General features: G+C 72.1%; 49 protein-coding genes and 2 pseudogenes (2 of these 51 running past the window's edge). 14 read left to right on the top strand and 37 right to left on the bottom strand.

Annotated features, from left to right (window positions below; all coding sequences use genetic code 11):
* From ACIP4X_RS11390 to ACIP4X_RS11410, 5 genes are all read right to left on the bottom strand, one after another.
* Positions 1-899, bottom strand: the 5' portion of a protein-coding gene (locus ACIP4X_RS11390; RefSeq protein WP_358736915.1) for an aspartate-semialdehyde dehydrogenase. Its footprint begins 205 nt before the window's first position; only the first 899 of its 1104 coding nucleotides appear in the window; it begins with the start codon at positions 897-899; its stop codon lies off the left edge, out of view.
* Positions 896-2173: an aspartate kinase gene (locus ACIP4X_RS11395; RefSeq protein ID WP_358736913.1), complete on the bottom strand. Its 1278-nt coding sequence runs from the start codon at positions 2171-2173 to the stop codon at positions 896-898. The genes ACIP4X_RS11390 and ACIP4X_RS11395 overlap by 4 nt, the downstream gene beginning before the upstream one ends.
* Before the next feature lie 191 nt (positions 2174-2364).
* Positions 2365-3024, bottom strand: a complete 660-nt coding sequence (locus ACIP4X_RS11400; protein ID WP_358736911.1) for a DUF5063 domain-containing protein — start codon at positions 3022-3024, stop codon at positions 2365-2367.
* Positions 3017-3616, bottom strand: a complete 600-nt coding sequence (recR, locus tag ACIP4X_RS11405) for a recombination mediator RecR (RefSeq protein ID WP_358736910.1) — start codon at positions 3614-3616, stop codon at positions 3017-3019. Before recR ends, ACIP4X_RS11400 begins: the two co-directional genes overlap by 8 nt.
* A 58-nt stretch (positions 3617-3674) precedes the next feature.
* Positions 3675-4019, bottom strand: a complete 345-nt coding sequence (locus ACIP4X_RS11410; RefSeq protein WP_358736908.1) for a YbaB/EbfC family nucleoid-associated protein — start codon at positions 4017-4019, stop codon at positions 3675-3677.
* 255 nt (positions 4020-4274) lie between these two features.
* On the opposite strand from ACIP4X_RS11410, the gene ACIP4X_RS11415 reads away from it, so the two are divergent.
* Complete coding sequence (locus tag ACIP4X_RS11415; protein ID WP_358736906.1) at positions 4275-5024, top strand: SLATT domain-containing protein; 750 nt, start codon at positions 4275-4277, stop codon at positions 5022-5024.
* Positions 5025-5030: 6 nt separating this feature from the next.
* Here the strand turns inward: ACIP4X_RS11415 and ACIP4X_RS11420 are convergent, their stop codons facing one another.
* Complete coding sequence (locus tag ACIP4X_RS11420) at positions 5031-7625, bottom strand: protein kinase domain-containing protein (protein ID WP_391458681.1); 2595 nt, start codon at positions 7623-7625, stop codon at positions 5031-5033.
* Between the two features lie 217 nt (positions 7626-7842).
* Between ACIP4X_RS11420 and ACIP4X_RS11425 the strand changes: the two genes are divergently transcribed.
* The 4 genes from ACIP4X_RS11425 to ACIP4X_RS11440 all read left to right on the top strand — a co-directional run bounded on the left by ACIP4X_RS11425 (position 7843) and on the right by ACIP4X_RS11440 (position 13170).
* Entirely contained in the window at positions 7843-9201 is a 1359-nt protein-coding gene (locus ACIP4X_RS11425) for an aspartate aminotransferase family protein (RefSeq protein WP_401347896.1), read from the top strand.
* 110 nt (positions 9202-9311) lie between these two features.
* Positions 9312-10013, top strand: coding sequence for a GntR family transcriptional regulator (locus ACIP4X_RS11430; RefSeq protein WP_358736901.1), 702 nt, complete (start codon positions 9312-9314; stop codon positions 10011-10013).
* Complete coding sequence (locus ACIP4X_RS11435; RefSeq protein WP_401347898.1) at positions 10010-12439, top strand: glycosyltransferase; 2430 nt, start codon at positions 10010-10012, stop codon at positions 12437-12439. The genes ACIP4X_RS11430 and ACIP4X_RS11435 overlap by 4 nt, the downstream gene beginning before the upstream one ends.
* Before the next feature lie 80 nt (positions 12440-12519).
* Positions 12520-13170 (top strand): hypothetical protein, encoded by a 651-nt coding sequence (locus ACIP4X_RS11440; RefSeq protein ID WP_358736898.1) that lies wholly within the window; start codon positions 12520-12522, stop codon positions 13168-13170.
* An 83-nt stretch (positions 13171-13253) separates the two neighbouring features.
* Here ACIP4X_RS11440 and ACIP4X_RS11445 read toward each other — a convergent pair whose 3' ends face one another.
* The gene (locus ACIP4X_RS11445) at positions 13254-14537 is read right to left on the bottom strand and encodes an adenylosuccinate synthase (protein WP_391458674.1); all 1284 of its coding nucleotides are present in this window, start codon (positions 14535-14537) and stop codon (positions 13254-13256) included.
* 197 nt (positions 14538-14734) lie between these two features.
* On the opposite strand from ACIP4X_RS11445, the gene ACIP4X_RS11450 reads away from it, so the two are divergent.
* Positions 14735-15598: a diacylglycerol kinase family protein gene (locus tag ACIP4X_RS11450; RefSeq protein WP_358736895.1), complete on the top strand. Its 864-nt coding sequence runs from the start codon at positions 14735-14737 to the stop codon at positions 15596-15598.
* Positions 15599-15634: 36 nt separating this feature from the next.
* On the opposite strand, the gene ACIP4X_RS11455 is transcribed toward ACIP4X_RS11450, so the two are convergent.
* Positions 15635-16132 carry a GbsR/MarR family transcriptional regulator gene (locus tag ACIP4X_RS11455; protein WP_401347902.1) on the bottom strand — a complete coding sequence of 166 codons (498 nt, stop codon included), beginning with the start codon at positions 16130-16132 and terminating at the stop codon, positions 15635-15637.
* A 112-nt stretch (positions 16133-16244) separates the two neighbouring features.
* Between ACIP4X_RS11455 and ACIP4X_RS11460 the strand changes: the two genes are divergently transcribed.
* Complete coding sequence (locus tag ACIP4X_RS11460) at positions 16245-17222, top strand: ATP-binding cassette domain-containing protein (RefSeq protein ID WP_401347904.1); 978 nt, start codon at positions 16245-16247, stop codon at positions 17220-17222.
* Positions 17219-18832, top strand: coding sequence for an ABC transporter permease (locus ACIP4X_RS11465; RefSeq protein ID WP_391458667.1), 1614 nt, complete (start codon positions 17219-17221; stop codon positions 18830-18832). Before ACIP4X_RS11460 ends, ACIP4X_RS11465 begins: the two co-directional genes overlap by 4 nt.
* A gap of 35 nt (positions 18833-18867) precedes the next feature.
* Here ACIP4X_RS11465 and ACIP4X_RS11470 read toward each other — a convergent pair whose 3' ends face one another.
* The 12 genes and pseudogenes from ACIP4X_RS11470 to ACIP4X_RS11525 all read right to left on the bottom strand — a co-directional run bounded on the left by ACIP4X_RS11470 (position 18868) and on the right by ACIP4X_RS11525 (position 31806).
* Positions 18868-20088: a cytochrome P450 gene (locus ACIP4X_RS11470; protein ID WP_358736887.1), complete on the bottom strand. Its 1221-nt coding sequence runs from the start codon at positions 20086-20088 to the stop codon at positions 18868-18870.
* A 99-nt stretch (positions 20089-20187) separates the two neighbouring features.
* Positions 20188-20862: a response regulator transcription factor gene (locus ACIP4X_RS11475; RefSeq protein ID WP_358736885.1), complete on the bottom strand. Its 675-nt coding sequence runs from the start codon at positions 20860-20862 to the stop codon at positions 20188-20190.
* The gene (locus tag ACIP4X_RS11480) at positions 20859-22226 is read right to left on the bottom strand and encodes a histidine kinase (protein WP_391458664.1); all 1368 of its coding nucleotides are present in this window, start codon (positions 22224-22226) and stop codon (positions 20859-20861) included. The genes ACIP4X_RS11475 and ACIP4X_RS11480 overlap by 4 nt, the downstream gene beginning before the upstream one ends.
* A 102-nt stretch (positions 22227-22328) precedes the next feature.
* A complete protein-coding gene (locus ACIP4X_RS11485) occupies positions 22329-23003 on the bottom strand; it encodes a response regulator (protein ID WP_391458662.1) in 675 nt (224 codons plus the stop codon).
* Positions 23000-24418 (bottom strand): sensor histidine kinase, encoded by a 1419-nt coding sequence (locus ACIP4X_RS11490; protein WP_358736955.1) that lies wholly within the window; start codon positions 24416-24418, stop codon positions 23000-23002. The genes ACIP4X_RS11485 and ACIP4X_RS11490 overlap by 4 nt, the downstream gene beginning before the upstream one ends.
* Positions 24418-25635, bottom strand: a complete 1218-nt coding sequence (locus ACIP4X_RS11495; RefSeq protein ID WP_391458660.1) for an acyltransferase family protein — start codon at positions 25633-25635, stop codon at positions 24418-24420. The genes ACIP4X_RS11490 and ACIP4X_RS11495 overlap by 1 nt, the downstream gene beginning before the upstream one ends.
* Positions 25628-26602, bottom strand: coding sequence for an alpha/beta hydrolase (locus tag ACIP4X_RS11500; protein ID WP_391458658.1), 975 nt, complete (start codon positions 26600-26602; stop codon positions 25628-25630). Before ACIP4X_RS11500 ends, ACIP4X_RS11495 begins: the two co-directional genes overlap by 8 nt.
* Positions 26603-27317: 715 nt before the next feature.
* Positions 27318-28286 carry an alpha/beta hydrolase gene (locus ACIP4X_RS11505; protein ID WP_358736878.1) on the bottom strand — a complete coding sequence of 323 codons (969 nt, stop codon included), beginning with the start codon at positions 28284-28286 and terminating at the stop codon, positions 27318-27320.
* A 196-nt stretch (positions 28287-28482) separates the two neighbouring features.
* Positions 28483-29682: a kynureninase gene (gene kynU, locus ACIP4X_RS11510; RefSeq protein WP_358736876.1), complete on the bottom strand. Its 1200-nt coding sequence runs from the start codon at positions 29680-29682 to the stop codon at positions 28483-28485.
* Positions 29675-30532 (bottom strand): tryptophan 2,3-dioxygenase family protein, encoded by an 858-nt coding sequence (locus ACIP4X_RS11515; RefSeq protein ID WP_358736874.1) that lies wholly within the window; start codon positions 30530-30532, stop codon positions 29675-29677. The genes kynU and ACIP4X_RS11515 overlap by 8 nt, the downstream gene beginning before the upstream one ends.
* Before the next feature lie 157 nt (positions 30533-30689).
* Positions 30690-30859 (bottom strand): annotated as a pseudogene (locus ACIP4X_RS11520) (IS30 family transposase); the annotation flags it as partial.
* Positions 30860-31461: 602 nt separating this feature from the next.
* On the bottom strand, positions 31462-31806 hold the full coding sequence (locus tag ACIP4X_RS11525; protein ID WP_358736872.1) for a MerR family transcriptional regulator: 345 nt from the start codon (positions 31804-31806) through the stop codon (positions 31462-31464).
* Positions 31807-32519: 713 nt separating this feature from the next.
* Between ACIP4X_RS11525 and ACIP4X_RS11530 the strand changes: the two are divergent.
* Positions 32520-32827: pseudogene (locus tag ACIP4X_RS11530) on the top strand (hypothetical protein).
* A gap of 129 nt (positions 32828-32956) precedes the next feature.
* Here ACIP4X_RS11530 and ACIP4X_RS11535 read toward each other — a convergent pair.
* From ACIP4X_RS11535 to ACIP4X_RS11550, 4 genes are all read right to left on the bottom strand, one after another.
* Positions 32957-33268 carry an SCO5918 family protein gene (locus ACIP4X_RS11535; RefSeq protein ID WP_358736962.1) on the bottom strand — a complete coding sequence of 104 codons (312 nt, stop codon included), beginning with the start codon at positions 33266-33268 and terminating at the stop codon, positions 32957-32959.
* A 61-nt stretch (positions 33269-33329) separates the two neighbouring features.
* Entirely contained in the window at positions 33330-33647 is a 318-nt protein-coding gene (locus ACIP4X_RS11540) for a CBS domain-containing protein (protein ID WP_358737047.1), read from the bottom strand.
* Positions 33648-33758: 111 nt separating this feature from the next.
* Complete coding sequence (locus tag ACIP4X_RS11545) at positions 33759-35234, bottom strand: DEAD/DEAH box helicase (RefSeq protein ID WP_401347912.1); 1476 nt, start codon at positions 35232-35234, stop codon at positions 33759-33761.
* Between the two features lie 177 nt (positions 35235-35411).
* Positions 35412-35615 (bottom strand): cold-shock protein, encoded by a 204-nt coding sequence (locus ACIP4X_RS11550; protein ID WP_004986771.1) that lies wholly within the window; start codon positions 35613-35615, stop codon positions 35412-35414.
* Positions 35616-36310: 695 nt separating this feature from the next.
* Here ACIP4X_RS11550 and ACIP4X_RS11555 point away from each other — a divergent pair.
* A complete protein-coding gene (locus ACIP4X_RS11555) occupies positions 36311-36793 on the top strand; it encodes a DUF5994 family protein (protein WP_358736966.1) in 483 nt (160 codons plus the stop codon).
* Between the two features lie 64 nt (positions 36794-36857).
* Here the strand turns inward: ACIP4X_RS11555 and ACIP4X_RS11560 are convergent, their stop codons facing one another.
* Entirely contained in the window at positions 36858-37841 is a 984-nt protein-coding gene (locus ACIP4X_RS11560; protein ID WP_401347915.1) for a recombinase family protein, read from the bottom strand.
* Between the two features lie 2 nt (positions 37842-37843).
* Here ACIP4X_RS11560 and ACIP4X_RS11565 point away from each other — a divergent pair, with 2 nt between their 5' ends.
* Complete coding sequence (locus tag ACIP4X_RS11565; protein ID WP_358736967.1) at positions 37844-38263, top strand: DUF3151 domain-containing protein; 420 nt, start codon at positions 37844-37846, stop codon at positions 38261-38263.
* A 167-nt stretch (positions 38264-38430) separates the two neighbouring features.
* Here ACIP4X_RS11565 and ACIP4X_RS11570 read toward each other — a convergent pair whose 3' ends face one another.
* From ACIP4X_RS11570 to ACIP4X_RS11600, 7 genes are all read right to left on the bottom strand, one after another.
* Positions 38431-39981, bottom strand: coding sequence for an MFS transporter (locus tag ACIP4X_RS11570; protein WP_401347918.1), 1551 nt, complete (start codon positions 39979-39981; stop codon positions 38431-38433).
* A gap of 160 nt (positions 39982-40141) precedes the next feature.
* Positions 40142-41173 carry a class II fructose-bisphosphate aldolase gene (gene fbaA, locus ACIP4X_RS11575; RefSeq protein ID WP_358736970.1) on the bottom strand — a complete coding sequence of 344 codons (1032 nt, stop codon included), beginning with the start codon at positions 41171-41173 and terminating at the stop codon, positions 40142-40144.
* A gap of 214 nt (positions 41174-41387) precedes the next feature.
* On the bottom strand, positions 41388-41936 hold the full coding sequence (gene pyrE, locus ACIP4X_RS11580; RefSeq protein WP_358736972.1) for an orotate phosphoribosyltransferase: 549 nt from the start codon (positions 41934-41936) through the stop codon (positions 41388-41390).
* A gap of 10 nt (positions 41937-41946) precedes the next feature.
* Positions 41947-42744, bottom strand: coding sequence for an aldose 1-epimerase (locus ACIP4X_RS11585; RefSeq protein WP_358736974.1), 798 nt, complete (start codon positions 42742-42744; stop codon positions 41947-41949).
* Positions 42745-43286: 542 nt separating this feature from the next.
* Entirely contained in the window at positions 43287-44357 is a 1071-nt protein-coding gene (locus tag ACIP4X_RS11590; protein WP_401347923.1) for an SRPBCC domain-containing protein, read from the bottom strand.
* A gap of 92 nt (positions 44358-44449) precedes the next feature.
* Positions 44450-46075, bottom strand: a complete 1626-nt coding sequence (locus ACIP4X_RS11595; RefSeq protein WP_358736977.1) for a polyamine aminopropyltransferase — start codon at positions 46073-46075, stop codon at positions 44450-44452.
* A gap of 89 nt (positions 46076-46164) precedes the next feature.
* Entirely contained in the window at positions 46165-46692 is a 528-nt protein-coding gene (locus tag ACIP4X_RS11600) for a DUF2617 family protein (RefSeq protein ID WP_358736978.1), read from the bottom strand.
* Positions 46693-47586: 894 nt separating this feature from the next.
* On the opposite strand from ACIP4X_RS11600, the gene ACIP4X_RS11605 reads away from it, so the two are divergent.
* Positions 47587-48780: a pyridoxal phosphate-dependent aminotransferase gene (locus tag ACIP4X_RS11605; RefSeq protein WP_401347926.1), complete on the top strand. Its 1194-nt coding sequence runs from the start codon at positions 47587-47589 to the stop codon at positions 48778-48780.
* A 149-nt stretch (positions 48781-48929) separates the two neighbouring features.
* On the opposite strand, the gene ACIP4X_RS11610 is transcribed toward ACIP4X_RS11605, so the two are convergent.
* The 3 genes from ACIP4X_RS11610 to ACIP4X_RS11620 all read right to left on the bottom strand — a co-directional run bounded on the left by ACIP4X_RS11610 (position 48930) and on the right by ACIP4X_RS11620 (position 53047).
* Positions 48930-49502, bottom strand: a complete 573-nt coding sequence (locus tag ACIP4X_RS11610) for a YbjN domain-containing protein (RefSeq protein WP_358736981.1) — start codon at positions 49500-49502, stop codon at positions 48930-48932.
* A 270-nt stretch (positions 49503-49772) separates the two neighbouring features.
* Positions 49773-52379: an ATP-dependent chaperone ClpB gene (gene clpB, locus ACIP4X_RS11615; RefSeq protein ID WP_358736983.1), complete on the bottom strand. Its 2607-nt coding sequence runs from the start codon at positions 52377-52379 to the stop codon at positions 49773-49775.
* 332 nt (positions 52380-52711) lie between these two features.
* A complete protein-coding gene (locus ACIP4X_RS11620; protein ID WP_358736984.1) occupies positions 52712-53047 on the bottom strand; it encodes a hypothetical protein in 336 nt (111 codons plus the stop codon).
* Positions 53048-53359: 312 nt separating this feature from the next.
* Between ACIP4X_RS11620 and ACIP4X_RS11625 the strand changes: the two genes are divergently transcribed.
* Entirely contained in the window at positions 53360-54337 is a 978-nt protein-coding gene (locus ACIP4X_RS11625) for a helix-turn-helix transcriptional regulator (RefSeq protein ID WP_358736986.1), read from the top strand.
* 20 nt (positions 54338-54357) lie between these two features.
* Positions 54358-55347 (top strand): helix-turn-helix transcriptional regulator, encoded by a 990-nt coding sequence (locus ACIP4X_RS11630; RefSeq protein WP_401347931.1) that lies wholly within the window; start codon positions 54358-54360, stop codon positions 55345-55347.
* On the opposite strand, the gene ACIP4X_RS11635 is transcribed toward ACIP4X_RS11630, so the two are convergent.
* On the bottom strand, positions 55310-56353 hold the full coding sequence (locus tag ACIP4X_RS11635) for a LuxR C-terminal-related transcriptional regulator (RefSeq protein WP_401347934.1): 1044 nt from the start codon (positions 56351-56353) through the stop codon (positions 55310-55312). The genes ACIP4X_RS11630 and ACIP4X_RS11635 overlap by 38 nt on opposite strands.
* A 197-nt stretch (positions 56354-56550) precedes the next feature.
* A protein-coding gene (locus tag ACIP4X_RS11640; RefSeq protein ID WP_401348122.1) for a sugar ABC transporter substrate-binding protein crosses the window boundary here: on the bottom strand, positions 56551-56695 show its 3' portion. 965 nt of this gene lie beyond the right edge of the window; 145 of the gene's 1110 nt are visible here — the last part of the coding sequence; its start codon lies beyond the right edge, outside the window; it ends in the stop codon at positions 56551-56553.

A 56695-nucleotide genomic window follows, 5' to 3' on the forward strand; every position in this document is an offset into this window, starting at 1 on the left:
ACGCCGGGCGCTGTGGCGAGGATCTCCCGCGCCCTGCCGACCGTGACCTCGTCCTCGAAGCGGGCGTGCACGGTCAGGGAGTGCGTGGTGACCACCGGGACGCGTACGCAGGTCACGGCGACCGGCAGCCGCGGCAGCCCGAGCACCTTGCGGGACTCGTCCCGCAGCTTCATCTCCTCCGAGGACCAGCCCTCGTCGCACAGCGACCCGGCCCACGGCACGACGTTCAGCGCCACCGGTTCCGGGAACGGACCGGTGTCGTCCCCGACGGCCCGCCGCACGTCACCGGGGCTGGTCCCCAGCTCCGTGCCCGCCACCAGGGACAGCTGCCGGCGCAGGGTCTCCACGCCCTCGTCCCCGGCCCCGCTCACCGCCTGGTACGAGGAGAGCACCAGGTCGCGCAGGCCGAACTCGGCGTGCAGCGCGCCCAGCGCCACGATCATGGACAGGGTGGTGCAGTGGGGGCTGGAGACGATCCCGCGCGGGCGCCGCCGCACCGCGTGCGGGTTGACCTCGGGCACCACGAGCGGCACCTCCGGATCCGCGCGGAAGGCGCCCGAGTTGTCGACCACCACCGCGCCCCGGGCGGCGGCGAGCGGCGCCCAGTGCGCGGTGGCCTCGTCGGGAAGGTCGAACAGGGCGATGTCCACCCCGTCGAAGGCGTCCTCGGCGAGCGCGGCCACCTCGACCTCCTCGCCGCGCACGGTCAGCCTGCGGCCGACCGCGTGCTCGGGCTCCCCGCCCGCCGTACGCGGGTGAGAGTCCGGGGAGGAGCCCGCGGGCAGGGCGAGCAGGCGGATGTCGCCCCAGATGTCCGCGCGCTGGGACAGGATCCGGAGCAGTACCGTGCCGACGGCTCCGGTCGCTCCCACGACCGCGAGCGTCGGTCGGTCGCTCATCGCCCGGTGCCTCCGTAGACGACGGCCTCGTCGCTGTCGGAATCGAGCCCGAAGGCGCTGTGCACGGCGCGCACGGCCCCCGGCACGTCGTCCTGGCGGGTGACGACCGAGATACGGATCTCGGAGGTCGAGATCAGCTCGATGTTCACGCCCGCGTCGGACAGCGCGGTGAAGAAGTCGGCGGTGACGCCCGGGTTGGTCTTCATACCCGCGCCGACCAGGGAGATCTTGCCGATCTGGTCGTCGTAGCGCAGGGAGTCGAAGCCGATGCCGGCCCGGTTCTTCTCCAGCGCGTCGATGGCCTTGCGGCCCTCGGCCTTCGGCAGCGTGAAGGAGATGTCCGTCAGGCCGGTGGCCGCGGCGGACACGTTCTGCACGACCATGTCGATGTTGATCTCGGCATCGGCGATCGTACGGAAGATGGAGGCGGCCTCGCCGGGCTTGTCGGGCACGCCGACGACCGTGATCTTGGCCTCGGAGGTGTCGTGTGCGACACCGGAGATGATGGCCTGCTCCACCTTCTTGACCCCTTGCTGAATCGGCTCGCTGCTGACCCACGTGCCCTGCAGCCCGCTGAAGGAGGAGCGGACGTGGATCGGGATGTTGTACCGGCGCGCGTACTCCACACAGCGGTGGAGCAGCACCTTGGAGCCGGACGCGGCCAGCTCCAGCATGTCCTCGAAGGAGATCCAGTCGATCTTCCGGGCCTTCGCCACCACGCGCGGGTCGGCGGTGAACACGCCGTCGACGTCGGTGTAGATCTCGCACACCTCGGCGTCGAGGGCGGCCGCGAGCGCGACGGCGGTGGTGTCGGACCCGCCACGCCCCAGCGTGGTGATGTCCTTGCCCGCCTGGCTGACGCCCTGGAAGCCGGCGACGATGGCGATGTTGCCCTCGTCCAGCGCGGTCCGGATGCGGCCCGGCGTGACGTCGATGATCCGGGCTTTGTTGTGCACCGAGTCGGTGATGACACCTGCCTGGCTGCCGGTGAACGACTGGGCCTTGTGGCCCAGGTTTTTGATCGCCATGGCCAGCAGGGCCATGGAGATCCGCTCTCCGGCGGTCAGCAGCATGTCGAGCTCGCGCCCGGCAGGCATCGGGGATACCTGCTCGGCGAGATCGATCAGCTCGTCCGTCGTGTCGCCCATCGCGGAAACCACGACAACCACGTCGTTGCCGTTCTTCTTGGCTTCCACGATCCGCTTGGCGACGCGCTTGATGCCCTCGGCATCGGCTACGGAGGAGCCTCCGTACTTCTGCACGACAAGGCCCACGTGCGCTCCTCGCTCAGTCCGTGTCCATCGCACTCGCGCAATACGCGGTGCGGTCGGCTCAGTCTATCGAGCGTCCGTATTTCCCATTCGCGATATCGCATGGTGAGATGCCCGGCGCCCGCTGGTCAGAACGGCTCATGCCCAGGGACCGGGACACCACTCGGAAAGTGCGCCGCGTCACACCGGGGTGCTCAGCGTGCCCGGCGGAGTCCCAGCGGGTCTCCGATCTCCTGGGCCATGACCTTGCCGGCCTCGAACTCCAGGGTCTCGTCGCCCATGCCCTGGTCGGTGTCCAGGCCGTCCAGCTCCTCCAGGGGCTGGTTGAGGCGGACGTGGGCGACCAGGGACTGCAGGGCGCGCAGGGTCGCGGAGGCCGTGGAGCCCCAGTTGGAGAAGTAGGAGAACTGCCACCACCACAGGGCCTCGGTGGTGCGGCCCGCGCGGTAGTGGGCCATGCCGTGCCGCAGGTCGGCCATGACGTCCGCGAGGTCGTCGGAGATACGGGCCGGCACGGGCGCCCGGCGCGGCTCGTAGGGGTCGAAGACCTCGGAGTAGACGTCGATCGGCTCCAGGAGGCGCGCGAGGTTCTCGCGGAGCTGGTCCACGTCCGGCTCCGGACCGGGGTCGGGTTCGTAGCGCTCGTCGGGGACGATGTCCTCGTGCGCGCCGAGCCGGCCGCCGGCCAGCATGAGCTGGGAGACCTCCAGCAGCAGGAAGGGCACCGCCGAGTCCGGCTCGTCGCCCTTGGCGACCTCGGTGACCGCGACCAGGAAGCTCTCCACCTGGTCGGCGATCTGGACCGCGAAGTCGTCCGGGTTCTGGCTGGTCGCGTGCAGCGTGGCGTCAGACATCTAGGAGTCGTCTCCCCTCGAAGGCGCGGCCGAGAGTGACCTCGTCCGCATATTCCAGGTCACCGCCCACCGGGAGGCCGCTGGCCAGGCGGGTGACCTTCAGGCCCATGGGCTTGATCATGCGGGCGAGGTACGTCGCCGTCGCCTCGCCTTCGAGATTCGGGTCCGTGGCCAGGATCAGCTCGGTGACCGTGCCGTCCGCCAGACGGGCCAGGAGTTCCCTGATGCGCAGGTCGTCCGGGCCGACGCCCTCGATGGGGCTGATCGCCCCGCCGAGCACGTGGTAGCGGCCGCGGAACTCACGGGTGCGCTCGACGGCGACGACGTCCTTCGGCTCCTCGACCACGCAGATGACCGAGGGATCGCGGCGGCTGTCGCGGCAGATCCCGCACAGCTCCTCCTGCGCGACGTTGCCGCAGGTCGCGCAGAAGCGGACCTTCGCCTTCACCTCGAGCAGGGCCTGGGCGAGCCGCCGTACGTCCGCCGGTTCCGCCTGGAGGATGTGGAAGGCGATCCGCTGCGCGCTCTTGGGACCGACGCCGGGCAGCCGCCCGAGCTCGTCGATGAGGTCCTGGACCACGCCTTCGTACAACGGACTGCCGTCCTTCCTGGGTCGCTTCGGTACGTACGGTAGTTGCCCGGGGGGCGCCTCAGAAAGGCAGTCCCGGGATTCCGGTGCCGCCGCCCAGGCCCTGGGCCAGCGGACCGAGCTTCTGCTGCTGGAGGGTCTGGGCGTTCTCGTTGGCCGCCTGGACGGCGGCGACGATCAGGTCGGCGAGGGTCTCGGTGTCCTCCGGGTCCACCGCCTTGGGGTCGATCTTCAGCGCGCGCAGCTCGCCGGAGCCGGTGACGGTGGCCTTCACCAGACCGCCGCCCGCCTGCCCGTCGACCTCGGTCCGCGCCAGCTCCTCCTGGGCCCGCTGAAGGTCCTGCTGCATCTTCTGAGCCTGCTGGAGCAGCTGCTGCATGTTGGGCTGGCCACCACCGGGAATCACGATCAGCTCCTGCTTTCGTACGGCTGTCCGGGCGGGGGCCGACGGACCGGTTCCCCGCTGGCACGAGCCTACGTGGTCCGGGCAGGCAGCGCCCCGCCACTCTTTCGAGTGAGTCCTCGATGAGCCCTGTACCTGATCAAGGCCCTCTTACGAGCGGAAAAGCCGTGCTCCCCGGCGCCTCGCCACCCGTTGGGGGGTAGGAAGGGTCCGGCGTGTGAGCCAGCGTCACGGATCGTGATCAGTAGGGAGTGCCGGGTGGGTCAGCCGGAGATGCAGCCCGAGCGTCCGCCGCAGGACGGGCGGGACGACGGTGCGGCCGGGCTGCGGCCGGGCGATCTGACCGGGCGGCCGTTCCCGCTCGGCGACTGGGGCGAGCCGGCGCAGCGGCTGGACGAGCTGTACCGGTGGGTGGAGCGGGGGGCGCTGCAGACCGTGGCCTGGTATCTCGGGGAGCGGGTGTGGAAGCGGCGCGGGGCCCGTGCGCTGCGGGTCGGGGCGGCGGTGGGGGCGGTGACGGGGGCGGTGCTGCCGCTGCTCGATCTGACCGGGGCGGCCGAGGGCGCGGCGCCGTGGGGGTATGTGGCGCTGCTGCTGTGCGTGGCGTGCGTGGGGATCGACCGGTACTTCGGGGTGACGGCGGGGTGGATGCGGGACGTGGCGACCGCGCAGGCCGTGCAACGCCGTTTGCAGGCGCTCCAGTTCGACTGGGCGACCGAGAACGTGCGGGAGGTCCTGGGCCCGGCGGAGGGGACGGCCGGTGAGGCCGCCGAGCGGTGCCTGGGGGTGCTGCGGCGGTTCTCGGAGGACGTCACGGAGCTGGTGCGCACGGAGACGGCCGACTGGATGGTGGAGTTCCGTATCGGCTCGGCGCCGATGGGGCTCCAGGCGGCGGGTCCCGGTGCCGCGGGGCGGTCCGAGCCGGGTGGCGGGCACGGGCGCCTGCCGCTGCCGCCGGGCGCGGCGCGGCCGAACATGCCCCGGCAGCGGCCTCCGGAGCCGCGCTGACTCCGGTCACCGGCGGGTGTACGTCAGCTTTTCCCCGCTGTCGGTGTTCACGCGCTGGAGCGTGCCGTCCGGCAGTAGGACGACCTGCGTGGCCGCGCCCGGGTTGCACCCCTCCTTCTGCCGTCCGGTCGTCACGACGGAGGGGCCGATCTCCAGCGGGCCGCCGTCGCTCGGCCGCTGGGTGAGCCGGGCCTCGAACACGCAGTGGTAGGTGCCGCCGCTGTCGATGGGGCCGTCGGCGACGAGGGTGAGCACGGTGTCGCCGACGTCTCCCTGGGTGATGGTGAGCCGGCGGCTGTTGGTTCCCTGGGCGTTGTCGATCGTCGCCGTCCAGCTGCCGAGGTAGCCGGCCGGGACCGGGCCGTCGGACGGGGAGGGGGATGGGGATGGGGACGGGTCGGGGTCGTCGGGGCCGGTGGCGTGCGTGGACGCGCTGACGGTCGGCGTCGGGCCGGGCGCGCCACCCTTGTCGTCGCCGTCGCCGCCGCCGCGCATCAGCGTGTACACGGAGCCGCCCGCGCCGAGCGCCACCAACAGGGCCACCGCGACGAGGGCCGCGGTGGAGCGACCACTGCGACGCGGCTCCCCCTCCGGAAGCGGACCCGGCCCGTACGGCTGGGTCCGCCCCAGACCGCCGTACGAGTGCTGCTGGGGATAGCCGTAGGCGGTGGGTTGCGGGTGCGGGTGGGAGTGGTCGTAGGCGGCGGGTTGCGAGTGCGGGTGGGGGTAGCCGTACGGGACGGAAGCGGGCGGAACGGCCGGCCCGTGCGGGCCAGGCGCACCTGACGGGACAGCCCCAACAGCTCCGAACCCGCCTGAAGCCCCGGCGCCTCCCGAGACACCGGGGGTACCGGCCGACGCCGACGGCCCGTAAGAGCCGGGCGCACCCGAGGCAGCGCCGACAGCCCCGGACGGGCCGGATGGCGGGGGCGCACCATAAGGGCCAGGCGCACCCGAAGCCCCACCAGCTCCCGGACTTCCGGGCGCACCGGACGACGCCGACGGCCCATGAGGGCCGGGCACGCCCGAAGCAGCGCCGACAGCCCCGGGGGGACCGGACGACGCAGGCGCGCCATAGGGGCCGGGGGCACCCGGAGCCCCAGCGGCACCCGAAGTCCCGGGCGCACCGGACGACGCCGAGGGCCCGTGCGGGCCGGGCGTGTCCGAAGCAGCGGTCCCGGCGGCAGGCGCCCCCGGCGCTACGGGAACTCCGGGCGCGGCGGGACCGGGCGTGCCCGGTGCCGGAACGGCGCTCGGCCTCCGGGGCTCCCCCGCCGCCGCTGCGACGCCCGGTGCCGGGGTCCCCGCCGCCCCGGCGGGGCCCGGCTGCTGCTTGGTGGCGGAGGGTGCCCCTCGCACGACCCCGGGGAGACCCGGCGCGCCGGACAACGGAGCCACGACGGGTGTCCCGGGTGTTGCGGACGGCGGCACGGCGCCCGGGGTGCCCGGTGCGCCGGACAACGGGATGGCGACTGGGGCGCTCGGTGCGCCCGCCGACGGCATGGCACCCGGGGCGACCGGTGTGCCTGGTGCGCCCGGCGCGCCCGGTGCGCCCGGTACGCCCGACGACGGGACGGCGACCGGGGCGCCCGGCGCGCCCGACGACGGCATGGCGCCCGGTGCGCCCGGCGCGCCCGGTGGCGGGAGGGCGACCGGGGTGTGTGGGGGCTTTTCCGGGGGGTCCGGGGTTTCTGCTTCAAGGAGTTGGACCGCGTGGCGGCCGAGTTGGGCGACCAGGGCGCTCGGCAGCCAGGGGTCGCGCAGGCGGCCGTCGGCGATCGTGTCCTCGGCGCCGGTGCGCTGGATGATCCAGTCCACCGTGGGACGGGCCGCCGGGTCCTTCCTCAGGCAGGCGCCGACGAGATCGGCGATGCCCTCGGGCAGCGCGTCGAGGTCGGGTTCCGTCTCTGCGATGCGGTACATCAGCGCGTGCGCTCCACTGTCGGCGCCGCCGAACGGAAGCGCGCCGGTCGCCGCGTACGCGAGCACCGAGCCCAGGCAGAAGACGTCGCACGCGGTCGTGACCCGGTCGCCGCGCACCTGCTCGGGCGCCATGAACCCGGGCGAGCCGACCAGCGCGCCGGTCCGTGTGAGCCCGCCGTCCGTGACGGTCTCCAGCGCGCGGGCGATGCCGAAGTCGATGACGCGCGGCCCGTCGATCGTCACCAGTACGTTCGAGGGCTTGAGGTCGCGGTGGATGAGCCCCGCGGCGTGGATGTCCTTCAGCGCGCCCGCCAGCCCGGCCGCGAGGATCCGCACCGACCGCTCGGGCAGCGGGCCGTGGTCGCGGCCGACGACCCGTTGCAGGCTCGGCCCGGCGACGTACCCCGTGGCCACCCACGGCACGGCGGCCTCGGTGTCCGCGTCCAGCACGGGCGCGGTCCAGTACCCGCCGACCTGCCGCGCGGCCCGCACCTCCTGCCGGAACCGCGCCCGGAACTCCTCCCGCTGCGCCAGTTCCGGCCGCACCAGCTTCACGGCGGCGGTCCGCCCCCGGTCCGAGCGGGCCAGGAACACCTGCCCCATGCCGCCGGCCCCGAGCCGCGCCAGCAGCCGGTACGCGCCGATCCGCTGCGGATCGCCAGGCCCCAGCCTCTCCATGGCCGAACCGCCTCCCCCCGCCATCCCCCGATACGGCCCCTGTGCGTCGGACCGAGAATAGTGCGGCGTCCCGGACGGCCGGGCGACCCGGCGTCCACAGTTCCGTAACAGGTCCGACCCGCGCGGTCCCCCTCCAGACAACCTGTCGCTAAAAGCCCGCGTCCGCAGACAGGCCGCCGATGTCGCGCCCCCGCCCACGCCGTTTACCCTCGGCCGCATGACCCCTCAGCCGAATCCCGAAGCCGGCGCAGTCGTCAAGGCCGCGGACCGGGCGCACGTGTTCCACTCCTGGTCCGCCCAGGACCTCATCGACCCGCCGGCCGTGGCCGGTGCCGAAGGGTCCTACTTCTGGGACTACGACGGCAAGCGTTTCCTGGACTTCACCAGCGGACTCGTCTTCACCAACATCGGCTACCAGCACCCCAGGGTCGTCGCCGCGATACAGGAGCAGGCCGCCACCCTGACCACGTTCGCGCCGGCGTTCGCCGTCGAGGCCAGGTCCGAGGCGGCGCGGCTGATCGCCGAGCGGACACCGGGCGACCTGGACAAGATCTTCTTCACCAACGGCGGCGCGGACGCCGTCGAGCACGCGGTGCGCATGGCGCGGCTGCACACCGGGCGCCCCAAGGTGCTCTCGGCGTACCGCTCGTACCACGGCGGCACGCAGCAGGCCATCAACATCACCGGCGACCCGCGGCGCTGGCCGTCGGACGCCGGCTCGGCGGGCGTGGTGCACTTCTGGGCGCCGTTCCTCTACCGCTCCCGCTTCTACGCCGAGACCGAGGAGCAGGAGTGCGCGCGGGCGCTGGAGCACCTGGAGGCGACGATCGCCTTCGAGGGCCCGGCGACCATCGCCGCGATCATCCTGGAGACCATCCCCGGAACCGCCGGGATCATGGTGCCCCCGCCCGGCTACCTGGTTGGGGTGCGCGAGCTGTGCGACAAGTACGGGATCGTCTTCGTCCTGGACGAGGTCATGGCCGGCTTCGGGCGTACCGGTGAGTGGTTCGCGGCGGACCTCTTCGGCGTCGTACCGGACCTGATGACCTTCGCCAAGGGCGTGAACTCGGGATACGTGCCGCTCGGCGGCGTCGCCATCTCCGGGAGGATCGCGGAGACCTTCGGCAAGCGGGCCTACCCCGGCGGCCTGACGTATTCCGGACACCCGCTGGCGTGCGCGGCGGCCGTCGCGACGATCAACGTGATGGCCGAGGAGGGCGTCGTCGAGAACGCCAGGCGGCTCGGCGCCGAGGTCGTGGAGCCGGGGCTGCGCGAGCTGGCCGAACGGCACCCGAGCGTCGGCGAGGTGCGCGGCACCGGCATGTTCTGGGCCCTGGAGCTGGTGAAGAACCGCGAGACCCGCGAGCCGCTGGTGCCGTACAACGCGGCCGGTGAGGCGAACACCCCCATGGCGGCCTTCGGCGCCGCCGCCAAGGCGAACGGCCTGTGGCCCTTCATCAACATGAACCGCACGCACGTCGTCCCGCCGTGCAACGCGACCGAGGCCGAGCTGAAGGAGGGCCTGGCGGCGCTGGACACCGCGCTGACGGTGGCCGACGAGCACACCGTCGAGTAGCGCGGGCCGCGACGAGCCGGATTCGCAGGCACCGCGAACGCGTAAGGTGGCGTGCTCGTAGACATGACGTACGAGTACGCCACCCGCACGCGCAAGGAGACGCCCCGACCATGCCCGGCATCAGCGGCAACGGCGCCGTGACGCGCAGCACCCTGCGGCAGCAGATCGCGGACGCGCTCCGGGACGAGGTGCTGGCCGGGCGGCTCCAGCCGGGGCAGGAGTTCACGGTCAAGGAGATAGCCGAGCAGTACGGGGTGTCCGCGACCCCGGTGCGCGAGGCGCTCGTCGACCTGTCCGCGCAGGGCCTGCTGGAGGCCGACCAGCACCGCGGCTTCCATGTGCGCGAGTACTCGCTGCACGACCTCTACGACATGATCAAGGCCCGTGCCCTGATCACCGACGGCATGTTCCACGCCGCGGTCTCGGCGCCCCAGGAGTTCCGGCGGGCCGACGACCCGTACGTCAAGGCCACGCTCACCGGGGTGCGGCGGCGCGGCGAGGAGGCCCAGCGCGCGGCCACCGCCGGCGACCTGACCGTCCTGATCGGCTACGACCTGCGGTTCTGGCGCGAGCTCGGCGCCCTGTTCGGCAACCCGTACCTCTCCGACTTCCTCAACCGGCTGCGCGTGCAGTTCTGGGTGTGCGCGGTGCAGCACCTGCGCCGCCGCGGCGATCTGCGCGGCCTGCTGTGGTCCTCCCACACCGAACTCGTCGACGCCATGGCGAGGGGCGACGCCCCGGCCGCCCGCGCGCTCGTCGCCGCGTACAACGCCCACGACCTCGCTCTCGTCGAGCGGCTGGCCACCGCATGAGCGAAACCGTCACCGGGGCCGTCGACCTGTCCGTCGTCATCCCGGCCTACAACGAGGAGCGGCGCCTCGGCCCCACCCTCGACGCGGTCACCGCGTATCTGGCCGCACACGAGGACCGCTTCGGCTCGTGGGAGGTCGTCGTCGCCGACGACGGTTCCACCGACGGCACCGCCGCTCTCGTCACGGACCGCCAGGACCCGCGTGTCCGGCTGGTCGCGGGCGACCGCAACCGCGGCAAGGGCCACGCCCTGCGCCTCGGGGTGGCCGCCACCCACGGCCGCCGGGTGCTGGTCACCGACGCGGACCTGGCCGCCCCCATCGAGGAGCTGGAACAGCTCGACAAGGCGCTCGGCGAGGGCGGCACGGCCGCGATCGGCTCCCGCTCGGTGCCGGGCGCGACGATAGCCAGGCGCCAGCACCGGGTGCGCGAACTGCTGGGCCGCGCGGGGAACTTCCTGATACGGCGGGTCGCGGTCCCCGGCATCCGCGACACCCAGTGCGGCTTCAAACTCTTCGAGGGCGACCAGGCCCGCGAGGCCTTCGCCGCCTCCAGACTGAGCGGCTGGGGCATAGACGTGGAGGTCCTCCAGCACTTCCGCCGCCGTGACTGGCCGGTGGCCGAGGTGCCGGTCCGCTGGGCCCACCAGTCCGGTTCGAAGGTCGCCCCGCTGGACTACCTCCGGGTCCTCGCCGAACTGGGCCGGCTCAAGGCCCGCTCCGTCCGCCCGGCCGACCTGTTCGCCGGCGCGCTGTTCCTGCTGATGGCGGTCACCCTCTACTCCGGCCGCCTCGTCGACCCCGGCCACCGCTACCTCCCCGACTCCCTCCAGGACCAGAACCAGTGGGAGTGGTTCTTCGCGGTCACCGCCGACAGCGTCGCCCATCTGCGCAACCCCCTGTTCACCGACCTCCAGAACTTCCCGGACGGGGTGAACCTCATGGCCAACACGGTCATGCTGGGGATGTCCGTCCCCTTCGCCCCGCTCACGCTGGCCTTCGGTCCGGCGCTCTCGCTGAGCGTCTGCATGACCCTGGGACTCGCGGCCACGGCGGCCGCCTGGTACTGGCTGATCGTCAAACGGGTCGTACGGCACCGGGGCGCGGCCTTCACCGGCGCCTGCCTGGCCGCCTTCGCCCCGCCGATGGTCAGCCACGCCAACGCGCACCCGAACTTCGTGATCCTGTTCATGATCCCGCTGATCGTCGACCGGGCACTGCGCCTGGCCGAGGGCGCCCGGGTGCGGCGGGACGGGATCGTGCTCGGGCTGATGACGGCGTACCAGATCTTCCTCGGCGAGGAGCCGCTGCTGCTCGCCGCGATCGGCATGGCCCTGTTCGCCGCCGCGTACGGGCTCGTCCGCCGGGACGTCGCGCGGGCGGCCTGGCGGCCCCTGCTGAAGGGACTGCTGATCGCCGCGGCGGTGTGCCTGCCGATCGTCGCCTACCCGCTGTACTGGCAGTTCGCGGGACCGCAGAGCTACAAGAGCGTGCTGCACGGCGACAACGCCGGCAACAGCCCGCTCGCCCTGATCTCCTTCGCCGAGCGCTCCCTGTTCGCGGGCGACGCCCAGAAGGCGAACGCGCTCTCCCTGAACCCCACGGAGCAGAACGCCTTCTACGGCTGGCCGCTGCTCCTGCTCGCCTTCGGCATCGCCGTACGGCTGTGGGAGCACGCTCTGGTGAAGGCGCTGGCGATCACGACGGCCGCCGCGGCCCTGCTGTCCCTGGGCCCGAAGTTCCGCGTCCCGCTGACCGATACGGTCTACCCCGGCCCGTGGGCGCCGCTCGCGCATCTGCCGCTGTTCGAATCGGTCATCGAGGGGCGCGTGGCGATGATCTGCGCGCCCGCGCTGGGCATGCTGCTGGCGATCGCCCTCGCCAGGATCACCGGCACCGGCCGCGTCGGCACGCTCTACGGCGGCCTGCCGGCGGTCTGTCTCGCGCTGCTGCCGCTGGTCCCGGCGCCGCTGAAGGCCGAGGACCGCGCCCCGGTGCCGGAGTTCATCACGGCCGGACAGTGGAAGTCCCACGTCCGCGACGGCGAGTCCCTGGTGCCGGTACCGCTGCCCGACCCGGGCGACGCGGAGGCCCTGCACTGGCAGACCGCGGCCCACCTCGGCTTCAAGCTGCCCGGCGGCTACTTCAACGGCCCCTACGGACCCGACCGCGTCGGCATCTACGGCGCCGTCCCCCGCTACACCTCCAACCTGCTGCGGGACGTGAGCTACACCGGGTCCGTACCGGACATCGGCAAGGACTGGCAGGCCCAGGCACGGCGGGACTTCGCCGACTGGCACGCCGGTGTGCTGGTGCTGGCGCCCCAGCCGCACGAGGAGGCGCTGCGGGACGCGGTGACCAAGCTGGTGGGCCGTCCGGGCACGTGGACCGGCGGGGTGTGGGTATGGGACCTGCACGAGGTGAGCTGAGCGGCTCCGCACCGACTAGGCTTCTACACTCTTCGACCACCGAACACGCTGAACGTCCTGCCCTCCCCGAGGAGCCCTCTTTGGCCTGTGACCTGTGGCTGGTACCGCTCGTCGACGTCTTGTGCCACACCCCGGACAACCCGTTCGCCGAGGAACTCGCGCAGTACAACAAGGTGCTCGCCGAAAACGGGCTTCCACCGGTGCCGGTGTACCAGTACATGCCCGGCCTGTCCGGGGAGGTGGCGCCGGTGGCCGGCTTCGACTACGACGCCCTGCACTTCCTGCGCCGCGCCCACCTCCTCCAGGTCTGCGGCCTGCCGCTGACCCCGGTCGACGAACTGGGCGGCGACTACGAGCAGTTGCTGGAGATGTTCGAGTCGACGGCCCAGCAGTCCCACCTGGTCTGGCACTACGACCACGCGGGCGCCTACGTCCCGCTGGACTTCCCGCACCCGCTGTCCAACGAGGAACTCCTCGCCGCTGGCGGCCCGTTGGGCTCCTCACAGGCGCTCCTGCGCGAACTGGAGCTTGTTGCACCGTCGTTGGGCATCGATCCGGCCAACCCGCCCGCGGCCCCGCAACCGCCGTCCGCGCCCACGGAGCTGGAGCAGCCCGCGGCCCCCGCCCCCTACGATCCCAGCCCGTTCGCCCGCGAACGCCATGTATGGCTGGGCCTGCACGCGGCGGCCACGCGGAGCCTGGCCCAGGGCTCGATGATCGTCTTCAGCTGAGGCGGAGGCAGAGGCAGAGGCGGGACGGCCGGGCGGAATCACCGCACCGGCCGTCCCGTCGCTTCTCACCCAAGGGCGACGCGTCAGATGAACGAGTTGATCTCGATCGTCTCGTCGCGGCCCGGGCCCACGCCGATCGCGGAGATCGGGGCGCCGGACATGTCCTCCAGTGCCTTGACGTAGGCCTGGGCGTTCTTCGGGAGGTCGCCGAAGGTCTTGGCCTTCGTGATGTCCTCCTGCCAGCCGGGGAGGTACTCGTAGACGGGCTTCGCGTGGTGGAAGTCGGTCTGGGAGTAGGGGAGTTCCTCGACGCGCTCACCGTCGATCTCGTAGGCGACGCAGACCGGGATCTGCTCCCAGCCGGTGAGGACGTCGAGCTTGGTGAGGAAGAAGTCGGTCAGGCCGTTGACCCGGGTGGCGTAGCGGGCGATCACCGCGTCGAACCAGCCGCAGCGGCGGTCGCGGCCCGTCGTCACGCCCCGCTCGCCGCCGATCCGGCGCAGCGCCTCGCCGTCCTCGTCGAACAGCTCGGTCGGGAAGGGGCCGGAGCCGACGCGGGTGGTGTAGGCCTTGAGGATGCCGATGACGCGGCTGATCTTCGTCGGGCCGACGCCGGCGCCCGTGCAGGCACCGCCCGCGGTCGGGTTGGAGGAGGTGACGAAGGGGTACGTGCCGTGGTCGATGTCCAGCAGCGTGCCCTGGCCGCCCTCGAAGAGGACCACCTTGTTCTCGTCCAGCGCCTGGTTGAGGACCAGGACCGTGTCGGCGACGTACGGCTTGATCTGGTCGGCGTAGCCGAGCAGCTCCTCGACCACCTGGTCCACGGCGATCGCGCGCCGGTTGTAGAGCTTGGTGAGGATCTGGTTCTTGGCGTCGAGGGCCGCCTCCACCTTCTGGGTGAGGATCGACTCGTCGTACAGGTCCTGCACCCGGATGCCGACGCGGTTGATCTTGTCCGCGTAGGTCGGGCCGATGCCCCGGCCGGTCGTGCCGATCTTCCGCTTGCCGAGGAAGCGTTCCGTCACCTTGTCGACGGTGACGTTGTACGGCGTGATGACGTGGGCGTTGCCGCTGATCAGCAACTTGGACGTGTCGACGCCTCGCTCGTTCAGACCGCTCAGCTCGGAGAGCAGGACCGACGGGTCGACGACCACACCGTTGCCGATGACCGGCGTACAACCGGGCGAGAGGATTCCGGAAGGGAGGAGGTGCAGTGCATACTTCTGATCACCGACGACGACGGTGTGGCCGGCGTTGTTTCCGCCTTGGTATCGCACTACATAGTCCACCGAACCACCGAGCAGGTCGGTGGCCTTCCCCTTGCCCTCGTCACCCCACTGAGCACCGAGCAGCACAAGTGCGGGCACGCGCGTACACCCCTTCCGGGCGGGGCATGTCCAGGGTCAGGGGCGTACACGGAGGGTTCACCGCCGCGTGCACCGCGACCGTCGTCGGCCGCTCAACCGTCGGACCGGATGCCCCGGAATAGACGAAGCCCCTGGCGCAATAGCGCAAAGGGGCTCTTGCACCAAGATGCTACCCGAGGAAGCGAGGCAGGACCGAGGTGGCGACTTATCCGACGTCCGATCAGCTGCTGGTGGTCATCGACCCGGTCGCCCGGAGGACGGACGGTGAGTCCGTACGGATCGCGAAAGACGTGCTCAGCGCGGGTGCGGCCGCCAAGGTGTGCCTGCCGGACAGTCCGGAGGAGTTCACCCGCGCGCTGGCGCGGCGCGGCTCGCGGCGGCCGGTGGTGGTCGGTGACGACCGGGCGCTGCTGCGGGCGGTGTCCGCGCTGCACCGGCAGCGGGAGCTGGCCGGATGCGCCCTGTCGGTGGTTCCGGTCGGAGGCGCCCTGTCGCTGACCCGTTCGCTGGGGGTGCCGACCGGGCCTGTGGCGGCGGCGCGGGCGGTCCTCGAGGGCGCCGAACGGCGGCTGGACCTGCTCGTGGACGACAGCGACGGGGTGGTGCTGGGCACGCTGCGCATCCCGCCGGTCTCCGCGCGGCAGGCGGATCCGGTGGGGTCCGAGGCGGTCCCGCCGGGGGTGGCGCATCCCTGGCTGCGGACCTGCCAGTCCCTCGTGCGGACGCTGGTGACCCGCCCGCCGAGGGCCACGGCGGTCGCCGGGCCCGGCCCCTCCCGGCTGCGGGTGGAGGTCGACGGGGAGACGGTCGTGGACCTGGAGCAGCCGGTGGAGGCGGTCTCGGTCACGCCGGGCGGCGGCACGGGGAAGGCCGAGGTGGAGGTCCGGCGGCTCTCGGTCGGCGCGGAGGCCTCGCCACTGCTGGCCCACGGACGCACGGTGACCGTCTCAGGAGCCGGCTTCCGCTACCGCGCGGACACGGTGGTGTCGGGCCCGGTACGAACACGGACGTGGCGGGTCGTGGAAGGGGCATGGGGCCTGACACTGCCGGTGCCGGTGTGACACCGGTAGCCGGGGGTGGGGCGGCCGCTGGGCCGGTCAGCCGTGGGCGTTCTGCTCCTGGTAGTGGCGCCAGCGTTCCATCATTCCGGCCACGTCCTGCTCGATGAACTCGAAGAAGGCCAGTGTCTCGGCCAGCCGGCGTCCTGCCGGGGTCTCGACACCCAGGCTGGCCACGCCGTCCCGCAGGGCCCCCTCCCAGCGCTTGATGAGCGCGTCACGGCTGGTGAGCGCCTCGTACCACTGGTCGCTGCGGACCCGGTAGCGTTCCCGCCGCGAGCCGGGCTCCCGCTCGCGGGAGACCAGGTGCACCTGGGCGAGGTAGCGCACCGCGCCGGAGACGGCCGCGGGGCTGATCTTCAACTGGGCGCCGAGTTCGGCGGAGGTCAGGGCGCCGGCGTCGGAGGCGAGCAGCGCGCCGAAGACCCGGGCCGGCATGCGCGGCACGCCCGCCTCGACGAGCTGGGCCGCGAAGTGCTCGACGAACTGCGACACCACCTCGGGGTCCCGCTCCACCGCCGCTTCCCGTTCCGTCATCCCGGACCTCTCTCCCGCTCTCCCCGTTCGGACACCCACCTTCGAGTCTAACCTCGCCTTTATACGCTTCCTTAACTTCACAAATTTATGAAGTTCGCGTACGTTCCAAAGCATGACCAAGGCAAACTCCGCCATCGAGGTGTCCGGCCTCCGCAAGTCGTTCGGCGGCACGCGGGCACTGGACGGCCTCGACCTGAACGTCGCCGCAGGCGAGGTGCACGGCTTCCTCGGCCCCAACGGCGCCGGCAAGTCCACCACCATCCGGGTCCTGCTCGGCCTGCTGCGCGCCGACGCGGGCGCCACGCGGGTGCTGGGCCGCGACCCCTGGGCGGACGCGGTCGAGACGCACCGCCGGATCGCCTACGTGCCCGGCGACGTGACCCTGTGGCGCAACCTCTCCGGAGGCGAGGTCATCGACCTGTACGGCAGGCTGCGCGGAGGCCTCGACCGGCGGCGCCGGGACGAGCTGGTCGAACGGTTCGAGCTGGACCCGACCAAGAAGGGGCGGACGTACTCCAAGGGCAACCGGCAGAAGGTCGCCCTGGTCGCCGCCTTCGCCTCCGACGTCGACCTGCTGATCCTGGACGAGCCGACCTCGGGCCTCGACCCGCTGATGGAGGAGGTCTTCCAGCGGTGCGTGGCCGAGGAGCGCGACCGGGGCCGTACCGTCCTGCTCTCCTCCCACATCCTCAGCGAGGTCGAGGAGCTGTGCGACCGGGTCAGCATCATCCGCAACGGCCGCACCGTGGAGACCGGCTCCCTCGCCGACCTGCGCCACCTCACCCGCACCAGCGTCACCGCCGAACTGGCCGGACCGCCGAACGGGCTCTCCGAGCTCCCCGGCGTGCACGACCTCGACGTCCAGGGCCGCCGGGTCCGCCTCCAGGTGGACACCGACAAGCTGAACGAGGTGCTGCGCTCGCTGAGCGAGACGGGCGTGCGGTCGCTGACCTCGACCCCGCCGACGCTGGAGGAACTGTTCCTGCGGCACTACCAGGACGAGACCGAGACCGAGGCCGAGACCGGAGCCGGGGCCGGGGCCGAGGCGGGCTCCGGGACCGGCGCGGAAGCCGCGGAGGTGGCGCGATGACCGCCGCCGTCTCCACGCCCGCCGCCGTGCCCGCCGGCCGCTCCCGCAATTTGGCCGGCACCGGCGCCCTGCTGCGGTTCGCCCTGCGCCGCGACCGCGTGTTGATCCCGGTGTGGGTCGCGGTGAACACGCTGATGGTCCTGTCCATGCCGAACACGCTCAAGGGCCTCTACGCCACCCCCGCCGAACGCGCCGAGCTGGTGCGCCAGATGGCGACGAACGCCTCCCTGCGCGCCATGGTCGGCCCGGTCTTCGGCGACTCGCTGGGCGCGCTGACGGCCTGGCGGGCGGGGGTGTACGCCGGTGTCCTCGCCGCCGTGACGAGCCTGCTCGTCGTCGTCCGGCACACCCGGGACGAGGAGGAGAGCGGACGGCAGGAACTGGTGTCGTCCGGGATGGTGGGCCGCCGGGCACCGCTGACGGCGGCACTGCTGGCCGCGGCGGTCGCGAACGCGGTCCTGGCCCTGCTGATCACGGCCGGTCTCGCCGGGCAGGGCGCCGCCGGTGCCCTGGCCCTCGGGCTCGGGGTGGCGGGCGTGGGCATGGTCTTCGCCACGATGGCGGCGATCGTCGCCCAGCTCACGGAGAGCGCCCGGCTGGCCCGGGGCCTGACGTCCGCCGTCCTGGGCGCCGCCTTCGTGCTGCGGGCCGCGGGCGACTCGGGAACCGACGACGGTTCCTCCGTGCTGACCTGGCTGTCCCCGCTCGGCTGGCTGGAGGACCTGCGCGCCTTCGCCGCCGAACGCTGGTGGGTGCTGACGCTGTTCGCCGCGGCGGCCGCCCTCCAGGCGGGCATCGCCTACGAGCTCGCCGGACGCCGTGACATCGGCATGAGCTTCCTGCCCACCCGGCCGGGACCGGCCCGGGGCCGCCTCGCCACGGCGGGCGCGCTGGCCTGGCGGCTGCAACGCGGCAGCGTGCTCGGCTGGAGCATCGGCTTCTTCGTCGCCGGAGTCGTCTACGGCGGGATGGCGGACGGCGCGGCCCAGCTCGTCGGCGACAACGCCAAGGCGCGGGAGATCTTCCAGCGGATGGGCGGGCAGTCCGGCATGACGGACGCGTTCCTCGCCGCGATGGCCGGGATGCTGGGCCTGGTCGCCGCGCTCTACATCGTGGCGTCCGTGCTGCGCCTGAACGGCGAGGAGACCTCCGGCCGCGCCGAGCCGGTGCTGGCGGGCGCGGTGGGCCGGCTGCGCTGGGCCGCAGGGCACCTGCTGATCGCCTTCGGCGGCTCCGCCCTGCTCATGCTCCTGGCCGGAGCGGGCATCGCGGTCGGCCACGGCAAGCAGGTCGGTCCGGTGCTCGGCGCGTGCCTCGTGCAGGTGGCCGGGGTGTGGGTGATCGGCGGCATCGCCGTCCTGCTCTACGGCGTCCTGCCGCGGGGCGCCGTGGCCGCGTGGGGCGTGGCCGGGGCGGTCCTGCTGATCGGCTGGATCGGCCCCGCCCTGAACGTCCCCCAACTCGTCCTGGACCTCTCCCCCTTCGGCCACCTGCCCAAGCTGCCGGGCGGCCGGATGGAGTGGGCCCCGGTCGCCACCCTGCTCGCCCTCACGGCACTCCTGGTGACCGCAGGACTGGCAGGCCTGCGCAGACGGGACATCAGCGGCTGAGGGCGCGGCTCGGTCGGCACAGGGCACCCGCTGCCTCAGCCGACCGTCACGCTCAGCCCTTCCAGTCCCCGGATCACGAAGTTGGGCTTCCGCCGGGGCTCGGCGGTCGGGGTGAGGGTGGGGGCCCGGTCCAGGAGGGCGGCCATGGAGGCGGCCAGCTCGATGCGGGCCAGAGGGGCGCCGATGCAGTAGTGGATACCGGCGCTGAAGGAGATGTGGGGGTTGTCCCGGCGGCCGAGGTCCAGGCGCTCGGGGGCGGTGAACACCGCCGGGTCGTGGTTGGCCGAGCCGAAGAGCATGGCGATCTCCGCGCCCCTCGGGATCGTGGTGCCCGCTATCTCGATGTCGTCCAGCACCCAGCGCTCGAAGAGTTGGAGCGGCGTGTCGTAGCGCATCAGCTCCTCGATCGCGGACGGGATCAGGGAGTGGTCCGCACGCAGGGCCGCCAGCTGCTCCGGGTTGCGGAACAGCGCCCACCAGCCGTTGACCGTGGCGTTCACGGTCGCCTCGTGACCGGCGTTGAGGAGCAGCACGGCCGTGGAGATCATCTCCTGCTCGGTCAGCCGGTCGCCCTCGTCGTGCGCGGCGATCAGCCCCGAAATGAGGTCCTCCCCCGGCTCCTTGCGGCGCTCGGCGATCAGCTCCCGCAGGCAGTCGGAGAACTCGACCGACGCCCGTACCGCCTTCGCCGCCGTCTCCTCGGACGGGTTCAGCTCGTACATCCCGCAGATGTCCGCCGACCACGGCCGCAGCTGCGCCCGGTCGGACTCGGGGATGCCCAGCATCTCGGCGATCACGGCCACCGGCAGCGGTTCGGCCACGTCCGCCAGCAGGTCGCCACCGCCCGCCGCCACCAGCGCGGCGACCAGCTCGCCCGCCAGATCGTGCACATACGGCTTGAGCCGCTCCACCGTGCGCGGTGTGAACGCCTTCGACACCAGACGCCGGATCCGGGTGTGGTCCGGCGGCTCCAGGTCGAGCATCCCGTGGTCGTTGAGGACGTGGAACGGCTCGTGCTCCGGCGGGGGCGGCGTACGGCCGAAGTCCTCGTGCGTGAAGCGGTGCTGGTAGGTCCGGCCCAGCCGCCGGTCCCGCAGCAGCGCCGAGACGTCCGCGTGGTGCGGGACCAGCCACTGGTCGGTGTGCTCGTAGTGGAGCACGCGGCCCCGCGCGCGCAGCTCGGCGTAGGCCGGGTAGGGGTCGGCGAGGAACGCCGGGTCCCACGGGTCGAAGGCGAGGCCGGAAGCAGCGGACATGCCCGGACGTTAGCCCGGCCACCCCCGATCCGGCCAGGGGTGTCGGCCGCGGGCCCCGCGCGGCGCGCCCCCGGCCCCCAGGGCGGCCCGGGGGTCGGCTCACCCGGGTGTGACCAGTCTCGCCTCGTAGGCGAACACCGCCGCCTGGGTGCGGTCCCGCAGGCCCAGCTTGACCAGGACGCGGCTCACATGGGTCTTGACCGTCGACTCGGCGACCACCAGCCGCTCCGCTATCTCCCCGTTGGACAGCCCCTGTGCGATCAGCACCAGCACCTCCGTCTCCCGCTCGGTCAGCTCCCCGTACGCCGCCCGCGCGGTGGCCGCCAGCCGCGGGGGCTCGGTCAGCTTCGAGAACTCCGTGATCAGCCGTCTGGTGACCGAGGGGGCGAGCAGCGCCTCGCCGGCCGCGACCACCCGCACCCCGTCGGCGAGCTGCCGCGCCGAGGCGTCCTTGAGCAGGAACCCGGAGGCGCCGGCCCGCAGCGCCTGGTACACGTACTCGTCCAGGTCGAACGTGGTCAGCACCAGCACCTTCGCCGTGCCGTCCGCGGCGACGATCTCCCGGGTCGCCTCGATGCCGTTCAGTTCCGGCATGCGGATGTCCATCAGGACGACGTCCGGGGCGAGTTCGCGTACCCGCTCCACCGCGTCGCGGCCGTTGACGGCCTCGCCGACGACCTCGATGTCCGGCATCGCGTTCAGCAGGACGGAGAAGCCCTCGCGCACCATCATCTGGTCGTCCGCGACCAGCACCCGGATCGTGCCCGTTCTCATGCGCCGGCCTCGTCGTCGTGCGCGGCCTCGACCACCGCGGCGACCGGCAGGAACACCGCCACCTCGTATCCGCCGTCGCCGGCCCGGCCCGCCGTCATCTCGCCGCCGAGCATCGACACCCGCTCCCGCATGCCGGTGATGCCGTGCCCGGATCCCGGCGAGGGCTTGAGCAGGGACGTCCTGGGCGGCGGGCCGTTGACCACGCGCAGGGCCAGCCCGCCGAGGACGTAGCCGATCTCGACGCGGGCGCTCGCGCCGGGCGCGTGCCGCAGGGTGTTGCTCAGGGCCTCCTGGACGATCCGGTACGCCGACAGCTCGACGCCCTGCGGGAGTTCGCGCACCGCGCCCATCGTGGTCCTTTCCACCACCAGGCCGGCCTCCCGCACGTTCGCCAGCAGGGTGCCGAGGTCGGCGAGGGTGGGCTGCGGGGCGTCGGGGGCCTCGTAGTCCTCCGCGCGGACGACACCGAGGACGCGGCGCAGCTCGGTGAGGGCCGCCACCGCGTTCTCCCGGATCGTGGCGAAGGCCTTCTCCAGCTCCGGCGGCGGGTTCTCCACCCGGTAGGGGGCGGCCTCGGCCTGGATGGCGACGACGGACATGTGGTGGGCCACGACGTCGTGCAGCTCACGGGCGATCGTGGTGCGCTCCTCCAGCAGGGTCCGGCGGGAGCGCTCGTGCGCGGTCACGGTCTGCTGGGCGGTCACCTCCTGCTCGGCGTCGTTGCGTATGTGCCAGACGGTGACGGCGAGGAGGACGAGCGCGGAGAGGACCAGCAGGGGCGCGGAGTTGTTGCCGTAGGCGTAGCCGAACAGGGCGTCGGCGATCACGGCGTAGAACGCGGTGGCCGCCCACATCCATGCCGCCGTGCGCGGCCGGGTGCGTATCGCCACCACCGTGAGCACCGTCAGGTGCGTGATGTAACTGCCGGGCTGCCACGGCCAGTTCGCGTAGATACCGGCGAGCCATGACGAGAACGTGGCCGCCATCAGGGAGACCCAGAACGCTCCGACCGGGCGGGTCAGGGTGAGCAGCACCGGGGCGAGGGCCAGCAGGCCCGTCACCAGGGCCGCCCCACTGCCCTGGCCGCTCGCCCAGCCGACGAACAGCGCCAGCAGCCCGGCCGCCACCACCACGGCGTGCCGCCTCCAGGCAGCGTACGGACGCAGGCGGCGGGGCAGCCGCCGGATCAGCGGGCCGTCGACACCCACGGGCGGCAGCGGACGGTAGGCGAAGGCGTCGTGGAACAGGCCCTGCCGCAGCCCGCGCAGAGCGCTCTCGGCGAACTTGTACTCCGGGCTGCGCGGCTTGTACGGGCTGAAGGCGCCGTCCGGCGGCGTCGCTTGCGTCTGCGTCGTCTCGGTCACGCTGAAAACGGTAGGCGCAGGCAGCGGTCGCGGTCGTCCCCTTCGAGGGGGGTCCTTCGCGGTCCGTCTCAAGTACTACGGGTATCGCCCTGATGCCCGCGCTCAGTACCCGGAGGGGCGGACCAGTCCCGACTCGTAGGCGAACACCGCCGCCTGGGTGCGGTCCCTGAGGCCCAGTTTCACCAGAATGCGGCCCACGTGGGTCTTCACGGTCTGCTCGGCCACGACGAGGTGCCGGGCGATCTCCGCGTTGGACAGGCCCTGCGCGATCAGGGCGAGGACCTCCGTCTCGCGTTCGGTCAGTACGCCGACGCGGGACTTCAGCGGGGCGCGCGGCGCGTCCCTCAGCCGGGAGAACTCCGCGATCAGCCGGCGGGTGATCCCCGGTGCCAGCAGCGCGTCCCCGGCCGCGATCACCCGGACCGCCTCGGCGAGCTGGTCCGCGGAGGCGTCCTTGAGCAGGAAGCCGGACGCGCCGGCGCGCAGCGCCTCGTACACGTACTCGTCCAGGTCGAAGGTGGTGAGCACCAGGACCCTCACGTCCGGGGTGGCGGTCGTGATGCGGCGGGTGGCCTCGATGCCGCCGAGCTCGGGCATGCGGATGTCCATCAGGACGACGTCCGGGGAGACCTCGGCGGCCTTGGCGACGGCGTCCAGGCCGTCCACCGCCTGGCCCACCACCTCGATGTCCGGCTGGGTGTCGAGCAGCACGGTGAAACCCTGGCGCACCATCTGCTGGTCGTCGGCGATGAGGACGCGGATGCTGCCGCTCGTCATGGAGTGTCCTCTCCTGTCGGGGACGGTGAGCCGGGCGGTTCGACGTGCACGACGGGGGTGTCGGGCGAGTCGGTGTAGACGACGGGCAGGCGGAGCGGGCCGGTCCCGGTCACGGGCACGATGCCGTCGTGAGGGATGAAGGCCGTGACCGCGAAGCCGCCGTGCAGCGTCCTGGCGGCCGTGACGTGCCCGCCCAGCATGGTCGCCCGCTCGCGCATGCCGAGCAGGCCGTGCCCGGCGCCCGGGGAGGGCTGGACGGGCTGCCGGGGCCGGGAGTTGACCACGCTCAGGAACAGGCCGTCGGGCACGTGACCGACATCCACGCGGACCGTCGAGCCCGGGGCGTGCCGCAGGGCGTTGCTCAGGGCCTCCTGGACGATGCGGTACGCCGACAGTTCCACGGCCGGCGGATACGGCCGTTGCTCGGGCCGCGAGTCCTCGATGTCGACGGTGACCGCCAGACCGGCGGCGCGGGTGTTCTCGACGAGGGCGCCGAGGCGGTCGAGGGTGGGCTGCGGGGCGTCCGGGGCGGCCCTGGTGCCGGAGTCGCCGAGGCCGTAGGGGTCCTCGGGGTTCTCCGACCGCAGCACGCCGAGCACCCGGCGCAGTTCGCCGAGCGCCTCCAGCGCGTTCTGCCGGATGCCGTCGAGGTTCTCCTTCAGCTCCGGTGAAGGGTCCTGTGTGAGGTGCGGTGCCACCTGCGCCTGGATGGAGATCACCGACATGTGGTGGGCGACCACGTCGTGCAGCTCACGGGCGATGCGGCTGCGCTCCTCCAGGAGCGTGCGGCGGGCCCGCTCCTCCGCGGTGAGCGTGGTCTGCTGCACCAGTTCCGCGCGGGCCTCGCGGCGGCCGCGCAGGGCCGTGCCCAGCACCACGACGACCGCGAACAGCGCCAGCGCGAGAACACCGGTGGGATCGTAGTTCGTCGCGCCCCACACGCCCTGGAGGACGTAGGTGACCAGCGCGGTCAGGGCCAGCGCCTCCACGGCGACGCGGGTGCGCACCCGCAGGGCGAGCAGCAGCAGGACGAACAGGTGGGCGATGATCCCGGTCGCGGTCCAGGGCCAGGTGAAGCCGTGCAGATCGCCGGCGAGCAGCCGGCCGTGCAACGCCACCGCCCCCAGCACCATGGCCGCCGTCGACAGCCACCACGCCGGGATGGGCCGCCACAGGGCGAGCGCCATCGCACCGGCCTGGCCGAGCGCGACGAGGAAGGAGTACCCGAAGGCCAGCCGCGCGCCGCTCCAGAGCTGGGACGCGGCGCCCAGCAGCACCACGAACGCGACCAGCCACACGACGCCGTGCGGAAGCCAGCGCAGCCAGACGGACGGGGGCAGCGGATCCGGCCGTGCGGTCCACAGGTCGTCGCGCAGCACCCGCAGCCCACGCCTGACGCGGCTTTCCCATCGCATCACGCACCCACTTTAGGGTCCGGTGCGGGGGAGGTCCCGGGGCGATGTGCCCGGACCACCCGGGAACGGCGCCGGCCACCGCCCTGCTCACAGGTGCGGAAAGCGGCCCAGCAGACGGCCAGGGCGAGGGCGAAGACCGGGAGCCAGGCCAGCCGGGCCGCCACCCAGCCGGGGCCGTCGGGGAGCGTGTGCAGGCCCGGGAGGCGGCCGGCGAGGAGGCCCACGGCGGTGGTCGCCATCAGGGCCGTCTGGTGCCACAGGAAGATCGTCATCGCGAAGAGGTTGACCAGCGCCACCGCCGCCCAGGCGAGCGGCCGGGACATCGCGCGGCGCAGCCGCTCGCGCAGCAGCAGGGCCAGGCCGCACTGGGCCAGGCCGAAGGTGACGGCCGCCAGTGTCGGCGGGTTGAGGTTGGATACCGCCGCCCCCGGTACGCCGACCATCGACGCCGGGTAGCCCGCCCAGGCGACGAGGGCCGCGGTCACCGTCGCACCGCAGATGAGCAGCGTCCAGCCCGCGCGGCGGCGGTCCAGCTCACCGCGGGTCCAGGCCGCGCCCAGGGTGTACGGCACGAGCCAGCCGGCCGGCAGGTTCAGCCAGCCGATCCAGGAGGGGGCGCCGAGGCCGAAGCGGAGGAGGTCCACGTGCAGGACGACGGCCAGGGGCCACAGGGGACTGAGCCGGGTGAGCAGGGGGGTCGCCGCCGTCAGTACCGCGAAGACCAGGAGGAACCACAGGGGGGACAGGGCCAGCTTCACGAGGGTGCGGACCGTGTCGAGGTCCGCACCGGTCAGGAGAAGGGCGACGGCGGTGACCGTCCACAGGGCCAGTACGGCCGCGACCGGCCCGAACAGCCGGGACAGGCGGGCACGGAGCCACTGCCGGTAGCCGGTGCCGCGGGCGCGGGCCGAGAGGTGGCCGCGGGTGGCGACGTGCCCGCCGACGAGGAAGAACACGGCGAGCGTCTGGAACGCCCAGGAGACCGGGACCAGGGCGGGCATGTAGTGCAGGGGGCTCACGGTGTGCAGGGTGGGGCGGGGCTGGGTGCGGGTGTCCGCGACCAGGGCCGTGACCAGCCAGTGCCCCAGGACCACACCGAGGATGGCGAAGGCCCGCAGGGCGTCCACCGCCCGGTCCCGGTGCGGCGGGGTCCGGACGTGGACGCGGTGCGCGGAGGCTCGTATGCGGGTGAGCGCTGTGGGGAGGCGGTCAGTCACCTTGCACCTCGTTCGTGGCGCCCAGGACGATCCGGGCCAGGTTCGTGAGGGACGGGGAGCCGGGGGTGAAGTAGGAGCTGTGGCCGCCGCTTCCGGCCGTGAACCTGCGGGCGCCGAAGGCGGGGTCCATGGGGTCGGCGCCCAGGCCGACGGTCGTGCCGAAGAGGTCGGCGCGGACGTGCGGCACGTTCGCCACCCAGTCGTCGTCGCCGCGGGCCGCCCAGACGCGGGCCCGGGTGCGCAGCGCGGGCACGGAGTCCGCGCCGGTGCCGGGGCTGCCGATGAGGGCGATGTCGTCCACGTCCAGGCCGGACGCGGCGCGCCCGCACACGACCGAACCGTAGGAGTGGCACACCAGGGTGATGTGCGGCGCCCCGCCCGCCACGGCCCGCAGGTCGCGTATCAGCTCCCTGAGGCCCGGGGCCGCCTGCTCGGCGCGGCCCGTGGTGAGCACCGTGGCGCTGACCGTGCCCGGCGTCTCATAGCCGAGCCAGGCGACCACCGCCGGGCGTGCACCGGTCACGGCCTCGCGGCCGAGCTCCTGGTACAGGGCGAACGCGCCCCTGCGGAAGCGGTCGTAGGTGTCCAGGGAAGTGTCGGAGCCCGGGACGAGGACCGCCGTGCGGTCGGCGTGCGCCAGGTCGCCGAACACCTCCGCCACGCGGCCGGAGCCGCGGCCGTCGAAGGAGAGCAGACGGCGGGAGGGCGACGCCAGCGCGCGGTCCACGGCCGCGCGGCGCACGTCGCCGTGCGCCGCGGCCATGTCGGCGGCGCGGCCCGCGTCGGCGCGGTTCGCCCCGTAGGCCGCGTCGAGGGTGGTCGTGGTCAGGGGCGCGAGAGTCGCCGGGTCGGGCGCGGGAATCCGGGGCCGGGCGGCGGCCGACAGAGGCACCACGAGGGCGCAGGTGACGAGAAGGGCAAGCAGAGCCCGACGCGATCCACCTGCCCAGGTCCCGGCACCGGGCATCGCGCCCGAGTCGGCACTCGGGCCGTTTCCCGGGCCGGCCCCCGGACGGGCACTCAGGCCCACGCCCGAACCGACACTCGAACCCGGCCCCGGACCGACACTCGGGCCTACTCCCAGACCCACGCCCGAACCGGCACCCGGACCCGGCCGCGGACCGACACTCGGGCCTACTCCCAGACCCACGCCCGAACCGACACTCGAACCCGGCCCCGGACCGACACTCGGGCCTACTCCCAGACCCACGCCCGGACCGGCACCCGGACCCGGCCGCGGGCCGGCACCCGGACCGTTTCCCGGACCGGCACTCGATCCCACTCCCGCACCGACACTCGGACCGGCCGCCAGGCCGACCCCCGGACCCGCTCCCCGGCCGGCGTTCGAGCACGCAGCCGGGCCGGCGCTCGGAGTCGCTCCCGAGGCAGCGTTCGGTCGCGCGCCCGGAGCGGTATCCGGCAACCCGGTCTCTGAGCCCCCGCCCAGCCTCGCGGCCGCACCGAGGCTCGCGCCCCCGTCCCGGCTTGTTGCCGTGTCTTGTGTCTCCCGTTCGTGCCCCACGGCTCATCCCCTCCGGCCTTGTCCGGCCGGTGAGCCGGGCTGGGAGGGAAATTACGGAGCCGGAGTCGTAGCTCGCGTCATGCCAGGGAGGTGTTCGCGGCCGTAGCTCTCAGGTACTACGGGTACGACCGGGTCAGCACGGCAGGGACCGGGGCCGAAGTCACCACGCGAGCTGGGCGATCTCCTCCGCCACCACCGCGCACGCGTCGGCCGCCGGGTCGATCAGGGGGAAGTGGCCGACCTCCTCCAGGAGGGTCAGGCCCACCACCTCGCCCGCCTTCGCCGCGGCCTCGGTGTAGGACTCCGCGACCGCCTGCGGCACGACCACGTCCTCGCGGCCCTGGACGACGGTCGTGGCGATGCCGGTCGGCAGCAGCAGAGCCGGGTCGGCGTAGGGCTGCCGCTCCACGAACCCCTCTTCTCCGCCGAGGAGTTGACGGGCCGCCCCACCGCACACGTCCAGCTTCTCGGCGACCGCGAAGTCGGCGATGGGGGCAAGCGCGACCACGCCCCGCAGCGGCGCGGGACGGTCCGTGCGCCAGAGCGCGTCCGCGGGCAGGACGTGCCGGGCCGCCGCCCACAGGGCCAGGTGACCGCCGGCCGAATGGCCGGTGAGCACCGTACGGCGTATGTCGGCCCGCGGGAGCGCCTCCCGGGCCAGGCCGGGCAGCGCGTCGAGCGCCGCCGCCACGTCGTCGAAGGTGTCCGGCCAGCGGCCCGCGACCGGGTCCTCGCCCGGTCCGACCGGGGTGGCGCTGCCGCGCCGGTACTCGACGCAGGCCACGGCGAAGCCCCGGCGGGCGAGGAAGTCCGCGAACGGGGTGATGTGGCGACGGTCGTACGGGGCCCGCCAGGCGCCGCCGTGCAGCACCACCACGAGCGGGGAGGGCCCCGCGGAATCCGCCGCGCCGCGCGGGCGGTAGAAGTCGACGACCTGGTCGGGGTGGTCGCCGTAGGCGGCCGTACCGTCGGGTGCGACGGGCGCGTGCGAGAAGACCGACTCCTCCTCCGCTGCGGCGCGCGCGGCCGCGTCACGGCCGCCGGAGTTCCCCGGTTCCGCGGCGGTGGGGTTTCCGCCCGCTCGCTCGGACCCGAGCGTTCGGGGGAGGGGGGCGTCGGCTTCCGGCATGCTCCAACCTCTCAGCGGTGAAACGGTTTTGGGGGTCCGGGAAAGAAATCAACCGGCCGTTGGCCGGGACGGTATCAGGCGGGTGACGTGCGCCGACATGGGGATGTCACGCTGGGTGAGGCCAAACGGTTCTGCCGCACGATCCGGGACCGTGCGGCAGAAGACCATCATTCCGGTACGGCCGTACCCAGGCGCGTCAGCCGGCCAGTTCCTCCGCCAGCGCCCGCGCCGCCCGCTCCACGTCCGCGAACCCGACGTAGAGCGGGGTGAAGCCGAAGCGCAGGACGTCGGGGTGCCGGAAGTCGCCGACCACCCCGCGCCCGATCAGCCGCCGCATCACGTCCCCGGCGTCCGGGCAGCGCAGGGCCACCTGGCTGCCGCGCTCCTCGTGGGCCGGCGGGGTCAGCACCTCCACGCGTCCGGCGGGGACGTACGCGTCGACGCACTCCAGGAAGAAGTCCGTCAGTGCGAGCGACTTGGCGCGCACCGCCTCGATCGGCACCCCGTCCCAGACGTCCAGCGCCGCCTCCAGGGCGAGCAGGGAGAGGATGTCCGGGGTGCCGACCCGGCCGCGCAGCGCGCCCTCCGCCGGTTCGTAGCCGGACCGCATGCCGAAGGGCTCGGCGTGCGAGTTCCAGCCGGGCAGCGGGGTGTCGAAGCGGTCCTGCACATCGCCGCGGACGTACAGGAAGGCCGGTGAACCCGGGCCGCCGTTCAGGTACTTGTAGGTGCAGCCGACCGCCAGGCGCACCCCGTGCTCGTCCAGCCCCACCGGCAGGGCGCCCGCGCTGTGGCACAGGTCCCAGACGGCGTACGCGCCCGCCGCGTGCACCGCGGCGGTCAGGGACGGCAGGTCGTGCAGCCGGCCGGTGCGGTAGTCGACGTGGTTCAGCAGGACCGCGGCGGTGCGCCCGCCCAGCGCGCCGGGCACCTCGGCCGACGTCACCGGGCGCAGCGCGCAGCCCGTCATCCGGGCCGCCGACTGCGCGATGTACCCGTCCGTGGGGAACGTCGTCGCGTCGACCAGGATCTCGTCCCGCTCGCCGTCACCGGCCTCCCGGGCCATCCGGACCGCAGCCACCAGCGCCTTGAACACGTTCACGCTGGTCGAGTCGCCCACCACGATCTGGCCCGGCGCGGCCCCGACCAGCGGGGCGATCCGGTCGCCGACCCGCTCGGGCGCGGTCCACCAGCCGCCCTCCGTCCAGGAACGGATCCGCAGTTCGCCCCACTGGCGGCGTACGACGTCGCCGATGTGGTCCGGGACGTTCGCCGGGAGCGCGCCCAGCGAGTTGCCGTCGAGGTAGACGCCGTCGTCGAGGACGAACCGGTCGCGCAGCCCGGCGAGTTCGTCGGCGGCGTCCAGCTTCTCGGCTCGGAGGGTCGGCTCAGACATGGGACCTCGCCGTCCACAGCTCGGGGAAGACGTTCTTCCGGGCCCGCTTCTCCAGCCAGGCCACCCCGGCGGAGCCGCCCGTGCCGGCCTTGGCGCCCATCGCGCGGCGGGTGGCCACGAGGTGGTCGTTGCGCCAGCGCCAGACCAGTTCGGCGACGTCGGTCAACGCCTCGCCGAGCCGGGCGAGTTCGTCGTCCTGGTCACCGGAGTAGAGCGCCGTCCAGACGGCCTCGACCTCCTCGCTGGGCTCGTAGCGCAGTGACACATCGCGGCTGAGCACGGCGTCCGGGACCGCGTGTCCGCGGCGGCCGAGCAGCCGCAGCACCTCGTCGTACAGGCTCGGCTCGTGCAGCGCCTTCTCCAGTTCCGCGTGGACGCGGGGGGCGCCGCGGTGCGGGACGAGCATCGAGGCGGACTTGTCGCCGAGCAGGAACTCCATGCGGCGGTACATCGCGGACTGGAATCCGGAACCCTCGCCGAGGGCGCCGCGGTAGCTGTTGAACTGGGCCGGAGTGAGTGCGGCGAGCGGCTTCCAGGAGGCGTTCAGCGCCTGGAGCTCCCGTACGGACCTCTTCAGCGCGGCGACCGCCGTCGGTACGTCGTCCGAGCGCAGGGCGCGGGCCGCGGTCTCCCACTCGTGGACGATGACGGTGAACCACAGCTCCATCACCTGGGTGGTGACCAGGAAGACCATCTCTCCGGGGTCGTCGGAGAGGGTGTGCTGGAGGTGGGTGAGCACGTCCGCCTTGACGTAGTCCTCGTACGGCGTCGTGCCCGCGAAGTCGAGATGCGGGGTCTCGGGCTCAGAGGCCTCAGCGGGCTGAGGAGTCGGGTGAGCCGGTTGGGACATCGCTGTCTCCTGTAGTACTCCGGGTAGCGGTCCGCCCCTGCCGATGCCGGCACGGGGGCCCCGGTCCCCATCCGCATCCTGCGCATCACGTGCACAGATCGCAAGGCCCGCCCGGTCGGGCGCTTTCGGGGGTCGTCACAACACGTGGTCGTGTTGATCAGGCCGCGAGCAGTTTATGCAGGCGCTCGGCTGGGGTTTCCCAGCCGAGCGTTTTGCGTGGGCGGCCGTTGAGTTCGGCGGCGACGGCGTCCAGGTGCTCGCGGGTGTGGGCGGACAGTCGGTGCCCTTGGGGAAGTACTGCCGCAGCAGGCCGTTGACGCTTCTATGTCAAGCGGCGAGCTGATGCCGGGTGATGCGGTGCTTCCAGGAAGCTCAAACCTCAGGTCAGGCACACCGCGATGAGCCCCGGCAGGATTCGAACTGCGACCCCGCTTCGCACTGGAACAGCTCCCACAACCCGTCCGGCACCATCCGCTCGACCGACTCGCTCGACATGCAAACGGCATGCCACCCCCGAACTGGACCAGACAACAAACAAGTACCAGGCCGCTGACCTGGAGTTTCTCTCTGGGCGGGTGACGAGAATCGGACTCGCGCTCTCAGCTTGGGAGGCGACGGCGCTTGGACGGTCGCATGGCTGCTGAGCTGCGACGATGGGGTGCGCCTGCGCCGTTGCGCAGGCTCGTTGGGATTGCTGGTGTCCCTGGTTGTCCGCTCTTGTGGGCACGCTGTGGGTAGGCCGCCCAAGAACGCCAGCCGAAGCGCTCGCGGGAACGGGCTCTGCGCTTGGCCGCCGCGGTCTCCGCCGACAGCCCGGGGAGCCCTGGCAAGTGCACAGCCCTTCCGGCGGACTGCGCCCTCCTGCCACGCGAACGACTGTAGCGCTCGCTCGGTACTCCGGCGTTCCGGATACGGCCGCGCCCGCGTGATCAGCCGGAGCCGGAACTGCCCGTCGACTCGCTGGAGGCACGGCGGTGCTCGGCGTTGATGCGCTGCGCTTCCTCGAGCTGGTCCTCGAGGATGACGATGCGGCACGCAGCCTCGATCGGAGTCCCCTTGTCGACGAGCTCGCGGGCGCGGGCCGCGATCCGCAGTTGGTAGCGGGAGTACCGGCGATGTCCCCCTTCCGAGCGGAGCGGAGTGATCAGGCGAGCCTCACCGATGGCTCGGAGGAAGGCCGCGGTGGTGCCGAGCATCTCGGCTGCCCGGCCCATGGTGTACGCGGGGTAGTCGTCGTCGTCCAGACGATCATTCAGGGGGTTGTCCGATGTCATGTCACCTCGCTGTGCAACGCGTCGAGGGGCCCTGGTGCCGTACGGCACCAGGGCCCCGAAGGAAATTGAACACCATCCGTCGGCCCTACTGCTCTGCCGACCTTCTGTTTCCGCTACCCGGCCCTGCAGGGCGGAGCGGGGGATCGCAGCTGCGTGACCGGGGACCACCATCCAATCCGGGGTCTTGCGGTACCCGGACCGAGCGCTTCTCGGGCCGGGCGATCCTGATGGCGTCTGCTCCTCCGTTCCTCTCGTACCAACCACTGAATCAACCGGTACTGCTGCCGGCAGCTCCTCTACGTACGAGCCGCCCAGTGCGGCTCTCAGCTCCGTCACCGTTCTGGGAACGCTTTGGCTTCGAGGCTCGAGAGCCGCACTGACCTGCGTACTTCGTATTCCACCACTCGCCAGTTCGTGTCTGGCGGGTCTCGTTCGACCATGTCTACGAGAAGAAGCGTACCCACATCAGGAACGAAAATCTACTCCTGCAAAAGTACCTTTCACCCTTCTGGCGGAGGAAGAAGCCTGCCGCGTCGGACCTCCCGGGTTGGCTGAAGCCGTCTCCTGCCGAGTACGCAGCCGCTTCAGTCCCGCGGAAGGTTCCTGATACGGGTGGGCCGAACAAGCTCTGCTGTCATGTCGGCCCCTGAACGAACCCTGATGAACTGCTCGTCGCCATCTCCGCCGCGGTGGAGTCCGCGCGAAGCAATCAGATGTCGCTGACCGTGGTCGTCGGCGGTGCCGTCAACCGGCCGGCCGGCTCCCGAGGCCGTGTGGAGGGAGCGGGTGGCGGAGGCCCTGAAGGACTCGGACCGTCTCGGCCCGTTCTCGGACGTCTTCGCCCGCGGTCCGCGAGGGAACCGGCCCGGTGCGCGGCGAGGCGCCCACGCATCCGCACTTTCATCTCGCCCGGATCCTGCAGGGCAGTCTCGGGATCCCGGAGACGGGCGGCATGTACCGAGTCGCGATCAAGGACGTCAGCGTATGGACCGTGGGAGATCTCATCCACTTCGACCGGTGAGACGCAATCTCCGCCCCGTTGCCCGCCGCCGGCGGTTTCCGAGCGGACGGCGACACAGCGGTGGGGGCCCTGCCGACGCGCGTCGGCAGGGCCCCCACCGGGATCCCGAGGGCGGTCCCCCGCCCGTCCTCACACGGCCACAGGGCCGGTGCCGCCGGACGCGGTTCGGAGGAGAGTGGGTCCACCCACACCCACGGGCGCGGCCTCGGGGCGGTCGTGGCAGGTGAAGCCGAGGCGCGTCATGGCCCGCATGACCTCACCGGCGGTGAAGTCACGCGGGTCCTGTCGCGTGATGACCTGGCCCACCTGCTTGACGGGGTAGCGGCGGCGGCCGATGGTCACGGACGCACTCGTGACGAGCTCGGGCCTGACGCCCTTCATCGAGGCCAGCACCCCGGTCCTGGTCAGGTCGAACGGGTATCGGGCGATGACACAGCGCATGATGCCTCACAGGGGAGAAGTCGCGAGAGAAGGGGAACGGGCCGCCCCCGGGTGAGACGGATCAGCACGCGAGGGCGGGTACGCCCGGAACCGGGCCGTACTCACCGACGCCGGAGCGGCCGCCGGGCGAGGGCAGTGGTCCGTCGAGGATGTCCCGCAGACGGATCCGGTCCGTGTACGCGGAACTGTCGCGGAGAACGGCGAGCCGGACCAGGGTGATCAAACCAGTGCTCTGGTCGTCGCCGTCGCACACGGTCAGGTACTCGACCCGGGCACCCGCCATGACGGCCAGGGCCACCTCGACGGTCATGTCGTCACATACCCGAGGCCCGTGCCCTTCGATGTCACCGACCGCGGTCACGGGAGCGGGGTTCGGCATACGGTACGGCGTCCACGCCGGCGTCAAGGGTGTCTCCTTCGGTGAGGGATGGTCGGCCTGGTGGCCCTTGCGGCCCCGGGAGGCCAAGGTGGCTCCGGGGACGGCGCCGGCCTAAGCAGCCGAGTCGTTCCCGGTCCGCCGCTGTGCCCTGCGGCGCGCCCCCGCGCCGCCGGGTCGGCCCTGGCCGGTGCGGCCTCGACGGTCCCGGGACGGCGCCGGCGCGCGGCGGGTGCGTTCCACGACAGGCGCGGTGATGACCACAGGGGCCCCGGAGGGAGCCTGGGCGCCTGTGATGCGGCTCAGCTCCGCCTCGCCCGAGCGGACCGGGGTGATGTGCGGGGTGATGCCGGCCGAGGCCATCAGCCGGTTCATGCCGCGGCGCTGGCCGGGGGTCACCAGGGTGACGACGCTGCCGGACTCCCCGGCGCGGGCCGTACGGCCGCCACGGTGCAGGTAGTCCTTGTGGTCGCTGGGCGGATCCACGTTGACGACCAGGTCGAGGCTGTCGACGTGGATGCCGCGGGCCGCGACGTTGGTGGCCACCAGGACGGTGACGTGACCGTCCTTGAACTGCGCCAGGGTCCGGGTGCGCTGCGGCTGGGACCGGCCACCGTGCAGGGCCGCGGCGCGGACACCGCTGTTCAGCAGGTGCTTGGTCAGCCGGTCCACGGCGTGCTTGGTGTCCAGAAACATGATGACCCGGCCGTCCCGGGCCGCGATCTCGGTGGTCGTGCGGTGCTTGTCCGACTCGTGCACGTGGAGTACGTGGTGCTCCATCGTGGTGACGGCACCAGCCGACGGGTCGACGGAGTGAACCACCGGGTCGGTCAGGTAGCGGCGGACCAGCAGGTCGACGTTGCGGTCCAAGGTGGCCGAAAACAACATCCGCTGGCCCTCGGGGCGCACCTGGTCGAGCAGGGCGGTGACCTGGGGCATGAAGCCCATGTCGGTCATCTGGTCGGCCTCGTCGAGCACCGTGACGCCGACATCGCCGAGCCGGCAGTCGCCCCGGTCGATGAGGTCCTTGAGCCGACCGGGCGTCGCGACGACCACTTCCGCACCGGCACGCAGCGCACCGGCCTGCCTGCCGATGGACATTCCACCGACGACGGTGGCGAGCCGCAGGCTCACCGAGCGGGCATAGGGAGCGAGCGCGTCGGTGACCTGCTGGGCCAGCTCACGGGCGGGGACGAGGATCAGGGCCAGTGGCCGGCGCGGCTCGGCGCGCCGGCCCGCCGTACGGGCCAGTGCCGCGAGGCCGAAGGCGAGGGTCTTGCCCGAGCCGGTGCGGCCGCGACCGAGTACGTCACGGCCGGCCAGGGAGTTCGGCAGGGTCGCCGCCTGGATCGGGAACGGTACGGTCACGCCTTCATGGCCGAGCGTGGCCAGCAACGGCGCCGGCATGGAGAGATCGGCGAACGACTCGACAGCGGACAACGCGGGCGTGACCGTCTTCGGCAGGGCGAACTCGCCCCGCGCCGGCTGTCGGTTTCCGTAACCGTTGGAGCGGCGCGGAGCGCCGGAGCGGCCCGCAGCGGCGCTTCCTCCGAAACGGTCGTATGTGCGATTGGTGCGTGTGCGGTTCATGCGGAACCTTCCTCGATGCGGGCACGTATCAAGGAATTTCCGCAGCAGAATGAGCGGCGCAGAGAATCGCGAGAACGGGCCGAAAACAGGGCCGTATCGCCCTGGGAATGAAGCCAGCTGGGGCCCGCACCCCAAGGTGCGGGCCCCAGCTGCGATGTATGCGTCAGTGCCGGTGCGTCAGGCGGGAACGATGTTCTCGGCCGTCGGGCCCTTCTGGCCCTGCGCGATGTCGAACGACACCTTCTGGCCTTCCAGCAGCTCGCGGAAGCCCTGGGCGGCGATGTTCGAGTAGTGGGCGAAGACGTCGGCGCCGCCGCCGTCCTGCTCGATGAAGCCGAAGCCCTTTTCCGCGTTGAACCACTTCACCGTGCCAGTAGCCATTTTGTTTCTCCTTCGGGGGCGGTGTCAGGAATACGCCCTGTGCGCATTCCGTGTCGCCGTGATGATCAGCCGTCGGAAAAACCTTCTGGCAACCACACCTGCAACTGGGACCGACAGTAGCACGGTGCGATCGGCCTTGCGCGGTCGATAATTCCGCTCCGCCGGGCGGTCGAGGAATGCTCGCCGTTCCCCGCACCTATATCTCATTTCACGGGCACAGATATTGCTCTCCGCGGGCGCGGCTTTCCTGCCGTGCGTTTCCGCCCGCAGCCCTGTGACCTCCCTCGACGGGGGATGTGCCACCGCCAACATCGTCAGCGGATGACACCACCGCGAACACGCCCGAGACTCCCACACCGCAACAAAGGTCACATCCATCGCGAAGAGCGCGACGGCCGGTGGACGACAGCCACCCCGCAGGGGCAGCGCGCGATCCCGTCCTGGAACAGCCACGTGGTCCTTACGGTGTCAGTCGCCCTGAGTGGGTGCAGCCGACCCTTCTTCCTCCTCCGTCAAGCGGACGCCCTCATGGGTCAGCGATGCGGTGGCGGGCGACTTGTGCGAAGTCCAGCCGACGGTGATCAGGACCGCGTCGGTCAGATGGATCCCGGAGATTCCGGGGGCACGGGGAGTAGCGTGGGAGGGGCGAGGCGAGTCCCGTGTTCGCACCGAACTCCCGAAGACGGGTGGTCCTCATGACCGGCTCCGATTCACCCCCGGACTCCCTGCATCTGCCGAGCGGCGTTCACCGGACCGTACGGCCGGGGTGCGCACTCCTCCGGCTGGAGACCACGGAGTCGCGGGAAGGTGTCCTGGACGGTGCGTGGTGGCCGCGGTCGCGCGACATCGCTGCCGAGCTGCCCGAGCTGCTGAGCGTCCTCACCAGGCACCTCGGCCCCGTCACCCGCGTCGGGCTGGACACCACGGCCTGGGCAGGGCTCCCGACGCGGATCGTCGTCGACGACCGGGTGGTGCACATCGACTCCTTCCCGGTGGGTGACGACACCGTCCTGATCACCCGGGGAGACCGGGACCTCTTCTCGTTGCTGGTGGTCCCGCCGAACGCGACACCCGAGGCCGCCCGCGCCGCGATGGCCCAGGCGGTCCGGGCAGACAACATCAGCCAGGCGGAACAGATCCTCATCGACACCGGGAGCGGGCAGGAGCCGTCGGACTGATGCGCCGCGGCTCGACCGAGGCCGGTGAGGTCAGCCGCGCCACTCCACCATGAGCAGCGTCGCGTCATCGGTGGTGCGCCCGCTTGAGCGAGTGGGACAGGGAGCGCGCCGCCGCCCGGATCCCGCGGCCGGTTCTCTCCAACTGCTCGATGTCCGCCGGGTCGAAGATCGGCCCGTTGGACGCGGGCTTGATGACGACCGCGCGGAAGACCTTGAGAACGGCGGCGCGCCGCTGCTCGATCGCCGGCCTCTCCCACCGCTCTCGTATGTCGATGGGGCCGGCCACGAAGGTCGCGGCCTCGGCCCGGTGCGGGGCACGCTCCCGGTGCGGCCCTGCGATCTGCTTCTCCAGGTCCTCGGTGTGCGCGATGTAGCGCGCGGCCGACATGCGCTTCTCCTGCCACGCCTGCTTGAACCCGGCCATATCCCCTTCCAGGTAAGCGAGTTGCTCCTCCTTGGTCCATTCCGGTGCTCGCGCCTGCACGTTCGCCAGTGCCTTGTCCGCCTTGCGGAGGTTCTCCGCCTCGTCCGGAACCAGCGTCCTGCGGTCCTCGCGGTTCCAGCCGTACGGCGCCCGGCCGCCGGGCGGCTTCCCCTGCGCGGCCGGCTCCAGGTGCCTGCGCTTCGTACGCCGTGACGTGTCCGCCGAGGACTTGTTGGCGATGGTGACCTTGATGCGCGCGATGAAGCGCCCGTTCTCCGTGGACAGGTCGATGTCCGGCGCCGACACGGAGTCGAAGACGAGGCGGCGCTTGCGACGCTCGCCCTCCTCGTACTCGTCGATCCACGCTTCGAGTTCGCGCGGCCGGCGCGTGAAACGGTCGATGTCCCAGGCGACGACTCCGTCGATCCGTCCGGCCCTGAGGTCCTCCAGCATCTGCCGGAACTCCGGGCGTACGGTCTTGCGCTTGTACGCGGACAGGTCGTTGTCCTCGTAGACCCTGGCGACCGGATTGATTACATCAACCGCTGTTCTCAGCTCCCCACACGCCATATCTGTGCTCGTCGTCGGCTTCCCGGACTCCAGGCCGTGAGTGGCAGACTGCATCCATGACGACTCACAAGAACCTGCTCGGCGGCCCGGAGCCGACGTACCTCCCGGAGAACGAAGGGGCGTACCGCCTCCTGGGCGAGGAGTCCCAGCCTCCGGCCGAGGTCGCGGCGAAGTACCCCACGTTCTCGCTCGCATGGGCCATGCTCGCCGACGACGCCTTCGAGGCCGGGCGCGTGGTCGAGTCGTACGCGTACGCGCGCACCGGCTATCACCGCGGTCTGGACGCACTGCGTCGGGCCGGCTGGAAGGGCCACGGGCCCATCCCTTGGGACCACCGAGCCAATCGCGGGTTCCTGCGCTGCCTCGCCGCCCTCGCTCGTGCCGCCGGCGAGATCGACGAGAAGGACGAGTCGGAGCGTTGCCGGCAGTTCCTCAAGGACAGCAGCGCCGAGGCGTACGCCGAGCTGAAGCGGTAGTCACCACGACGAAGACGACTGTGCCGCCGTCACCCAGGAGGTGACGGCGGCACTCAGTGCACGATCACCTGTAGCACCCTTCTACTCGAAGGCGTCGGCGGGGAGCTGGGCCCAGGCCCGGCCGATCCCGGCAGCCGCGGAACGGCCCCTTCCACGGCTTCCACGGCTCACGACGCCGGAGCGGCGCCTGGGGCCGCACCCCCGCGGCCCGTCTCCAGCGGCGGTGTCGTCACGCTGCCGTGGGTGCGGCACTCGGGCCGGCGGCAGCCCTTGGCCGGACGGCGGACGGCGAGGAAGGCGATGACCGCCCCCACCACCAGGACCACCGCGCAGATCGGCATGGCCCGGCGGAACGCGGCGTCGAAGGCGAGCGCCGAACGGTAGGCGTCGGGGCCCATCCCGGCCAGCAGTGGCAGCGCGGCCACCGCGATCAGGCCGGCCGCGCGGGCGGCGGCGTTGTTGATGCCGCTGGCCAGCCCGGCGCGGGAGGTGTCCACCGAGGCGAGCACGGTGGCGGTGAGCGGGGCGACCAGGGTGACCATGCCCGCGCCCATGACGAGCAGGGCCGGGAGCACGTCCGTGAAGTAGTGCGCTCCCTTGCCGACCCGCAGCATCAGCAGCATCGCCACCGCGCACAGCAGCGGCCCGACGGTGAGCGGCAGGCGCGGCCCGATGCGGTCGGCGAGGGCTCCCGAACGGGCCGAGAACAGCAGCATGAGGACGGTGGTCGGGAGCAGGGCGGTGCCCGCCTTCAGCGGTGAGTAGCCCGCCACCACCTGGAGTTGCAGCGCGGTGAGGAAGAAGAAGCCGCCGAAGGCCGCGTACACGCACAGGGTGACCAGGTTGACGGCGGTGAACTGGCGGGAGGCGAAGATGTCCGGCGGCACCATCGGATCGGCGCGGTGCTTCTCCACGTACACGAAGGCGACGGCGGCGAGCACGCCCGCGGCGGCGGTCAGGGCGGCGGCCAGGGTGCCGTGGCCGGCTTCGATCAGGGCGTACGTCACCAGTGCCAGGGACAGGGCGCCGAGGGCCGCGCCCAGCACGTCGAAGCGGCCGTGGGCGGTGTCCTTCCTGGGCTCCCGGCCCGGCTTGGACGGGGAGGTGCCGCCAGTGGCCGCGCTTGACTCGGGGACGTGGCGCACGGCGACGGGGGCGCAGACGAGAGCCACCGGGATGTTGAGCAGGAAGACCCAGCGCCAGCCGGGCCCGGCCACCAGCCAGCCGCCGAGGAACGGGCCGACGGCCGCGCCGATCCCGCCGAAGCCGGACCACAGGCCGACGGCCCTGCCCCGGTCGTCCGGGTGGAAGGAGGCCTGGATGAGGGCGAGCGAGCCGGGGGTCAGCAGTGCGCCGCCGATCCCCTGAAGGGCGCGGGCGGCGATCAGTACGGTCACGTTCGGTGCAAGGCCGCACCCCAGGGAGGCGGTGGCGAACCAGATGACGCCGAGCACGAAGATCCTGCGGCGGCCGTAGCGGTCCCCGAGCGAGCCGCCGAGGAGGATCAGGCCGGCCAGGGTGACCAGGTAGGCGTTGACCGTCCACTGCAGCGCGGCGAGGTTCGCGTTCAGGTCGCGGCCGATGCGGGGCAGGGCGACGTTGACGACGGTCGAGTCCAGCAGGGCCATGCTGGAGCCGAGCACGGTGGTGAGCAGGATCCAGCGGCCCGTGGGGCTGGAGATCCTCACGGCGGGGGCGTGCTGTGCGGTGACAGCCATGAGGGGATCATCCCGCGCCGACCGGCTCCGGGCCAGACGAGCGGACGGGCTGACGAGCGGGCGGACGGGCTGACGGCTTACGGACTTGCGGACGGCCGGGGGCCGGAACGGACGACGGGTCCGGTGCCGTGGCACCGGACCCGTCGCGGGAGAGCGGGAGTTACTTGATCTTCGTGCCGGTGGAGCGGAGGTTGCCGCAGGCCTCCAGCACGCGCTGGGCCATCGACGTCTCGGCCAGCTTGCCCCAGGTGCGCGGGTCGTACGTCTTCTTGGAACCGACCTCGCCGTCGACCTTGAGGACGCCGTCGTAGTTCTTGAACATGTGGTCGGCGACGGGACGCGTGAAGGCGTACTGGGTGTCGGTGTCGATGTTCATCTTCACCACGCCGTTCTCCAGCGCCGTGCGGATCTCCTCCTCCGTGGAGCCGGAGCCGCCGTGGAAGACGAAGTCGAACGGCTGGCTGCCGGCCGGGCGGCCGTACTTCGCCGCGACGCCCTCGTTCAGGTCCTTCAGCAGGTCGGGGCGGAGCACGACGTTGCCCGGCTTGTACACGCCGTGCACGTTGCCGAAGGACGCGGCCAGCAGGTAGCGGCCCTTGTCGCCCAGGCCCAGGGCCTCGGCGGTGCGGATCGCGTCCTCGACCGTGGTGTACAGCTTGTCGTTGATCTCGTGGGTGACGCCGTCCTCCTCGCCACCGGTCGGAGTGATCTCCACCTCGAGGATGATCCTGGCGGCGGCGGTGCGGACGAGCAGTTCCTGGGCGATGGCCAGGTTGTCGGCGAGGGTCTCCGCGGAGCCGTCCCACATGTGCGACTGGAACAGCGGGTTGCGGCCGCCCTTGACGCGCTCCTCGGAGATCGCGAGCAGCGGACGCACGTACCCGTCGAGCTTGTCCTTCGGGCAGTGGTCGGTGTGCAGCGCGATGTTGACCGGGTACTTCTCGGCGAGGATGTGCGCGTACTCGGCCAGGGCGACGGCGCCGGTGACCATGTCCTTGCTGTACTGGCCGCCCAGGAACTCCGCACCACCCGTGGAGATCTGGACGATGCCGTCGCTCTCCGCCTCCGCGAAGCCGCGCAGGGCCGCGTTCAGGGTCTGGGAGGAGGTGACGTTGATGGCCGGGTAGGCGAACTTGCCTGCCTTCGCCCGGTCGAGCATCTCGTTGTAGACCTCGGGGGTTGCGATGGGCATCTGTCCGCTCCTTGTATGTGCGGGGTGCGTTCTGCGTACTTACGGCCCTGACCTAGGGAGTGACGTCATCGTCGGCCCCATCTTCGCAGACGTTGCCCGATGCGCAGGACACCCTGTCCGGCCGGTGGACGGACGGGTCGCGCGGTGCGGACCCGGTGCCGTCCCGGTCCCCGTCCCAGTCCCCGCCCTGACCCCAGTCCCGGCCCGGTCCGGCTCAGTCCAGTCCGAGGTCGTCCTTCGAGTACGCGAAGACGTACGGCACTCCGGCGCCCTCGCTGATCTTCTCGGCGGCGCCCGTGGCCCGGTCGACGATCGTCGCCACGGCGACCACCTCGGCGCCCGCCTCGCGGACCGCCTCCACGGCGGTGAGCGGGGAGCCGCCCGTGGTGGAGGTGTCCTCCACCACCAGGACGCGGCGGCCCCTGATCTCCGGGCCCTCCACGCGCCGTTGCATACCGTGCGCCTTGGCGGCCTTGCGGACCACGAACGCGTCCAGTCTGCGCCCGCGCGCGGCGGCGGCGTGCAGCATCGAGGCCGCGACGGGGTCGGCGCCCATCGTCAGGCCGCCCACCGCGTCGAAGTCGAAGTCGGCGGTCAGGTCCAGGAGCACCTGACCGACCAGCGGGGCCGCCTCGCCGTCGAGGGTGACGCGGCGCAGGTCGATGTAGTAGTCGGCCTCGAGACCGGACGACAGCGTCACCCTGCCGTGCACCACGGCCTTGTCCTTGATCTGCTGCAGCAGCTCGCCGCGAACGTCGCTCATGACTGTCAGCTTAAGCGCGCTGCCAGGTCCAGGTCGTCGAGGCCTCCAGCGGCTCCAGCGGGGTGACCAGGCGCGGGAGGGTGTTCAGGCCGTTGGGCGGCCCGGTCTGCGGTTCCACGCACACGGCGGCCTGCTGCTCGTCGTAGACGACGACCCATTCCTCACGGCTGGTCACCCTCAGCTCCAGCTGGCCTGGCCACGTGAGCGTGACGTCGACTCCGTCGGGCATGCCGAAGCAGTCGTCCCAGGGGCCGGGCTTGGGCTCGACGCGGTGACCGGTGGGCAGGTGGTCGTCGCCGCGCTCCTCCTGCCAGGCGGGCCGGAAGCCGACGCGGGCGTCCTGGGCGCCGGGGCCGCCGAGGGTGCGGTTGAACCACGGGTGCCAGCCGATCTGCGCCGGGAAGGACGACTCGTACGTCTCCACGGACATCGTCAGTGTCAGGGCGTCCTCGGTCAGGTCGACGACCTGGGTGACGCGGCCGGGGTGGGGCCAGGGGGCGACGAGGTCGTACGTGATCACCGCCTCGGTGGCGGAGGTGCGGGCGGTGCGCCAGGCGCCGTCGCGGGCGGTGCCGTGGATGGCGTGCGGTGGGGAGTTGAGCGGCATCTGGTGGACGGTGGCGCCGTCGCGGAAACGGCCGTCCCGGATCCTGCCGCACCAGGGGACCATCGGGAAGCAGCCGAAACGCTCTCCCTGGCGGAGCAGTTCGAGCCCCCCGACGCGCAGACTCCCGACGCGCCCGCCATTGCCCGGCTCCACGACCGCTTCCGCGTCACCCGCGGTCAGCGTGATGTCTTCGTTACTCACCCCACGAGGCTACTGGCCGGATCAAGAAGGCGTTTCGCGCCGCGGGTGGCTGGAGGGCCAGAGCCCGGCACGGGGAGTCGGGGCGCCGCTCGACGAGGCGCCCCAGGGCCCGGCCCACGACGATCACCGACGCCGCAGCGGGCACCGCCCGACGGGGCTTCGGCCCGACGGGCCAGGACGCCGAGCGCCGAGCGCCGCGCGCGCGGCGCTCAGCAGCCGGGCTGAAGGCGCGGCGCCGAAGCCGCGCTCAGCGGCGACGCCTCAAGGACCGGCCCACCGATGCCAAGGCGGGCGCCGCCCACCCGAGCGTCGGCCCGGCGGGCCAGGACGCGAGCGCCACGAAGCCTCGCGCTGCGGCCGGGCCGGAAGCGCGGCACCGAAGCCGCGCTCAGCGGCGCCTCAGGGCCGGGGCCACGGCGATCACCGACGCCCGGCAGGCGCCTCCCGAGCGAGCGTCGGCCCAGCGGGCCAGGACGCGAGTGCCGCGAAGCCTCGCGCACGCGGTTCAGCAGCCGGGCAGGACGCGCGGCGCCGCGGCTGCGTCAGCGGCGGCGCCTCAAGGCTCGGCCCACGACGATCACTCCCGCCACCACCAACGCCGCCGCGGGCGCTGCCCAGCGGAGGGTTGGGACGGCGGAGACGGTGAGCGGGGCGGGGACGGGGGCGTAGCGGCCGCGGGGCGGGGCGTGGTCCACCTCCTCGGCGCTGCGGCCGATCATCGTCCGCCGGGCGTGTGCCGCCTCGGCGGGCGGTTGGGCGGTCTCGGCGAAGTCCTCGGAGACGGGGGGCTCGTCGTCCTCGTCCTCCTCGTCGGCCAACGGGTCGAGGGAGGAGGGCGGAACATCGGCGTCGTAGAGGGAACCGCGCCCGGACGGTGCGGCCGGGTGGGACTCGCCCTCGTCCCCGACCGGCGGCGCCGGGGCGTCGTCCGCGTCCGGCGCGGCCTCGAAGTCCCCACTCGCCAACGGAGCGAAGTCCTCGGTCGCCTCCTCGGCCAGCCCCACGCCCCCCTCGCCCTCGGACGGCTCGGGACCTTCCGCCTCGGCGCCCTCCGGCTCCCCGCCGTGATCGGAGTCGGCGGCAGCCGACTCAGATGCCTCCCGCTCCGCGTCGGGCGACCGCGCGCCTTCCGGCTCCCCGGTGCCACCCGACCCGGTGCCACCCGACCCCGCGATGGCCGGTTCCGGTCCCTCCGGGGTCGAGGACAGGTTTTCCGTGAAGCGGGTCAGGAGGCGGGTCGTGGCGGTGTGCACGGAGTCCGGGGGCAGCTCGGTGACGCGGCCGTCGGCCGTGGCCGTGCCGTCGAAGGTGACGGTAGAACCGCCGTCGGTGTCGCGGAGCCGGAGCGTGAGCGTGAATTTCACCGAGCCGCTGCCGCGGGACTCGGTCGCGTCGCCCTCGACGGCGTAGGAACCGTCGTCGAGGGCGCGGACACGCAGCGTGCCGCGGTACGTGATGGAGTGGCCGCCGATCCGCGTCTTGAGCCGGCCGGTGACGGGCTCGCCACCCGCGTCCTGCTGGAGCCCGGGAACCGCCCGGGCAACCCGCGCCGCATCGGCGAGCGCCCTCCGCAGCCGCCGAGCCGGAACCGGAACGAACACCTCGTGCTCCATGTCAGCCGAGGGTACCCAGTGCCGCTCCCGATTACCCTCCCCTCGCCCAGAACCCGTCCCCCGCGCACCGCACACGCCGCCGGCGGGCCGGATCAGTCCGTGTACCGGGGATGGACCAGCGTCGAGGGCGGAAGGCCGGGGACGCGGGTGCGGGCCGCCGCGCGGACGGCCGCCGTGAGCGACTCCGGCGTGAGCGTCCGGGGGGCGGGGGCCCGCGGGTCCAGACGGAGGGCGGGCGGCATACGGGCCGCCAGGACGAAGCCCCGGTCACGCGGGGAGGCCGTGCGGTCGGGCCCCGCGGCGCCGGAGTCACGGCCGTCCACGCGGTACGGCACCGTACGCAGCCCGGCGGCCCGGACCGTGGCCTCCACCGTCCAGAACACCCGGGGCCGGGAGGAGACCGGTCCGGCGTGCACCACCAGCCGCCCACCGGGTGCCAGGGCCCGCCGGGCCAGGCCGTAGAACTCCTGCGCGTACAGCTTCGTGCTCGCCGTGATGGCCGGATCGGGCAGGTCCTCGATCACCACGTCGTACACCGCTGCAGGCGCCCCGCGCAGCCAGTCGAAGGCGTCCGCGGTGCTCACGTGCACCCGCCGGTCGTCGAAGGCGTGCTCGTCCAGCCGGGCCAGTCCCGGGTCGCCGCGCGCCAGCCGGACGAGGGCCGGGTCGCGCTCGACGACGTCCACCCGATCGACGCCGGGGTGCCGCAGCACCTCGCGCGCGGCGAGGCCGTCGCCGCCGCCGAGGATCAGCACCCGCGCGTGCGGCCCGTTCATCGCGGGGTGGACCAGCGCCTCGTGGTACCGGAGTTCGTCGCGGCCGCCGACCCGCAGCCGCCCGTCGAGGAACAGGCGCAGCGGACGGCCCCGGGTGCCGCCGGTGAGGACCACCTCCTGCTCGCCGGTCCGCAGCGCCACCCGGACGTCCCCGCCGTACATCGCCTGCCGCGCGGCCCGTTCGAAGTCGCCGACCAGGGCGGTGAGCGAGGCGAGCAGGCCGAGCACGGCGAGGTTGGCGACGATCAGCAGCCAGCGGCCGCGCGGGGTCAGGTCCCGCCCGAACAGGCCGAGGACGAGCACGCCGCCCGCCACGGCGTTGACGGCGCCGGTCACCAGCGCCCCGGTCAACTGCCCGAGGAGCGGCAGCAGGAGGAACGGGAAGGCGAGCCCGCCGACGAGCGCGCCCACGTAGTCCGCCGCGAACAGGTCGGCGACCGCGCCCCCCGCGTCCTGGCGGCGGATCCGCTGGATCAGCTCCATCAGCAGCGGCACCTCCGCCCCGATCAGCAGGCCGATGGCCAGGGAGAAGGCGACCAGCAGACAGCGCGGACCGTTCGCCCACACACCGCCCCAGCCGCCGGTCCAGGCGAACACCGCGTACAGCGCCATGGCGCTGCACCCGCCCACCAGGGCGAGCGTCGCCTCGATCGCGCCGAAGGCGACGGCGGCGTGTCGGCGCAGCCGCTTCGCGGCGAGCGAGCCGATGCCCATCGCGAACACCATGACGGACAGCACGATGGACGCCTGGGTGACCGAGTCGCCGATCAGGTACGAGGCCAGCGCCACGAGTTCGAGCTCGTACACAAGACCGCAGGCCGCGCAGACGAACACCCCCGCGAGGACGAGGAACCGGCCGGTTCCCGGCCGGACGGGCAGTCGCGCGGGGCCGCCGAGGGGCGGCGCCGCGCCGGGCGGGGCCGGGGCGTGCGATTCGATCACCCCTGTGACGTTACGTCACGGCAATGGCACGCTTCGTCACCCACACGTGTGGAAAAGGAAGTTGACGCGCATCGCAGGTTTACCCGCGCTCAACTCGCTCCGGCCAACGCGGAACGGCGCACCCCCACCCTCGTCCTGGTCGCCACCAACTGCCCGTCCTGCGGGTAGGCGTGCCAGGTCCGCCAGTGCACCTGGCCGTCGTGCCACTGCGCCAGCATCGCGGTGAACGCGTTCGGGCTGCCCGGGAAGACGCCCGCGAGACCGTGCGGATGCTCGGAGACGAGGGCCAGCAGTTCCTGGGCGCGGCCGGTGAACGAGCCCGGCGAGAGGAACTCGACGCGGGCGGCGAACTCGTACTCCCAGTCGTCGGACCGCTTGGCGACGCCGAGCGGCAGCGGGGTGCTGGAGCCCGGGATGCACGCCACGGTCTCCGAACAGCTTCCCCGCTGGTCCTCCAGGAGCACCTGGTGGGACGCGCCGAGGAGTCTCAACTGGAGTTTGGCTCCGGCCGGTTCGAGGTCAAGGGTGGCCAGTGCGGGCAGCGGCTCGCGTCCCAGGGCCCAGGCGAGGTCGGCCGCACGCGTATCGGTGTAGGAGGTGTTCAGGGTCGTGAGCATGGATCGGCTCCGCTAGCACGCAAAGAAAAAGAAGGGAGGAACGGGCCGGCCCGCCCCGGTGGACACGGGGACGACGGCCCGGTCAGCCCAGCTCGGGAGGGGGGTGTGCGGGACGTCCGAGGGGCTGCGTCGGTAGAGGCAATCACGAACTGCGGTTCCACCACAGGGTTTTTACCCAACTTCGTGCGGTTTCCATCCCTCAGAGGGCCCCACAGCTCAACTGTTCAACCCCGGCAGGTGACAGGAGTCGCGCACCGGGGCCGGTGCGCCCGCCGGAGACCGCCTCCCGACGGGCGTCGGCCCGGACGCGGTCGCCCCCGTGGAGCTCGGCTGCCCCGTGTCAGCTGCCTCCCCCGCATCCGCCGCCTCCGCACGACGAGCCGCCCCCGCACGACGAGCCCCCTCCGCAAGAGTGACCCCCACACGAGTGATGTCCCCCTCCCGAGTGACCCCCACCGGAGTGACCCCCGCCCGAGTGATGGCCGCCCGAGTGATGGCCGTCGCCGGACGAACAGCCGCCACCGCCGCTGTCCGTCCCGGCCCACCAGCCGACGGCCCCGCCGCTCGAGCTGCTCCCGACCGACCCCGTACGCCGGCCGCGGTACGACGTGGCGAACCGGTCGCGGCGGGCCCTGCGGCGCCCCGCCGCCACGGCGGCCACGCACAGCACCACGATCACCGCCAGGACGATGCCCAACACCATGGCGTCCCCCTCCCTCCGTCCCCGGAACCCCGCCGGCCGCGCCCGGGACCGTTCTCCGGACGCCCGCCGGACCTTCCCGGGGCGTTGTCGCCGAAGCGACCCCCCGTGGGCGCCTCGCAGCGTGCCCGGGAGATGCCCGGCCGCCGGACCGGCCAAAGCACACTTGAGGAAGTCCAGAGCTTGGACGGAGGATGGCCGGCATGACCTCCAGCGCACGCCCGCTCCTCAACCGCCGGCTCGCCGAGTTCGGGACGACGATCTTCGCCGAGATGTCCGCGCTCGCCGCGCGGACCGGGTCGATCAACCTGGGGCAGGGCTTCCCCGACACCGACGGTCCCGAGGAGATCCGGGAGGCGGCCGTGCGCGCCCTGCGCGACGGGCGGGGCAACCAGTACCCGCCGGGCCCGGGCGTCCCCGAGCTGCGCACGGCGATCGCGGAGCACCAGCGGCGGCGGTACGGCCTCTCCTACGACCCGGACACCGAGGTGCTGGTCACCGCGGGCGCCACCGAGGCGATCGCGGCGGCGCTGCTCGCGCTCCTGGAGCCCGGCGACGAGGTGATCGCCCTGGAGCCGTACTACGACTCCTACGCCGCCTGTATCGCGATGGCGGGGGCGAAGCGGGTGCCGGTGACCCTCCGGCCGCACCACGGGGAGGACGCCGGATTCCGGCTCGACCTGGACGAACTGCGCGAGGCGGTGACCCCGCGGACCCGGCTGCTGCTCCTGAACACCCCGCACAACCCGACCGGCACCGTCCTCACCCGCGCCGAACTGGCCGAGATCGCACGGCTCGCCGTCGAACGCGACCTGCTCGTGGTGACGGACGAGGTGTACGAGCACCTGGTGTACGACGACGCCGAGCACATCCCGCTCGCCACGTTCCCCGGCATGCGCGAGCGCACGGTCGGCATCTCCTCGAGCGGCAAGACTTTTTCGTTCACCGGCTGGAAGGTCGGCTGGGTCACCGGCGCCGCTCCCCTGGTCACGGCGGTCCGCTCGGCCAAGCAGTTCCTCACCTATGTGAGCGCCGGGCCGTTCCAGTACGCGATCGCCGAGGCCCTCGCCCTCCCGGACAGCCACTTCACGGGCTTCCGCGACGATCTGCGCGCCAAGCGCGACCTGCTCGCCTCCGGCCTGGCCGGCGCTGGCTTCGAGGTCTTCTGCCCCCGGGGCACGTACTTCATCACCACCGACATCGCCCGGCTCGGCGAGAAGGACGGCATCGCCTTCTGCCGCGCCCTGCCCGAACGCTGCGGCGTGGTCGCCATCCCCAACGCGGTCTTCTACGACGACCGGGAGGCCGGCCGCACCCAGGTCCGCTTCGCCTTCTGCAAACGAACGGACGTCCTGACCGAGGCCGTGTCCCGCCTCGGGAGCCTGTAGGCGGGGGGGTACGCGCGCCGATACGGCGAAGAGCCCGGTCCCGGGTGCGCGGCCGGTGTCGGCTCGCGTCCCGGGCCGGGCTCCCGCTCGGCTACGGCAGGTGTCCGCGCGCGCTCACGCGGACACCGCTGTGTGTGACGGCCGTGGGACTACTTCTCGTCGTCCTCGGGCTTGTCCGCCTCGTCGGCGTCCTGCTCGACGGGCCTGTCCGCGCCGTCGACCGCGTTGACGTCCTCCTCAAGGCCGAGCTGCTCGACGAGCCACCGGTCGAACTCGATGGCGGCCCGCACCCAGCTGACCGTCGAGGAGACGAAGTGCTCCAGGCTCACGCCCATGCCGATCAGCATCTGCGCCTCGCCGATGAGGCGGACGGTGCCGTCGTCGTGGGTGTGCGTGTACACCTTGGGCCACAGGGTCCGACGGTTCCAGTCGTCGATGGACTCCAGCAGCTGCGGCTTCTCGTCGATCTTGTGGGGCCGGTCGTAGAACGTCCGCACCGAGAAGACCTGCTGGTCCGCCTCACCGCGGAACATGAAGTACGTACGGAACTGCTCCCACGGCGCCGCGAGGTCGCCCTCGTCGTCGACGACGTACTTGAGCTCCATCTGGTCCAGGAGCTGCTTCACGAGGTCCTGATCCGGGACGACGGGGCCCGCCGGTCCCTGGGGCTGCGGCTCGGGCTGGCCCCCGAAGTTCGGAATCGAGGACGGGTCGATGCTCACCGTGTTTTTCCCTTCGTACGGATCTCGCCATCCTCCCTCATCCGGGGAGGGGGGTGGCAAGCCCTCCGGGACGCTGTCAGCCCTGGGCTGACATGATCCGGCCGTCAGGTGGACGTCCGGCGAACGGAGGGGAAGGCCATGACGATGCTGTCCGCCTCCGAGTACCCACTGAGCGGCGGACCCACGGAACTTCCCGCGCCGGCCCGGACGCCTTTTCCGGCGTTCACGGTGTGACGCGGTCCGCCACCCGCCGTGGCGGCGGACACCCCCCTACAGCGTCTTGCCGGTCGCCGGGCCCACCAGCAGGCCCTCGCCGAAGCGGTCCACGCGGACCGTGTCGCCGTCCTTGATCTCGCCGGAGAGGATCTCCTTGGCAAGGCGGTCGCCGATGGCGGTCTGCACCAGGCGGCGCAGCGGACGGGCGCCGTAGGCCGGGTCCATGCCCTCCTCGGCGAGCCAGGCCAGGGCGTCGGGGGTGACGTCCAGGGTCAGGCGGCGCTCCGACAGTCGGCGGGCGAGCCGGTCGAGCTGGAGTCCGGCGATCCGGCTCAGCTCCTCCTTGGACAGGGCCGAGAAGACCACCAGGTCGTCCAGGCGGTTGAGGAACTCCGGCTTGAAGGAGGTGCGGACCGTCTCCAGGACCTGCTCCTTCTTCTCCTCCTCGCTCGTCAGCGGGTCGACCAGGTACTGGCTGCCCAGGTTCGAGGTCAGCACCAGGATGGTGTTGCGGAAGTCGACCGTGCGGCCCTGGCCGTCCGTGAGGCGGCCGTCGTCCAGCACCTGCAGCAGGATGTCGAAGACCTCCGGGTGGGCCTTCTCCACCTCGTCCAGCAGCACCACGCTGTACGGGCGGCGGCGCACCGCCTCGGTGAGCTGGCCGCCCTCCTCGTAGCCGACGTAGCCGGGCGGGGCGCCGACGAGCCGGGCCACGCTGTGCTTCTCGCCGTACTCCGACATGTCGATGCGGACCATGGCCCGCTCGTCGTCGAAGAGGAAGTCGGCGAGCGCCTTGGCCAGTTCGGTCTTGCCGACGCCGGTCGGGCCGAGGAAGAGGAACGAGCCCGTGGGCCGGTCCGGATCCGCGATGCCGGCCCGGCTGCGGCGTACGGCGTCGGAGACGGCGCGCACGGCCTCGGACTGGCCGATGAGCCGCCGGCCGATCTCCTCCTCCATGCGCAGCAGCTTCTGCGTCTCGCCCTCCAGCAGGCGGCCGGCCGGGATCCCGGTCCAGGAGGCGACCACGTCGGCGATGTCGTCGGGGCCGACCTCCTCCTTGACCATGGTGTCCTTGGCGGCCTCCTCCTCGGCCTGCGAGGCGGCCTCCAACTCCTTCTCCAGGTCCGGGATCTCGCCGTACAGCAGCTTGGAGGCGGTGTCGAAGTCGCCGTCGCGCTGGGCGCGTTCGGCCTGGCCGCGCAGGTCGTCCAGCCGTTCCTTCAGCTCGCCGACCCGGTTGAGGGCCTGCTTCTCCTTCTCCCAGCGGGCGGTCAGGCCGCGCAGCTCCTCCTCCTTGTCGGCGAGGTCGCGGCGCAGCTTCTCCAGCCGTTCGCGCGAGGCCGCGTCGGTCTCCTTGTCGAGCGCCAGCTCCTCCATGCGCAACCGGTCGACGCCGCGCTGGAGTTCGTCGATCTCCACCGGAGAGGAGTCGATCTCCATGCGCAGCCGTGAGGCGGCCTCGTCGACGAGGTCGATCGCCTTGTCGGGCAGGAAGCGGGAGGTGATGTACCGGTCGGACAGGGTCGCGGCGGCCACCAGCGCGGAGTCGTTGATCTGCACCTTGTGGTGGGCCTCGTAGCGGCCCTTGAGGCCGCGCAGGATCGCGATGGAGTCCTCCACGCTGGGCTCGGCGACCAGCACCTGCTGGAAGCGCCGCTCCAGCGCCGGGTCCTTCTCGATCCGCTCCCGGTACTCGTCGAGCGTCGTGGCGCCGACCATGCGCAGCTCGCCGCGGGCCAGCATGGGCTTGAGCATGTTGCCGGCGTCCATCGCGGAGTCGCCGCCGGCGCCCGTGCCGACGACGGTGTGCAGCTCGTCGATGAAGGTGATGATCCGGCCGTCGGAGTCCTTGATCTCCGCCAGGACGGTCTTGAGCCGCTCCTCGAACTCACCGCGGTACTTGGCGCCCGCGACCATCGCCCCGAGGTCCAGCGCCACCAGCCGCTTGTCCTTCAGGGACTCGGGCACGTCGCCCTTGACGATCCGCTGGGCGAGCCCCTCGACGACGGCGGTCTTGCCGACGCCGGGCTCGCCGATGAGGACCGGGTTGTTCTTGGTGCGGCGCGACAGCACCTGCACGACACGGCGGATCTCCTGGTCCCGGCCGATCACCGGGTCGAGACGGCCCTCGCGCGCCGCCGCGGTGAAGTCCGTGCCGAACTTCTCCAGGGCCTTGTACTGGCCCTCGGGATCGGGTGTGGTCACCCGGCGTCCTCCCCTCGCCTTCGAGAAGGCGTCTTGCAGCTTCCTGGCGCTCGCGCCCTGCCCGGTCAGCACCTCGCCGGCCGCGCCGCCCTTCGCGGCGACGCCGATCAGCAGGTGCTCGGTGGACAGGTACTCGTCCCCGAGGTCGGCCGCCCTGCTCTGCGCGTCCGCGATCACGGCGAGCAGCTCGCGGTTGGGCTGCGGCGGCGCGACCGTGGAGCCGGTCACGCTGGGCAGGGACGCGAGCACGCGCTCCGCGCCGGAGCGGATGGAGGCCTGGTCGGCGTCGACGGCCGACAGCAGGTCGATGATGTTCTCGTTTTCTTGACGGCCTCGCCCCTCGAGCAGCGCGAGGAGCAGGTGGGCGGGGGTCAGGTCGGGGTGCCCCTCCCGTACGGCCCGGTTGCCGGCCGCGTTGATCGCGTCACGGCTCCTGTTGGTCAGCTCGGCGTCCACGGTCGCTTCTCTCCTCCTTGACGAGCGCTCTCTGCCACATCTCCCAGTGCTGACTCAATCAGCGTACACAAACTTGAGTCTATTCCACTCAAGGTGATGCCGGGAGCTTTCCCGGGACAGGAAGGAGTACGCGTGCGCGGCACGCGGAGGCGGAAGCGGAGGTGGAGACAGGGCGGCGATACGCCGAGCGGTGGCGATTTTCGGCCAGCGATCGAATCCGCTGATACCCGGAGGTCTCCGGGAAAACAACAGCGGCGTCACCGTGTTCAGGTCACGGTGACGCCGCTGCGGGGGGAAGCACCTGAGCGATCTGTTACGACGGGGGAATCGCGTCAGGCACTGCGGGGGGTGGCGGAGATGGTTCTGAGGACCGAGGGCGGTGCCGGCACCTGTCGGTGATCCCTCTGGTCCAGGTTGACGAAGATCATTCCGTAACGGACGGCACACCGTACGGGCTGCGGCGCCCCCCGAGGCCGCCGCAGACACCGGTACGCCCGGACGTCACCGTCCTCGTCCCTCGTCACGACGACCGGTTCACCGAAGACGGTCACCATCAGCGAATCACCGCTGTGGGGGATGGCGGTGACCAGGTCGATGAAGTGCCAACCGGAGCGGTAGGCCGTGGCCATCTCGCGACGGAAGGAACGGTCGTCGGGTGGAGTGGTCACGTCAGCTCCCGGAACCCGTTGCCGAATCCGCAGGAGCCATGGTCACGGCCACCGCCGGCCACTTACTGTCCGCCCGGTCGTCGACCTTCTTCTCCATCTGGCCGCTCAGCGCCACGAGAGCCACAGCGGCGGAGAAGATGGCGACAAGTACCGAGCGAAGCGCTCTCTTTCCCATAGTCGACTTCGTCCTCACTTGAAGGTCCCCTCTTCCCCCGTCGCATACGACGATGGCTCATTCAGGCACGTCATGGCCACACAATCGGTGCATCATGTTCCTGCACGTTCAGGACCCTGGGGGGTGGAGATTTCACAATGAATCGGGCTAACGCGACACATCCCCATGTGGTGACCGAGATGTGCGACGAAGGTGGCCGACTCTATGCGAGCGCCCTGCAGTCCGGACGCATCTCCCGCGCCGACGCGGAACCGGCCCCGTGCCTGATGGAGTTCGCCCTACTCCATCCCGATCCCGACGATCCCGACTGGCTGCGCCCCGTCCCTCCGGCCGTAGCGCTGGCCCAGCGTCTCGGTCCACTCGAGCGCGAGATCGCCGAGCACCGTCGGCGGTCCATCGAACTGTCCGATGCATTCGAGCCGTTCCTGTCACTGAGCGCCCAAACGACATCGGCCACCCACTCCATCACGGTCCTGGAGGGCAGTGGCCGGATCAACACGGCACTCGACCTGGCCACGTCCCAATGCCAGGTCGAGATGCTCACCGTCCAGCCGAGCAACCGCTTCACGGAACGAACCATCCGGCAGGGCCTGGAGCGTGACACCGCGCTGGTGGACCGCGGCGTACGCATCCGCACCCTCTACCAGCACACGGTCCGCTACAACCTCGAACAGCTGGCTTACGTGGACCAACTCGCCAACGGCAAGGTGGAGTACCGCACGATCGACGAGTTGGTGGAGCGCCTGATCATCTGTGACGAGACGGTCGCCTTCATCCCCAGCCGGGACGATCAGCAGGTCGCGCTGGAGCTGCGGCATCCGGGCCTGGTCCGCTATTTGATCAAGGTGTTCGAATTCATGTGGAACCGCGCGGTCCCCTTGAGCGCCGGCACTCCCTACGAAACCGCCCCCGACGGCATCACGGAGATCCAGCACTCCATCGCCAAGCTCCTCGTCGAAGGCCACGTCGACGAGGCCATCGCGCGCCGCCTGGGCATGAACGTGCGCACCTGCCGCGCCCACATAGCCAAGCTCGCCACCGCGCTGGGCAGCGGCAGCCGTGCCCAACTCGGTTACCTCATCGCACAGTCCGGCATCCTCGAGCAGGAGCACTGAAACCTGACGGGAGGGACCCCGTGAGCCCGGCACCACATCCGGAGCACCGGCCGGAGGACCTGTGCTCCCCGGGCGCAGCACTGTACGAACGAGCCCTGCGCCAAGGACAGGTGGCCGCCCATGAGGCCGCCGACACACCCTGCCTGGTCGACTTCGGGCTGCTGCACCCCTCGGTCGCCGACGCGAGCAGGCTCGAACCCGTGCCGCCCGCGGCCGCGCTGCACCGGCTCCTGAGGGGGTCCGCCGAGCGCGTGGCCGAGGAACGGCGGCGCGAGGAACGGCTGACCGGGACGTTCGAGACGCTCATGCGTGTCGAGGGGCCGCGTACCGCCGGGCCCGACTCGCCGGCACTCAGACTCCTCAGCGGCAACCGCCGGATCAATCGGGCCATCACCGAGACCATGACCGAGGCGAGCGAGGAACTCCTGTGCGTACAACCGCACGCGGGCCTCGTCGGCCAGGACATCGAGAAGGCCCGGGCCGTGTCGCTGGAGCGCGACCAGGCGCTCCTGGACCGGGGCGGCCGCATCCGCACCCTCTACCAGCACACGCTGCGCCATGTGCCCTCCGTGCCCGCCTACAACGAGCAGCTGACCGGCGACGTCGAGGCCCGCTCCCTCGACGAGGTCACCCCCCGCCTCATCGTCGTCGACCGCGGGATCGCCTTCGTCCCCGCCAACGCCGACGGCTCCCTCGCGCTCGAAGTGCGCCACCCGGCCCTGGTGGGGTACCTCGCCACCATGTTCGACCGGCTGTGGCGGCTGGCCACCCCGATGTACCCCCTGGCCGTCCCGCGGCCGTCCGCTGACGGCGTCACCCCCCGGCAGCGCGCCATCGCCGGCCTCCTCATCGAGGGGCACACCGACGCCGTCATCGCCGCCCGCCTCGGCATGAACGTACGCACCGCCCGTGAGCACATCGCCAAGCTCGCCGCCACCCTCGGCAGCGGCAGCCGCGCCCAGTTGGGCTACCTCATCGGACGGTCGGGACTTCTGGACCCGGAACCGTGAACGGCCCCACGCCCGCGGCGCGCGGCGGCCCGTCGAGCCCCGCCTGGGCGATCCGCACACCCAGCTGCGTACGGCTGGCCGCGCCCAGCGTCTCGGACAGCCGGGCGATATGGGCCCGGCAGGTGCGGACGCTGATGCCCAGCCGCTCGGCGATCACCGCGTCCTGGTGGCCCTCGGCGAGCAGCGCCGCGATGGACCGCTCGCGGTGGGAGATGCCCTCGATGCCCGTGTCGGGCAGCGGCGCGGTGAGCGGGATCGCCAGCCGCCAGAGCCGTTCGAAGACCGTCCCCAGGTACTCCACCAGCGCGGGATGGCGCAGTTCCAGCGCCATCGTGCAGTCGGCGTTGGCGGGCACGAAGGCGACCGTGCGGTCGAAGAGGATCAGCCGGTCGATCACCTCGTCCAGCGTGCGTGCCTCGACCGCGTCGCCCAGCAGTTCCAGGTAGTTGAGCAGCCCCTGGCCGTGCCGGGCCACATGCGTGTACAGGTCCCGCATCCGCACCCCGCGCCCGCGCAGCGCCAGCGCCCGGTGCAGCCCCTCGGACAGTTCGTGCTCGCGGCGGATGCCGCCCGGCTGGACGGTGAGCACCTCGGTGGTGCACGCCTCGGTCGCCTCGTCCATGGCCGCCTGGATGCGGGACAGGCCGTCCAGGACCCGGATCGCCGTGCCCTCCAGGGCCGCGGAGGGCATCCGCGCCTGGCGGCCGAGCCCGCCGTACCGCTCGACGGCGGCCACCACCGAGCCCACCCGCCGGTGGCTCTCACTGACCTCGTCGTACATCCCGCGCAGCAGCCGGGTCATGACCTCCTGCGGCGCGGTCGGCACCAGGAAGCCCATGTCGTCGGGGTCAGGGTGCAGCAGGGCGAGTTCGAGCAGGCAGGGCACCGGCTCGGCGATCCGGCGCGGCACCCGGCCCCGTCGTACGGCCCGGGCGTACACGTGCTCTCCGGCCTCGCACAGTCGGTCGGCACCGTGTGGATGCTCCGCCGTCCCGTGCCCGGTCATGCCCCATCACACCCCCGGTCTCCGCGTCTTCCGCAGCGCAACTATGCGCGGAGCGGACCGGCTGTGCAACACGGCTCCTGTGGGCGCGACTCTCGAAAACCAGCGGTTTCGACCGGTGTGTACGGGCCGGTGCACGGCGCGATCGCGGCGAGATCACGCCTGCTGTCGGACCCGAACGGATCGGGTCCGACGGGCAGTTACTTCACGAGGCCGATCGCCGTGCAGGACGCCTGGAACTTCGGGGTGCAGATGTCGTCCACCGAGTAGATCTTGTCGTCGACGACCGTGCTCCTGATGTTCCTCTGGGTCAGGGCCACCACGGAGACCAACTGGGCCGGGATG

It is taken from the genome of Streptomyces sp. NPDC088817, assembly GCF_044750345.1.
Lineage (GTDB): Bacteria > Actinomycetota > Actinomycetes > Streptomycetales > Streptomycetaceae > Streptomyces.

Coding starts and splice junctions, on each gene's coding strand:
- ACIP4X_RS11400 (WP_358736911.1), bottom strand. CDS start 3,024: ATGTCTGACGCCACGCTGCACGCGACCAGCCAGAACCCGGACGACTTC.
- ACIP4X_RS11420 (WP_391458681.1), bottom strand. CDS start 7,625: ATGGAGAGGCTGGGGCCTGGCGATCCGCAGCGGATCGGCGCGTACCGG.
- ACIP4X_RS11425 (WP_401347896.1), top strand. CDS start 7,843: ATGACCCCTCAGCCGAATCCCGAAGCCGGCGCAGTCGTCAAGGCCGCG.
- ACIP4X_RS11430 (WP_358736901.1), top strand. CDS start 9,312: ATGCCCGGCATCAGCGGCAACGGCGCCGTGACGCGCAGCACCCTGCGG.
- ACIP4X_RS11435 (WP_401347898.1), top strand. CDS start 10,010: ATGAGCGAAACCGTCACCGGGGCCGTCGACCTGTCCGTCGTCATCCCG.
- ACIP4X_RS11455 (WP_401347902.1), bottom strand. CDS start 16,132: ATGACGGAACGGGAAGCGGCGGTGGAGCGGGACCCCGAGGTGGTGTCG.
- ACIP4X_RS11460 (WP_401347904.1), top strand. CDS start 16,245: ATGACCAAGGCAAACTCCGCCATCGAGGTGTCCGGCCTCCGCAAGTCG.
- ACIP4X_RS11465 (WP_391458667.1), top strand. CDS start 17,219: ATGACCGCCGCCGTCTCCACGCCCGCCGCCGTGCCCGCCGGCCGCTCC.
- ACIP4X_RS11470 (WP_358736887.1), bottom strand. CDS start 20,088: ATGTCCGCTGCTTCCGGCCTCGCCTTCGACCCGTGGGACCCGGCGTTC.
- ACIP4X_RS11475 (WP_358736885.1), bottom strand. CDS start 20,862: ATGAGAACGGGCACGATCCGGGTGCTGGTCGCGGACGACCAGATGATG.
- ACIP4X_RS11485 (WP_391458662.1), bottom strand. CDS start 23,003: ATGACGAGCGGCAGCATCCGCGTCCTCATCGCCGACGACCAGCAGATG.
- ACIP4X_RS11490 (WP_358736955.1), bottom strand. CDS start 24,418: ATGCGATGGGAAAGCCGCGTCAGGCGTGGGCTGCGGGTGCTGCGCGAC.
- ACIP4X_RS11500 (WP_391458658.1), bottom strand. CDS start 26,602: ATGCCCGGTGCCGGGACCTGGGCAGGTGGATCGCGTCGGGCTCTGCTT.
- ACIP4X_RS11505 (WP_358736878.1), bottom strand. CDS start 28,286: ATGCCGGAAGCCGACGCCCCCCTCCCCCGAACGCTCGGGTCCGAGCGA.
- kynU (WP_358736876.1), bottom strand. CDS start 29,682: ATGTCTGAGCCGACCCTCCGAGCCGAGAAGCTGGACGCCGCCGACGAA.
- ACIP4X_RS11515 (WP_358736874.1), bottom strand. CDS start 30,532: ATGTCCCAACCGGCTCACCCGACTCCTCAGCCCGCTGAGGCCTCTGAG.
- ACIP4X_RS11525 (WP_358736872.1), bottom strand. CDS start 31,806: ATGACATCGGACAACCCCCTGAATGATCGTCTGGACGACGACGACTAC.
- ACIP4X_RS11535 (WP_358736962.1), bottom strand. CDS start 33,268: ATGCGCTGTGTCATCGCCCGATACCCGTTCGACCTGACCAGGACCGGG.
- ACIP4X_RS11540 (WP_358737047.1), bottom strand. CDS start 33,647: ATGCCGAACCCCGCTCCCGTGACCGCGGTCGGTGACATCGAAGGGCAC.
- ACIP4X_RS11545 (WP_401347912.1), bottom strand. CDS start 35,234: ATGAACCGCACACGCACCAATCGCACATACGACCGTTTCGGAGGAAGC.
- ACIP4X_RS11550 (WP_004986771.1), bottom strand. CDS start 35,615: ATGGCTACTGGCACGGTGAAGTGGTTCAACGCGGAAAAGGGCTTCGGC.
- ACIP4X_RS11555 (WP_358736966.1), top strand. CDS start 36,311: ATGACCGGCTCCGATTCACCCCCGGACTCCCTGCATCTGCCGAGCGGC.
- ACIP4X_RS11560 (WP_401347915.1), bottom strand. CDS start 37,841: ATGCAGTCTGCCACTCACGGCCTGGAGTCCGGGAAGCCGACGACGAGC.
- ACIP4X_RS11565 (WP_358736967.1), top strand. CDS start 37,844: ATGACGACTCACAAGAACCTGCTCGGCGGCCCGGAGCCGACGTACCTC.
- ACIP4X_RS11570 (WP_401347918.1), bottom strand. CDS start 39,981: ATGGCTGTCACCGCACAGCACGCCCCCGCCGTGAGGATCTCCAGCCCC.
- fbaA (WP_358736970.1), bottom strand. CDS start 41,173: ATGCCCATCGCAACCCCCGAGGTCTACAACGAGATGCTCGACCGGGCG.
- pyrE (WP_358736972.1), bottom strand. CDS start 41,936: ATGAGCGACGTTCGCGGCGAGCTGCTGCAGCAGATCAAGGACAAGGCC.
- ACIP4X_RS11590 (WP_401347923.1), bottom strand. CDS start 44,357: ATGGAGCACGAGGTGTTCGTTCCGGTTCCGGCTCGGCGGCTGCGGAGG.
- ACIP4X_RS11600 (WP_358736978.1), bottom strand. CDS start 46,692: ATGCTCACGACCCTGAACACCTCCTACACCGATACGCGTGCGGCCGAC.
- ACIP4X_RS11605 (WP_401347926.1), top strand. CDS start 47,587: ATGGCCGGCATGACCTCCAGCGCACGCCCGCTCCTCAACCGCCGGCTC.
- ACIP4X_RS11625 (WP_358736986.1), top strand. CDS start 53,360: ATGAATCGGGCTAACGCGACACATCCCCATGTGGTGACCGAGATGTGC.
- ACIP4X_RS11635 (WP_401347934.1), bottom strand. CDS start 56,353: ATGACCGGGCACGGGACGGCGGAGCATCCACACGGTGCCGACCGACTG.